The following is a 57,671-nucleotide window of genomic DNA, read 5'->3' as shown; positions in this document are numbered from 1 at the left end:
TCTTCTACTGCATCCAGAGCAACGTCAACTTCGTCACCAACCTGGATTTCCAGCTCGCCCTGGGCGTTTTTGAACTGCTCTGCCGGAATGGCGGACTCAGATTTCAGACCAGCGTCAACCAGTACTACGTCTTTGTCGATAGCAACAACAACACCACGAACGATGGAACCCGGACGGGTTTCGATTTCTTTTAAGGATTCTTCAAACAGTTGAGCAAAAGATTCAGTCATGTTTAATCTTCAGGTTTCATATTTAACGTCCACCTGGCTCCATGCCGGATGGGGTTGTTTAACATACCCGCTGTCAATCCATTGCAACGGGGGTACTGCAAATTCGGTCGCACTTAAGCGAGAGCCAGTTTTTGGCGCGCGTATTGTAACGCTTTTTCAATCACTTGCTCAATGCTTAATCGGGTTGAATCCAAAACTAAAGCATCAGCAGCGGGAACCAGCGGCGCTACAGCACGATTACGATCGCGATAATCGCGTTCTTCGATCTCGGCCAAAAGGCGTTCAAAGTTAACACTAAAGCCCTTCTCCTGCAACTGTAGCATACGTCTATGCGCACGTTCTTGCGAGGAGGCGTCCAGAAAAATTTTCACCGGCGCATCTGGGAACACCACGGTGCCCATATCACGTCCATCAGCAATCAGACCTGGGGATTCGCGAAATGCGCGTTGACGACGTAATAACGCTTCACGCACGCGGGGAAACGCCGCAACCTGAGAGGCGGCATTCGCTACTTCCTGAGTACGTATTTCACCGCTGACATCTTCACCTTCAAGAATGACTTCCAGGTTGCCGTCTGTTGAGATAAAACGCACATCAAGGTGTGAGGCAAGCGGTACCAGAGCATCTTCAGATGTGACATCAACATGGTGATGTAACGCTGCGAGCGCCAGTACGCGGTAGATCGCGCCTGAATCTAACAGATGCCACTGCAATGCTTCCGCCATTGCCTTGCACAAGGTGCCTTTACCTGCACCACTTGGGCCATCAATGGTAATAACCGGGGCAATTGCCGTCATCTTTTTCTCCTTAAACGGGCGTACATTAACGTGAACGCCGCGCATTATACGCGCCAACGCCAACGATCGTTATCTTTGTGTGAAAAATGCAGAATCATTGAAGCTGAGTGTAGAATAAATAGGCAATCGGAGATGTCAGAATGTGCCGCACCCGAAAGTGCGGCAATAAAATCAGGCAGATGTACTAATACGAGCCAACTGTTCGAAATAATCCGGGAAGGTTTTGGCGGTACATTTTGGGTCAAGAATGGTCACCGGCGTGTCAGACAGCGCCACCAGCGAGAAACACATCGCCATGCGGTGATCGTTGTAGGTCGCGATGTCCGCAAATTGCAATGTTGCAGGCGGGGTGATGCGGATAAAGTCATGCCCCTCTTCCACTTCCGCGCCCACTTTGCGTAACTCCGTCGCCATCGCGAACAGACGATCGGTCTCTTTGACGCGCCAGTTGTAGATATTACGTAATGTCGTGGTGCCTTTAGCGAACAGCGCCGCCGTTGCAATGGTCATCGCCGCATCAGGAATATGGTTCATATCCATATCCACTGCGTTCAACTCGCCGTGAGTACAGGCAATAAAATCGTCGCCCCATGTAATGGTTGCGCCCATTTTCTCCAGTACATCGGCAAAACGAATATCACCCTGCATGCTGTTGCGGCCAATCCCGGTAACTTTTACCGTACCGCCTTTAATAGCACCTGCCGCGAGGAAATAGGAAGCGGAAGAAGCATCACCTTCAACCAGGTATGCACCCGGTGACTGATACTGCTGCTGCCCCTTCACGACAAAGCGCTGGTAGTTTTGATTTTCAATTTCAACACCAAACGTTTTCATCAGGTTCAGTGTGATATCAATGTAAGGTTTGGATACCAGGTCACCTTTAATTGCGATCGTCGTATCCTGCGGCGCCAGCGGCGCAGTCATCAGCAACGCAGTGAGGAACTGGCTGGAAACGCTACCGTCTACCTCAACCTGGCCTCCGGTAAAGCCACCGCGCAGACGTAAAGGTGGATAGTTTTCCTGCTCCAGATAGTCAATTTTGGCTCCGCCCTGGCGCAGCGCATCAACCAGATGGCCAATCGGGCGCTCTTTCATGCGCGGTTCGCCCGTCAGCACGATGTCATTGCTGCCCAGACATAGCGCTGCGGCCAGCGGGCGCATTGCGGTTCCGGCGTTGCCAAGGAACAGCTCAACTGCACCTTCTGCGTGCAACGCACCGCCATTGCCAATTATCTCGCAGCGGGTACGATCGGCAGAAAGGGTATAGCTAATCCCTAACGCATTCAGAGCATTGAGCATATGGCGAACATCATCGCTGTCCAGCAGATTGGTCAGGACAGTGGTGCCATTGGCTAATGCAGCCAGCAGCAAAGCGCGGTTAGAAACACTTTTGGATCCAGGCAGATTGATGGTGCCATCCACCCGCGCAATGGGTTGTAACGTCAGGGATTCCATGAAACTCGACTCTCAAAAACAGACATAAAAACCCCACAGACGGGCTGTGGGGATGAAAAGTACAGCAGATTAGCCGCGGCGGCGTTCGAAATCGACCATGAAATCGGTCAGTGCTTTAACACCTTCAAGCGGCATGGCATTGTAGATGGACGCTCGCATACCGCCGACTACACGATGCCCTTTCAGCGCGTGCAGGCCCGCAGCAAAAGACTCTTCCAGGAACAGTTTATCCAATGCGCTGTCAGCCAACTGGAACGGTACGTTCATGCGTGAACGGTTGGATTTCGCCACATCGTTACGGTAGAAATCGCTGTTATCGATTACGCCGTAGAGCAATTCCGCTTTTTGCTGGTTAATTTTATCCATCGCATTAACACCGCCCTGCTTTTTCAGCCATTTAAAGACCAGGCCAGACAGATACCAGGCAAAGGTTGGCGGCGTATTGAACATGGAATCGTTGTCATTCAGCACGGTATAGTCGAGGATTGACGGGCATGAGACATGAGCTTTACCCAGCAAATCTTCACGGACGATGACAATCGTCAGACCGGCCGGGCCGATATTTTTCTGTGCCCCGGCATAAATTACGCCATAACGACTAACGTCAAGCGGTGCGGAAAGAATGGTAGAGGACAGATCCGCCGTGACCACAACGTTGCTGGCAAAATTCGGCGTTTCATCGATCGCAATGCCATCGATGGTTTCGTTCGGGCAATAGTGCAGGTATGCCGCGTTATCAGAAAGTTGCCATTCACTCATCGGCTTAACAGCACGCAGGCCGTCCACGGTGACTTTGGCATCAATAACGTTTGGCGTGCAGTATTTTTTCGCTTCTTTAATTGCGCTGGCGGCCCAATAACCGGCATCGACGTAATCCGCGGTGGTTTTATCGCCCAGAATATTTAACGGGATACCCGCGAACTGCCCGCGACCACCGCCATGGCAGAACAACACTTTATAGTTGGAGGGGATGCTGAGAAGATCGCGAAAATCCTGCTCCGCTTCCTCTGCGACCTGGATGAATTCTTTGCCACGGTGGCTAATTTCCATCACTGACGTGCCAAGACCGTTCCAGTCACAAAGATCCTGTTGAGCCAGTTTAAGTACTTCTGCCGGTAACATTGCCGGACCTGAACTAAAATTGAAGACCTGAGCCATTTCCCCTCACCACGTTGTGTTGTTGTCCAATCAACATCCTGTCATTGACGATAATCCGGTGACAGACATTGGTATAAGTTATTCCTGTGGATATCGGTTTTATCATTCAGTGACACGCGCCGCAATGGGTAAAACTGGCAAGGGTAAAAATGTGTCATCGGTCACACAACAGAATCTATCGGATTGACGGGTAAAAACCGAGATTTTTGCTGTCAGGTAACCCGTTTTGCCCGACTGGCCTTCGACCATTCTGGATTTGCACAGCGCGGACATAATTGATGATCTCCGGCCTTCATTTGCACCACTTCGCTACAACGTATGCAGGCATAGTCCCCTGCTTCAGGTATTACTTTAAATCGTTGCGTACAACGTTTAGGCAAAATACTGAGCCCCGGCTTTACGTCTTCATCGGCAAAGAAGTAGACGCTGATTTGCCCATTCGTCTCCAGAATAGCCAGTTTCACTTGTCCCAATTGCTCCACGCCGTTCAAACGCAGTTCCATAAAGAATTCAAATTCCGTCATATTGGCGCTATTGAGCTTTGACCATGCCAGCTCGCCGTCTTCAATGATCACGACGGGTTTGCCCTCCAGAAGGTCCTCCATTTTTTCACTATGCGCCATTAGCCACATTACCAGCCGATACAGCACAGCAAGAGTAATAAAGACCACCAGCACCGGCAGCATCGGAACATCGTCATAAAACGCCACGTCTCCCGCGGCGGAACCCAGCGTAAGGATGATAAGGACTTCAAAAAGCGACATCTGGCGTACGCCACGACGTCCGGTGATTTTTAAAAACAGAAAAACCAATATAAAGGTGTAAAGGCTGCGTAGCGCAACTTCTCCCAGAAAATCCATGGGCACCTTATCAAGCGCCATACGGTGTAAATCGAAAGCTTTCATTAATATGCTCTAAACGTGATTGGCTGTAAGAAAGCATAGCCAATGCTTTTATTTACGCATGGGCTCCGGCGACGATAGCGCCGTTCATTGAAAACCCGTATCATTGCGCGCTTTCCGTACGACAAAAGTGATTTTCATGACGCAAACATTTATCCCCGGCAAAGATGCCGCTCTGGAAGACTCCATCGCTCGCTTCCAGCAAAAATTGCTCGACCTCGGTTTTCAAATTGAAGAAGCTTCGTGGTTGAATCCCGTCCCTAACGTCTGGTCTGTACATATTCGCGACAAAGAATGCGCGCTGTGCTTCACCAACGGTAAAGGCGCGACAAAAAAAGCGGCGCTGGCTTCTGCGCTGGGCGAATACTTTGAGCGTCTGTCGACTAACTACTTCTTTGCAGATTTCTGGCTGGGCGAAACTATCGCCAATGGCCCCTTCGTACATTACCCGAACGAAAAATGGTTCCCGCTGACTGAAGAAGACGATGTTCCAGAAGGTTTACTGGATGCGCGTCTGCGTGCATTTTACGATCCAGATAACGAACTGACCGGCAGCATGCTTATCGATCTACAGTCTGGTAATGAAGAGCGTGGCGTCTGTGGCCTGCCGTTTACCCGCCAGTCTGATAACCAGACCGTCTACATTCCGATGAATATTATCGGCAACCTGTATGTTTCTAACGGCATGTCTGCGGGTAACACACCTAACGAAGCTCGCGTTCAGGGCCTGTCTGAAGTCTTTGAGCGCCATGTGAAGAACCGTATTATCGCCGAAAGCATCAGCCTGCCGGAAATCCCGGCCGAGGTGATGGCGCGCTATCCGGCAGTGGTGGAGTCCATCGCCACACTGGAAGCGGAAGGTTTCCCAATTTTTGCCTACGATGGCTCGCTGGGCGGCAAGTATCCGGTGATTTGCGTTGTCCTGTTCAACCCGGCCAACGGTACCTGCTTTGCCTCCTTCGGCGCACACCCGGATTTCGGCGTTGCGCTGGAGCGTACCGTGACTGAACTGCTGCAGGGCCGTGGTCTGAAGGATCTTGATGTCTTCACCCCACCGACCTTCGACGATGAGGAAGTGGCAGAACATACCAACCTTGAAACTCACTTCATCGATTCCAGCGGTCTGATCTCCTGGGATCTGTTCAAGCAGGATGCCGACTATCCGTTCGTTGACTGGAATTTCTCCGGCACCACGGAAGAAGAGTTCGCCACCCTGATGGCCATCTTCAATGCTGAAGATAAAGAAGTGTATATCGCTGACTATGAGCACCTGGGCGTTTACGCGTGCCGCATTATTGTTCCGGGAATGTCTGACATCTATCCGGCAGAAGATCTGTGGTTAGCCAACAACGCTATGGGCACCCATCTGCGTGACACCATTCTCTCTCTGCCAGGCAGTGAGTGGGATAAAGAAGACTACCTCAATCTGATTGAACAGTTGGATGAAGAAGGTTTTGACGACTTCACCCGCGTGCGCGAGCTGCTCGGTCTGGCGACCGGTGCGGATAACGGTTGGTACACCCTGCGTATTGGCGAGCTTAAAGTGATGCTGGCGCTGGCCGGTGGCGATCTGGAGCAGGCCCTGGTGTGGACCGAATGGACGATGGAATTTAACGCCTCCGTCTTTAGCGCGGAACGTGCAAACTACTATCGCTGCCTGCAAACATTGTTGCTGCTGTCTCAGGAAGAAGACCGTCAGCCGCTGCAGTATCTGAACGCATTCGTCCGCATGTACGGCGCTGAGGCGGTTGAAGCGGCAAGTGCGGCACTGAGTGGTGAAGCACCGTTTTATGGACTTCAGCCAGTAGACAGCGATCTGCACGCATTCCCGGCACATCAGTCTCTGCTGAAAGCCTATGAGAAATTGCAACGCGCGAAAGCGGCACACTGGTCAAAATAGTGACAAACAACTTGCCTCGAGTAGGCTAAATGTATTGTCTGAGCTATATTACGGGGCGCTTAAAGCGCCCCGTTTTTTATTTTGGTCAAACCAAAAAATAAATGTAAAAGCAAGGTTAAATATTAGTAATTGATATTAAAAAAATTAGCTTATTAATGTGGTTTTTTATCTCAATTACTCCATTTTAATTAACCGTCCCATAGGAGGCTGAAAGAAAAAATTCAACTCACTTTATAATTTTTAAAATTTATTTTTATATGGATAATCAACATGTTACACCGTAATCGCATAAAAACCATGCGTCTTACGGGCCTATAAGCCAGGCGAGATATGATCTATATCAAATTCTCATCTATAATGCTTTGTTAGTATCTCGTCGCCGACTTAATAAAGAGAGAGTTAGTGTGAAAGCTGACAACCCTTTTGATCTTATTCTACCTGCTGCAATGGCCAAAGTTGCCGAAGAAGCAGGCGTCTATAAAGCAACGAAACATCCGCTTAAGACGTTCTATCTGGCAATTACTGCCGGTGTATTCATTTCAATTGCCTTTGTTTTCTATATCACCGCCACAACCGGCACTGGTACTATGCCTTTCGGCATGGCGAAATTAGTAGGTGGTATCTGCTTTTCCTTGGGGCTGATCCTTTGTGTTGTCTGCGGTGCAGACCTCTTCACTTCAACCGTACTGATCGTCGTTGCTAAAGCCAGTGGTCGTATTACCTGGGGTCAGTTAGCGAAAAACTGGCTTAACGTTTATGTCGGCAACCTGATTGGCGCCCTGATCTTTGTGTTACTCATGTGGCTTTCTGGCGAGTATATGACCGCCAACGGCGCATGGGGGCTCAACGTTCTGCAAACAGCCGACCACAAAGTGCACCATACTTTTGTTGAGGCAGTGAGCCTTGGTATCCTGGCTAACCTGATGGTGTGTCTGGCCGTATGGATGAGCTACTCGGGCCGCAGCCTGATGGACAAAGCGTTTATCATGGTATTACCGGTCGCAATGTTTGTTGCCAGCGGTTTTGAGCACAGTATCGCAAACATGTTTATGATCCCTATGGGTATTGTAATACGCGATTTCGCCACCCCGGAATTCTGGACCGCAGTTGGGTCTTCTCCGGAGAATTTTTCTCACCTGACCGTGATGAATTTCATCACCGATAACCTGATTCCGGTTACGATCGGTAACATTATCGGCGGCGGTTTGTTGGTCGGGTTGACATACTGGGTCATTTATCTGCGTGGTAACGATCATCATTAATCTGTTGATGCCCATTACACGCAGTAAATAAAAAATCCACTTAAGAAGGTAGGTGTTACATGTCCGAGCTTAATGAAAAGTTAGCCACAGCCTGGGAAGGTTTTACCAAAGGTGATTGGCAGAATGAAGTAAACGTACGTGACTTCATTCAGAAAAACTACACTCCGTATGAGGGTGACGAGTCCTTCCTGGCTGGCGCAACTGATGCGACCACTGCACTGTGGGACAGCGTTATGGAAGGCGTTAAACAGGAAAACCGCACTCACGCGCCTGTTGACTTTGACACCTCCGTTGCTTCTACCATCACTTCTCACGACGCTGGTTACATCAACAAAGCGCTCGAGAAGATTGTTGGTCTGCAGACTGAAGCTCCGCTGAAACGTGCGATCATTCCGTTTGGCGGCATCAAAATGGTTGAAGGTTCCTGCAAAGCGTACAATCGCGAACTGGACCCGATGCTGAAAAAAATCTTCACCGAATACCGCAAAACCCACAACCAGGGCGTATTCGATGTTTACACCAAAGACATTCTGAACTGCCGTAAATCCGGTGTTCTGACTGGTCTGCCAGATGCGTATGGCCGTGGCCGTATCATCGGTGACTACCGTCGCGTTGCGCTGTACGGTATCGACTACCTGATGAAAGACAAATACGCTCAGTTCGTCTCTCTGCAGTCCGATCTGGAAAACGGCGTAAACCTGGAAGCAACTATCCGTCTGCGTGAAGAAATCGCTGAACAGCACCGCGCTCTGGGTCAGATCAAAGAAATGGCTGCTAAATATGGCTGCGATATCTCTGGTCCGGCAACCAACGCTCAGGAAGCTATCCAGTGGACTTACTTCGGCTACCTGGCCGCAGTTAAATCTCAGAACGGTGCAGCAATGTCCTTCGGTCGCGTATCCACCTTCCTGGATGCTTACATCGAACGTGACCTGAAAGCAGGCAAAATCACCGAGCAAGACGCACAGGAAATGATCGACCACCTGGTCATGAAACTGCGTATGGTTCGTTTCCTGCGTACTCCTGAATATGATGAACTGTTCTCCGGTGACCCGATTTGGGCAACTGAATCAATCGGTGGTATGGGCGTTGATGGCCGTACTCTGGTTACCAAAAACAGCTTCCGCTTCCTGAACACCCTGTACACCATGGGTCCTTCTCCGGAGCCGAACATCACTGTTCTGTGGTCTGAAAAACTGCCTCTGAACTTCAAGAAATTCGCCGCTAAAGTGTCCATCGACACCTCTTCTCTGCAGTACGAGAACGATGACCTGATGCGTCCGGACTTCAACAACGACGACTACGCTATCGCTTGCTGCGTAAGCCCGATGGTTGTTGGTAAACAAATGCAGTTCTTCGGTGCGCGTGCAAACCTGGCGAAAACCATGCTGTACGCAATCAACGGTGGCGTTGATGAAAAACTGAAAATGCAGGTTGGTCCTAAATCTGAACCGATCAAAGGCGACGTTCTGAACTTCGACGAAGTTATGGACCGCATGGATCACTTCATGGATTGGCTGGCTAAACAGTACGTCACCGCGCTGAACGTTATCCACTACATGCACGACAAGTACAGCTACGAAGCCTCTCTGATGGCGCTGCATGACCGTGACGTTATCCGCACCATGGCGTGTGGTATCGCTGGTCTGTCCGTTGCTGCTGACTCCCTGTCTGCAATTAAATATGCGAAAGTTAAACCGATTCGTGACGAAGACGGTCTGGCTATCGACTTCGAAATCGAAGGCGAATACCCGCAGTTTGGTAACAACGACTCTCGCGTTGATGACATGGCGGTTGACCTGGTAGAACGTTTCATGAAGAAAATTCAGAAACTGACTACTTATCGTAACGCTATCCCGACTCAGTCTGTTCTGACCATCACCTCTAACGTGGTTTATGGTAAGAAAACTGGTAACACCCCAGATGGTCGTCGTGCTGGCGCGCCGTTCGGACCGGGTGCTAACCCAATGCACGGTCGTGACCAGAAAGGTGCTGTTGCCTCTCTGACCTCCGTTGCTAAACTGCCGTTTGCTTACGCTAAAGATGGTATTTCTTACACCTTCTCTATCGTTCCGAACGCACTGGGTAAAGACGACGAAGTTCGTAAGACCAACCTGGCTGGTCTGATGGATGGTTACTTCCACCACGAAGCGTCCATCGAAGGTGGTCAGCACCTGAACGTGAACGTCATGAACCGCGAAATGCTGCTGGATGCGATGGAACATCCGGAAAAATATCCGCAGCTGACCATCCGCGTTTCTGGCTACGCAGTACGTTTTAACTCCCTGACTAAAGAACAGCAGCAGGACGTTATTACTCGTACCTTCACTCAGACCATGTAATTGGTTTTGACTGAAATCGTACTTTAAAAAGCGTACAATAAAGGCTCCACGTAAGTGGGGCCTTTTTAATAGCCTGCTTTGTCAGCTATCTATACTTATATACTCGATGGATTTCGAGTTGCATTGAGGCGGCAACGGAGTGAATCCCCTGGAGCATACAGAAGTACGTGACTGGGGTGAGCGAAGGAAGCTAACAAAGATGCAGCTTGAAAGACGAAAAGTATGGATAGCAGCCAAAACAGACTCGACACAGTTAATAACTGTGCACTAACACTGGCCCCGGATGGGCCACACCTGGAGAAACACCGCAATGTCAGTTATTGGTCGCATTCACTCCTTTGAATCCTGTGGCACTGTTGATGGCCCGGGCATCCGCTTTATTACCTTCTTTCAGGGCTGCCTGATGCGCTGCCTGTATTGCCATAACCGTGACACGTGGGATACACACGGCGGTAAAGAAGTCACCGTCGACGAATTAATGAAAGAGGTGGTGACCTATCGCCACTTTATGAACGCATCCGGCGGCGGCGTGACGGCGTCTGGCGGCGAAGCTATCCTGCAAGCTGAATTCGTACGTGACTGGTTCCGCGCCTGTAAAAAAGAAGGTATTCATACCTGTCTGGATACCAACGGTTTTGTTCGCCGCTACGATCCGGTGATCGATGAGCTGCTGGAAGTCACCGACCTGGTCATGCTCGATCTCAAACAGATGAACGATGAAATCCATCAGAATCTGGTCGGCGTATCTAACCATCGTACGCTGGAGTTCGCGCGTTACCTGTCAAACAAAGACATCAAAGTGTGGATCCGCTATGTTGTCGTACCTGGCTGGTCTGATGACGATGACTCCGCACACCGCCTCGGCGAATTTACCCGCGATATGGGTAACGTTGAAAAAATTGAGCTGCTGCCTTACCACGAGCTGGGCAAACACAAATGGGTGGCAATGGGCGAAGAGTACAAACTGGATGGCGTCAAACCACCGAAGAAAGAGACCATGGAGCGCGTGAAGGGCATTCTCGAGCAATATGGACATAAAGTGATGTATTGAGTTTTAGCCACCACGAAACGGCTGCCCTGAACGGCAGCCGTTTTGCTATCTAAGCGACAACCACTCGAATTAAAGGAAAGGACGCCATGCGGTTATTCATTTCTGGCATGTTGCTGTTATCTGCCCAATACGTAAATGCCGCCAGCAACTGTGATATCAACGCCATTGTGCAACATGCGTGGCCAGATGCAAAACCGACAGCGGAAGGCAAGCTACTCACACAACATAATCAGGTTATCGATATCACAGGTAACTCACCGCAAAGCGCAATTTGCCGTGTCTGGCCAGCCCACCCGGAACTGACCCTAGCGGCGATTCCGCTGATGGCACAACAATATAGCGATTACGATCGCATTGGCGATCTGGAGCTTCTGGTACTGGATTCCACAAACCTCGACGTAAAACAGCGGCTACGCCTGCCCGAACGTATGAATGACGATGCCATTCAAATTACCGGTCTGGCGCTGGATACTGCGCGCTGGAAAGTTACCCCAGATCAGACCGCATTTGGCTTACGAGTCGCCCGCACCGGCAGTTCCCGTGTAAATCCTTTTAGTGAAGATGCGCTATCGCTGTTTGTTATTGAAAATAACCAACTACGGGCGGTATTAAACGGAATCGTACTTGAGAATAGCACCGGTGAATGGGACGGGAACTGTGTGGGAACATTCCACGATATTAAACGCACCCTTGCCCTTGCGCCTGATTCACATAATGGATACTTCGATATTCGGGTAAACGAGAAAAACGTGGAATCAACGGCCTATACAGACGCCAACGAGCAGTGCGCATCAAAGGATAAACCGGTGAAAGCCAGTTGGGTACTGCGTTATGATGGCAAACAGTATGCCATCCCAAAAGAACTGTCCCCATTGTTTTGAGAGGCAAAGCAGGAGATAGCATCACTATCTCCTGCTCTTCTGCCACACTTGTCTTTAGCGTCCTCTTCTCGCCAGTAGCGGGAAAATCAATCCCAGCCCAACCAGCACAAATGGCGTCACGATATTCAGCGTGAGCTGGAATGTCCACTCAGGGGTAAAGGCTTCCATTTTCGGGAAAATCCCGGTCAGACAGGCAAATGCGGTAAAGGCAAAGCACCAGATCCCCACGGTCATCGCAAGCGAGCGGTTGCGAATAAAGACATATTCCGATTTATATTTTTGCGCCAGGCGAATAACGGCAATGAACGCCACAAACACCCATAAATAACGCAATGGCATCACGACAGAGTTAAGATTCAATAGCCATTTATACAGGTTGTTCATGTCGCCAATTCCCAGCGTTGGCAACATAATCAAAATCGCCACCAGCACCAGCGTCAGAATATAACCATTTACCGGCGTACCGGAAGCGTTGGTTTTACACAGGCTCTCGGGAATATATTTACGATCAGCATCACCCAGCAGAACTTTAAGCGGTGCATCAATAGAAAATACCAATGCCGCAATCTGCCCCAGCGTATTGGCAATCGCGTAAATAACCATCAGCGAATTACCCATACCATAATACTCTCCCAATTTCTGGAAGGCGTAATATTGACCATTCGTCATCAGGTCATCTGGAATATGCCGGGAGTCAAACATCATTCCCATAGCCAGCGACCCGAGAATCGCGCATACCGCTACCATAACAGCCAGAACGAGCATCCCTTTTGGAAATTCTTTGCCCGGATTACGTGTCTGATTAACGTATGGCGAAATTTTCTCCGCACCGCCCACGGCAAATACCAGCATGGAGATCGTGGTAATGTAGGTAAAATCAATGTGCGGGATAAACGATTCCCAGGTGATATTGGTTGTCGCTATTTGCACATCCGTAATTGCAGGCGCGGTTACCGCCATCACGACATACAAAATGGACATCACAAACATCGCGATGCCTGCAACTGACCCAACAATTTTCAGTGACTTCATGCCACGGGACGCAACCCACATGAAAAAGACAAACAGCGCCAGCGTCAGCCCCTGCAACGCCACGACGGTGTACTCTTTAATCAACGAACCATCGCCCTTCAGCGCCCATCCCAGCGCAATCAGAATAGCCTGCGGTTTTTGCGCCAGATAAGGTATATGAACAACCCAATAGGTCCAGGCAGCAAGATAGGCCAACCCTGGCCCCATGGTATGTTTAATCCAGGTACTGACACCGCCTTTACCCTCTTTAAAGGTTGAGCCAAGCTGCCCGACGATCAACGCATAAGGAATAAAATAGAGCGCGAAAATAAATATCCAGGAGGAGACAACAACCAATCCCTGATTAGCATAGTTGTTGACGACGTTACCAAAACCCCAGACGGTAATAAATGACATTAATGCAATGTTGTACCATCGCAATTGTTTTTCCTGCACACCAGCCATACGCAATCCTTTGTGGAAGCTTTTTGATTATCAATATATGAGGCGTGGGATTATGCGCGGTAAAATGAGCGAGCGGAAACGGCAGGATGTAAAACTATAACCTTCTGCACACTTTATTTTCAGGACAGACGTGTGCGATTAAATAATGCAGGTTCCCATAAAGCATACATAAACAGTATGTATGGGAACCTGTTCATATTCTGTTAAATCAGGTCAAATGTGCGCAATAGAATTGGGCGTATGGCCCGTCTTACGCAGCAGCATTAGTAAATAAATAAACGATACGCTGGCGATCATGATAAACAGCAAGCTATCTGAATAATTCTGCATCAGCATCGCAGTAAACGAAGGTCCCAGCAGACTGCCCACGGTATAGCTCAATAGCAATGCCTGATTCATGGCGACCAACTGATGATGTTCCACCTTTTCACAGGCCCAGGCCATCGCGACCGGATAGAGGGTAAAGCCTGCCGCACCCAACATAAACAACGCGGGCGCCATCGCCGCCTGGTTCAGCATGGCGATACTCCCGACGATCACCACGAAGACCTGGACGCGTAAAACCAGCAGACGTCCCAGCTTATCCGCCAGACGGCCAATCGGCCATTGCCCCAGAATACCGGCACTTACCAGAACCGCCATCCAGAAACCAATGCTGGCGTTGCTCACCCCCTGATGGTTGAGATACAGCGGCATCAGGCCATACAAAGACCCCAGCACGATCCCGGAAATAATGCAGCCATTAACGCCCAGGCGCGCCTGACGTAACCTCAGCATGGAGACAATAGGCGTAGACTGCTGTTCATCGCCCTGCTGATTAGCAATGCGCGTAAAGAGCAGTGGCAAAACACCCGCCAGGATAGTACCCGTCACCCACGGTAGGACGTTCATCAATTCTGTTGATACTTTACTAACCAGCAGTTGGCCTAAAAACGTTCCCACGTAATAGATCATCATATAGGCGGCAAGTAACCGTCCGCGATTACGTGACGTCCCGCTGCACATCAGCGCGCTTTCCACGACCACCCAGATCATGGCGCAGCCAACACCGGCGATAAAACGCCATGTCATCCAGCTCCAGAATCCCACCATAATCCCCAGCCCAACACAGCCCGCGGCAAAAATAAGCGAGGCGATGTAATAGCTGCGGTTAAAACCAAGGTGTTTTATTAAATACCCTGTCAGCAACGTCCCTACCAGATTACCGGTAAAGTAAGACGAGCTCACCACGCCTACCTGCCAGGTAGGCAGATTTTCATGGGCGAGCCAAAGCGGGACGAGCGTGTTTAACACGGCGATCGCCAGGGTCAACAGAAGTAGCCCGCACAGCAATAGCATGACGGGACGGGTATAGGTGGACATGAATAAAAACCGTGAGGAAGTTCAAATTTCATGCGCATCATGCCACTGCTAAAAACATTGTCAATCGGCGGAATCAGAGGGCTGAGGCGCTTTCTGGTCGATCGATTTGCATTACTGATTCTTAATGTGAATAGATAAAAAATACAAAAACACATCTGCTTGTTTTTATTGATCTAAAACAAAAATCTCGCGTTACGTTCAGTCGAAAAATTTCATGGACTCCCCTTACTTTTATTTCTTACTAAACTCTATGCGGGATGCTGAGCTGCATTGTCTTCAAAATAGAACAGTGAGTTCTTATTTATCTATCTAATCCAAATATCGTTCTTTTCGTAGACTTAAACTCATCAAATTTCCCCCACTGATACTGAACAGGAGAAATACCATGACTAAACCTTACGTAAGACTTGATAAAGACAATGCGGCAGTACTGCTGGTCGACCATCAGGCTGGCCTGCTCTCTCTGGTTCGGGATATCGATCCCGATAAATTTAAAAACAACGTGCTTGCGCTCGGTGACTTAGCAAAATACTTCAACCTCCCAACCATTCTGACAACCAGTTTTGAGACAGGACCAAACGGACCGCTGGTACCGGAACTGAAAGCTCAATTTCCGGATGCGCCCTACATTGCTCGCCCAGGAAACATTAACGCATGGGATAACGAAGATTTCGTGAAAGCAGTAAAAGCGACCGGCAAAAAGCAGCTGATTATCGCTGGTGTCGTGACGGAAGTTTGCGTCGCTTTCCCAGCGCTCTCGGCTATTGAAGAAGGTTTTGACGTCTTTGTTGTCACCGATGCTTCAGGCACGTTTAATGAAATTACCCGCCATTCAGCATGGGATCGGATGTCTCAAGCAGGCGCTCAATTGATGACATGGTTCGGAGTAGCATGCGAACTGCACCGCGACTGGCGCAACGATATCGAAGGTCTGGCGACGTTGTTCTCTAATCACATTCCGGATTATCGCAATCTGATGACCAGCTATGACACGTTAACTAAGCAGAAGTAAAGACTGGGGCAAAACCCTGGCCTGACATGTAGCCGGATAGCGCGCAGCTTGAAGGCCTACGGATATTGTAGGCTTGATAAAGCACGAGGCGCCATCCGGCATATTATGGATTAACTCGCCACCGCCATACCGACGGTCATATGCAGCCCGTAGAACACGCCACGACCAATCAGCTCGCCGACTAACAGCAGAATAAACGCGACGGAAAGCAACGGAACGGCAGGCTGGTAACCCTTCACTTGCGGTACTATCCAGCAGCACAACGCTAACGCCAGCGCCACGATCCGCCACGCCATCAGCGAACCGTAATCCGGAACCAGCGCAGAGGCCTGTTGAATCGAACTGTGGATTGTCGCCAGTTCAGTCCCCTGCATTACCGACATGATGGCACTCACGACCAGAGCAAGCACTGATATAGCCGGCAGCAGGCGCATCGCCCAACCATCCACGCCAGCAATTCTCAGTAACAGATATCCCAGCAGCGGACCGCCCATAAACATCGTCAGGAAGAAGCCCAGCGGTGTCCAGACGCTGTACCAGGTCGGTACAGTATCGATGGTGTTATACACGCGCACCATCATCCAGACAAAAACCACACCCAGCACCATGGTGACAACTAACCACAGATTGCGTAATGCGGGCGACATTTTCTTCAACATAGCCAGCAGCCAGCCGATACCGCCAACGGCAAAGAAGAGTGAGCCGCTGGCAATTTCGTTACTCAACGCAGATGATCCAACGCGATTGAGTGAGTTAAAGGCGCGCATCGGTGAGCCCAAATGGAGCATGGAAGCAATAAATCCAATGCCCATTAATACCCACAGCCCAAACATGCAGGTAATTACGCGTTGCTGCGATTCTGGGCGTAAGCCCCCTTTCATCAACGCCAGCGCCAGAACAATAAAACCGCCAACCACACACTGTCCGAAGACCGTGAAGATCATCAGCGGCCATTCATGCCATCCACTTCCCATCTTACACCTCCTTCGGATTAGCCAGATAACCTGTGGTATCCCCGGTCGGGCGGCTATTGGCGTTAGGTTTGATGACAATGCTCGGTTTGGTAAAGTGCGCGCCCGGCAATGGCGCAACCGCAGCCAAAGTACCGTGTTTTTTGCGCAGTTCATCAATTGGGCCAAAATCCAGCGCACGCAGTGGACAGGACTCGACGCAAATAGGTTTCTTACCTTCAGCGACGCGCTCATGGCAGCCATCGCATTTGGTCATGTGCCCTTTGTCAGCATTGTACTGTGGTGCGCCGTAAGGACAGGCCATGTGGCAATAGCGGCAGCCGATGCACACATCTTCATCGACAACGACAAAGCCATCTTCACGTTTGTGCATCGCACCGCTCGGACACACTTTGGTACAGGCCGGGTCTTCACAGTGGTTACACGCAATGGAGAGGTAATAGGCAAAGACGTTCTGATGCCAGACGCCGTTGTCTTCCTGCCAGTCACCGCCGGCGTACTCATAAATGCGGCGGAAGCTGACTTCAGGGGTTAAATTTTTGAAATCTTTGCACGCCAGTTCGCAGGTTTTGCAACCGGTGCAACGGCTGGAATCAATAAAAAATCCATACTGGGTTGTCATCGGTTACTCCTTACACCTTTTCAACCTGAACAAGGTTCGTGTGTGATGGGTTCCCCTTCGCGAGAGGAGACGGACGCTGGGTCGTCAGGACGTTAATACAACCGCCCTGGTCCACGCGTTTTGCGTCCGGGTCATACCACGCCCCTTCGCCCAATGCCACCACGCCAGGCATCATACGCGGCGTTACTTTCGCCTCGATGTGCACCTCACCACGATCGTTAAAGATGCGCACCTTGTCGCCGTTGTTAATGCCGCGTCGCTGGGCATCCATCGGGTTGATCCACATTTCCTGGCGGCAGGATGCTTTCAGAACATCCACGTTGCCATAGGTCGAGTGGACGCGAGACTTATAGTGGAAGCCGGTCAACTGCAGAGGGAATTTCTCCACCAGCGGATCGTTTAAGCTCTCAAAGCCTGGGGTATAAATCGGCAGTGGATCAATCACATCACCTTCCGGCAGTTCCCAGGTTGACGCGATCTCGGCAAGCTGCTGCGAGTAAATTTCGATCTTACCTGACGGCGTGGTCAGCGGATTGGCGTTAGGATCCTCACGGAACGCCTTGTAGGCCACGTGATGTCCCTGCGGGTCGCGCTGTTTAAAGATCCCCTGCTTGCGGAATTCTTCAAACGTTGGCAGTTCAGGAATGGCTTTGCGCGACTGCTCGTACAGATGACGCATCCACTCTTCCTGAGTACGACCTTCTGTAAACTGCTGCTCAACACCAAGGCGTTTCGCTAGCTCGCTGGTCATCTGGTAGATAGTCTTGCATTCGAAGCGTGGTTTGATCGCCTGATCGGTGAAAATCACATACGACATATTTCCGCAGGAGGCATCCAGTGCGAAGTCCATCTGCTCCGAAGCGGTGCAGTCCGGCAGCAAAATATCCGCGTATTTCGCCGAGGAGGTCATATGACAGTCGATGACAACGATCATCTCGCACTTCTTATCATCCTGTAGGATTTCATGTGTGCGGTTGATATCAGAGTGCTGGTTAATCAGACAGTTACCGGCATAGTTCCAGATCATCTTAATCGGAACATCGAGCTTATCTTTGCCACGAACACCGTCACGCAGCGCCGTCATCTCCGGACCTCGCTCAATGGCGTCCGTCCACATAAACATAGAGATGCTGGTTTCGACTGGGTTTTCCAGCGTAGGCATACGTTCAAACGGCAAACTGTATGAGCCCTCACGCGCCCCGCTGTTGCCGCCGTTAATCCCAACGTTACCGGTAAGGATTGCCAGCATAGAAATGGCACGGGTCGCTATTTCACCGTTAGCATGGCGCTGCGGTCCCCACCCCTGACTGATATATGCCGGTTTAGCGCTACCGATTTCACGTGCCAGTTTGACGATTCGATCAGCAGGAATACCGGTAATTTGCGCTGCCCATTCCGGGGTCTTGGCGATACCGTCTTTGCCCTGCCCAAGAATATACGCCTTATAGTGACCGTTTTTCGGTGCGTCGGCCGGTAAGGTTTTCTCGTCGTAACCCACGCAGTATTTATCAAGGAACGGTTGATCAACCATGTTTTCGGTGATCAGCACATACGCCAGACCATTCACCAATGCCGCATCGGTACCTGGGCGGATCGGGATCCATTCATCTTCACGACCCGCGCCGGTATCCGTGTAGCGAGGATCGATAATAATCATGCGGGCATTGGATTTCTGTCGCGCCTGTTCAAGGTAATAGGTTACCCCACCCCCGCTCATACGGGTTTCACCTGGGTTATTCCCGAACAGAACCACCAGCTTGCTGTTTTCAATGTCGGACGGGCTGTTACCGTCTGCCCAGCCGCCGTAGGTGTAGTTCAACCCGGCAGCGATTTGTGCTGAAGAGTAGTCACCGTAGTGGTTCAGGTAGCCGCCACAGCAGTTCATCAGACGTGCTACCAGCGTTTTGCCTGGCGGCCAGGAGCGTGTCAGGGTGCCGCCCAGCGTACCTGTGCCGTAGTTCAGATAGATAGACTCGTTGCCGTAGTCTTTGATAAGACGCTGCATATTGCTGGCAATGATGTCGTAGGCTTCATCCCAGCTGATACGCTCAAATTTCCCTTCGCCACGTTTACCGACACGTTTCATCGGGTATTTCAGACGGTCGGGATTATAAACGCGACGACGCATGGAGCGACCACGCAGACAGGCGCGTACCTGGTGCAAGCCGTCATAGTTGTCATCACCGGTGTTGTCGGTTTCAACATACTTTATTTCACCGTCTACCACGTGCATACGCAGAGGACAGCGGCTACCACAGTTCACCGTACACGCGCTCCAGATGACTTTCTCATTGGCCTGTGTCGGATTAAGGGCTTCTGCAGCATTTGCAATACGGGTAAATGGCAGGGTAAACGCGCTACTGGCCACCGCCAGTCCGCCTATCGCCGTCGTTTTCACCAAACCTCGGCGACTAACCTCAGCTGCCAGCATGGCATCGGGGATCTTAGTTTTCATAGTGGCTCACTCTGCTGCTCACAATAAACAAAAGAGAAATACTCGTTATATAGATTTTTATATAGCGTTAATATCGATATACAGACTTGTAGATACCGAATTTGCGAAAAGACAGAGATATATACTGACTTTCATTCGAAGGCAGTATTACTCCTATGGAGGTAGGCGTTATTGTCCGACGTCAAACGGGCATAAAAAAAGCGCCCTGAGGCGCTTTTTTAGCAAAGAAAGGTAGCTTAACCGATAAACTCCAGGCCATTCATGTACGGACGTAACACTTCCGGAACCTGAATACGGCCATCAGCCTGCTGATAGTTTTCCATCACCGCAACCAGCGTACGTCCAACCGCCAGACCGGAACCGTTCAGCGTATGTACTAAACGGGTCTTTTTGTCGGATTTGCTGCGGCAACGCGCCTGCATACGACGAGCCTGGAAATCCCACACGTTGGAGCAAGAGGAGATTTCGCGATAGGTGTTCTGCGCCGGGATCCACACTTCCAGATCGTACGTTTTGCATGCGCCGAAGCCCATGTCGCCTGTGCACAGGATGATCTTACGGTACGGCAGGCCCAGCAGCTGAAGAACCTTCTCAGCATGGCCGGTCATCTCTTCCAGCGCGTCCATAGAGTCTTCCGGGCGAACGATCTGCACCATTTCAACTTTATCGAACTGGTGCATACGGATCAGACCACGGGTATCACGACCGTAAGAACCTGCTTCAGAACGGAAGCACGGCGTATGCGCGGTCATTTTGATCGGCAGCGCATCTTCGTCAATGATTTCGTCGCGAACCAGGTTGGTCAGCGGAACTTCTGCCGTTGGGATCAGCGCATAGTTGCTGCTGTCAGCTTCTTCATCCAGCGGACGGGTGTGGAACAGATCGCCAGCAAATTTCGGCAGTTGCCCTGTTCCGTACAGCGTGTCATGGTTAACCAGATACGGAACGTAGTTTTCGCTGTAACCATGCTGTTCGGTATGCAGATCCAGCATGAACTGAGACAGCGCACGGTGCATGCGCGCGATCTGCCCTTTCATCACGACGAAACGAGAGCCGGTAAGCTTAACCGCAGCGGCAAAATCAAGACCTGTGTGCATTTCACCCAGGGTAACGTGATCGCGCACTTCGAAATCAAACTCACGCGGCGTACCCCAACGGCTGACTTCAACGTTGTCATTTTCATCTTTACCCACCGGAACGTCGTCCGCTGGCAGGTTAGGAATGGTCAGCGCAATGTCGCGGATCTCGGCCTGTAAGGTATCAAGTTCAGCTTTCGCGGCATCCAGCTCTTCGCCCAGTTTGTTCACTTCCAGACGTAAAGACTCGATATCTTCCCCGCGCGCTTTTGCCTGGCCGATGGATTTCGATCGAGAGTTACGCTCTGCCTGCAGGTTTTCAGTTTGTACCTGCAGAACTTTACGACGCTCTTCAAGAGCGCGCAGCTTATCTACATCCAGCTTAAAGCCCCGGCTTGCCAGTTTTTCTGCGACTGCGTCTGGCTCATTACGCAGCAGATTGGGATCGAGCATGCTTATCCTGTGCTTATCGAATTAAAATAGGAGAAAGTGACCACAGCCTGCGGTCACAGGGATACAGAGACAACATTACCGCAACGATAACACTAACGGTAGCGTTTTATAGGGCTATTTTGATCCTGTCCGGCGAGCCAGGCGAGCTTTTCGCCAATCTTGCCTTCAAGACCTCTGTTTGTGGGGTGATAATAGCGCGTTTGTGCCATTTCCTGCGGGAAGTACTCTTCTCCGGCGGCGTAGGCATTTGGTTCATCATGGGCGTAACGATACTCCTGACCATAGCCCATTTCTTTCATCAGCTTAGTTGGCGCATTGCGCAGGTGAACCGGCACGTCGTAATCCGGACGTTCGCGGGCATCAGCCAGCGCGGCTTTAAAGGCGGTGTAAACCGCATTACTTTTCGGCGCGCAGGCCAGATAAACAATCGCCTGTGCAATCGCTCGTTCACCTTCCGCGGGTCCCACGCGGGTAAAGCAGTCCCATGCGGAAATTGCCACCTGCATGGCGCGAGGATCGGCATTGCCGACATCTTCAGAGGCAATGGCCAGACAGCGACGGGCAACATACAGCGGGTCACCGCCTGCACTAATGATGCGCGCATACCAATAAAGTGCCGCATCCGGGGCGCTGCCGCGAACCGATTTGTGTAATGCGGAGATGAGATCGTAAAAACGATCGCCTTTATTATCGAAGCGTGCGCTGCGTTCACCGGCAATTTCAGTGAGCAATTCTGGTTTCAATACGCGCTTGCCAGAATCATCAACTTCGGCCATATCGGCCATCATTTCCAGCGTATTCAGCGCTCGCCGCGCGTCGCCATTCACCAGTTCGGCAATCGCCCGACGCGTCTCTGGTGGCAGTACGATATCCTGACCACCGTAACCACGGGCTTTATCTGACATCGCCTGGTCCAGCACCTGTTCAATATCGTCGGTGGTTAACGATTTCAGTAAATAAACACGCGCCCGCGACAACAGTGCCGAGTTCAGTTCAAACGAGGGATTTTCAGTGGTGGCGCCAATAAACGTGATGGTACCGTCTTCAATATGCGGTAAAAACGCATCCTGTTGGCTTTTATTAAAACGGTGAACTTCGTCCACGAACAGGATCGTACGTCGACCCGCGTTACGATTCTGACGCGCCCGCTCAATCGCTTCACGAATTTCTTTTACACCAGACGTGACCGCCGAAATTCGTTCAACATCGGCGTTAGCGTAACGGGCAATAACTTCGGCTAGCGTGGTTTTCCCCGTCCCCGGCGGACCCCATAAAATCATAGAGTGCAGGTGCCCGGCCTCGATGGCACGCGGCAAGGGTTTACCCGCAGCCAGCAGATGCTGCTGGCCGATGTACTGCGCTAAATTTTCTGGCCGCATACGTGCGGCCAGTGGCTGAAAGGTATTATCAGAAAAGTCGAGCGACAGATTGCTCACTCACACGCCTCTACTTACGTTGATCGTCAACCGTTACACCTTGCGGCGGGGTAAAGGTGAATTTCGAAGGTTCAATCGCACCATTCTGCTGAGATTTCAGCTGATAGCTGCTGCGCTGATCGTCTTGCTCAACGGCACTGAACTGATGGATCGTCCCGTCCCGGCCAACATTGATAGTAAACTGCTTCAGGTTACCGCTGCTGGTTTTTGGCGTCAGCACGAAATCATCGCCGTTTTGCTTAATGTTGTACTGTTGCCAGTCGCTGGCCTGGTTACGCGCAATCAGCATAAACGGCGTGTTGCCCGTGGCGTCTTTCAACCAGGTCGCAGTCGCCTGCTCAACAAACGGGTTAAAGAACCACAGCGTTTTACCATCGGAAACCAGGATGCTCTCGTCAGGCTGCGTCATATGCCAGTTAAACAGATTAGGGCGTTTAACCCATAAGTCGCCCTGACCTTCCTGCACCGCCGCGCCGCTACCGTCCGTGACCTTCTGAGTAAAGCTGGCATGGAAGCTACTGACTTTATCCAGACGGCTTTTCAGGTCGCTGGCAGCATCAGCCCAGACGCTGCTCACCACAAAGCTAGACAGTAATGCACAGGTGATTGCGATTCTTTTCATCGTTATTCCTCAAAATACGTCACTCCCAACGGGGAGATCCCTCTGCTATCCATTTCAGGCCAAAAATCAGCATGAGGAAAGTAGAAAATACTGAATTACTTAACTTTGCAATCATTCGAAGGGCGGCGGAGCCAGCACTTCACGATTACCATTATGCCCTTGTTCGCTGACTATTCCCTGCGCTTCCATCTGTTCGATGATGCGCGCCGCTCGGTTGTAACCGATACGGAACTGACGCTGGACGCCGGAGATTGAGGCTTTGCGTTTCTGAGTAACAAAGTTCACCGCCTGATCGAACAGCGGATCCAGTTCTTCGCCACCATCAAAGCCGCCACCGCCGCCTTCGCTTTCGCTGTCAGAGGTAATGCCATCAACGTATTGTGGACGGCCGCGCGCTTTCCAGTCCTGCACCACCGCGTGAACTTCTTCATCGCGTACAAAGGCGCCGTGTACACGCACAGGGATCGTCGAGTTTGGTGCAGAATAAAGCATGTCACCCATACCCAACAGCGATTCCGCGCCGCCCTGGTCAAGGATGGTACGCGAGTCAATTTTACTGGACACTGTAAATGCGATACGAGTCGGGATGTTCGCTTTAATCAGACCAGTGATAACGTCAACTGACGGTCGCTGGGTTGCCAGCACCAGGTGGATACCCGCCGCACGCGCTTTTTGCGCCAGACGAGCGATCAGTTCTTCCACCTTTTTGCCAACGGTCATCATCAGGTCTGCGAATTCATCCACCAACACCACGATATACGGCAGTTTTTCCAGCACCGGATGCTGAACATCCATGCTGTCGCCCGGCTTCCAGTATGGGTCTGGAATCGGACGTCCCATACGGGCGGCTTCAGCAATCTTATCGTTATAACCGGCAAGGTTACGCACGCCAAGCGCCGACATCAGTTTGTAGCGACGTTCCATTTCATTGACGCTCCAACGCAAGGCATTAGCGGCATCTTTCATGTCGGTCACAACTTCAGTCAGCAGATGCGGAATACCTTCATAAACAGAAAGCTCCAGCATTTTCGGGTCAATCATGATAAAGCGAACGTCTTCCGGCTGCGCTTTGTACAGCATGCTGAGGATCATGGCGTTCACCCCAACAGACTTACCAGAACCGGTTGTCCCCGCCACCAGCAGGTGCGGCATTTTAGCCAGATCGGCCACCACCGGTTCGCCCGCAATATCTTTGCCCAGCACCACAGTCAGCGGAGATGAGTTATCACGGAATTTAGCGTTATCCAGCACTTCACGCAGATAAACGGTTTGACGTTTTTTGTTCGGTAACTCTAGTCCGACATACGGTTTGCCTGGAATAACCTCGACCACACGTACCGCCGCGGTCGACAATGAACGCGCCAGATCTCGTGACAGGTTAGAAATACGCGCTGCTTTAACCCCTGGAGCCAGATTAAGCTCAAAGCGGGTAATCACCGGGCCAGGAGAATAGTTCACCACATCGGCTTTAATGCGGAAATCCGCCAGACGCGCTTCCACCAGACGTGCCATTTGTTCCAGTGCGAACGTATCTATCGGCTCAACTTCGCTCGGCGGCGGCGTGAGCAGATCTAACGATGGCAGCGGCGTGCTTGGACGGTGCGCCGGACGACTATCCCCATTACGCATCAGCAGCGGATGGATCAGACTATCCTGCGGCGGCGGTGTAACAGGCTGCGCTGGCTGCTGATAATGCTGCTGCGGTGCAACTGGCTGCGCTGGCTGTTGATAATGCTGCTGCGATGCAACAGGCTGCGCTGGTTGCTGATAATGCTGCTGTGGTGCAACTGGCTGTGCCGGTTGCTGATAGTGCTGTTGCGGTGCAACTGGCTGCGCCGGTTGCTGATAATGCTGCTGCGGCGCAACTGGTTCCTGGTACTGCGGCGCGGGCTCCGGCATTACGCCAGGCGTAAACAGCGGCTCATGCGGCCCCTCATCCACCAGCGTTTTCATTGGCGAAAATTCAAAGTCATCGAGGGAGAACGGATTCGCTCCGACAGGCTGTTCACCGGAATAACGCTGCTGCTGAGAAGAAGCAAACTGGCGAGCCAGTTCCGCTTCTGCGGCTGAATCTTCGTCATCAGTCTGGTGGGTATCGTCCTGATACTCTTCGCCATAACGATGCTGCTGCGACTGAGCGAACTGACGTGCCAGCTCGTCCTGCTGCATTGCATCCATTTCATCGTCACTGTACGCATCTGTATCAAGCTGCTCTTCGCGCGCTTTCTCTTCAGCCATACGCTGTGACGGCAGTTTTATTCCATATGAAGCCAGCTCACGACGAGTAGGCACGCGCACACGATTCGGACGCGGCAACTGCGGGCCAATGCCCTCTTTCACCTGCGGACGCGGCGTACCGCTGCCTGCAAGGCTAAAGACAGGTGCTGCGGCAGCGGCACCTGCCCCTAACGCGGCGCTTTTTACGCCAGCGGCCAGCGGTGCAACGGCAGCAACAGACTCAACGGGCGGTATGGATGCAGTCGTCGGCATAGACGGCGTAGACGGCTTAACACGCTCAGGCTCCTGAGCAGGTTCTGGGATCGGTTGATACCATGCGGCCAGTTGCTCACGCTCACGCGCACGTTTCTCTTCGACTTCTTCAAAGTAATAGAGCGGCGGACGAGTCGGTTTAACTTCTTCAACCACCGGCTCAGGTTCCACCACTGTTGGTTGTTCAACCACAGGCTGCTGGAACGTAGTGCTCTGTTGAAAAGTTGGATCCTGCTGATAAACAGGTTGCTGCACAGGCTCCGGCTGATAACCAGGCTGCTGGAATGCGGCGTTCTGTTGAGAGGTCGGATCCTGTTGATAGACAGGTTGCAGCACGGGCTCCGGCTGATAAACAGGTTCCGGCTGCGGCGCGACAGGCTGCGTATAAACAGGTTCAACGGGCTGCTGTGCGTAATATTGCGGCTGCGGACTCTGCTCCACAACCGGTTGTTGCCATGGCTCATACGGCTGCTGCACCGGAGGTTGCGCGTACTGGGCTGGCTGCGGATAACCTTCAGGCGCTGGTGCAATCGCGGCATCACCGGTTTGCGGGCCAGGCACGGGTTGCCAGGCCACGGTTGGGACCGGTTGCTCCATAACAGTGTTGGTCACGGGTGACGTTTGCAGTAACGGATCGACCGGTGCGCTCCAGGCCTGAGCGGCTGTTGTAGCTGCAGCTGCTGCAGCCACAGGCTCGGTCACCGAGTGGCCGTTAAGCAGTGGATCAAGTTCGTCATATTCAGGCAGCGTCGCGCGATTACCGGAAAACAGCACATCATTAGGATCGGCAACCACGCCACGGGCGCTGTATTCAATTTCGTCTTCATCATCCATGCGTTTGCCGGAGAACAGCGCCGCATCGGTATGACGACCAAGCGGGTTGGTAAATTTCTCCGCCAGACGTTTACGGCGCGCTAACGCACCGCGCAGGATACGAGCTCGGCGCGATTCATGGGGTTTGCCATCAGCGGCGTCGACAGACTCTTCTTCGTCTTCATACTCTTCGTCATCGACCCAGGTATCGTCGCGGCGGGTACGGTTGCTGGCAAACGTCAGGATATTGAGTAACCAGCCGCCCAGTTTTTCCGCAATGCTCACCCATGACCAACCGGTGAACAGCGTTAATCCCGCTGCCCAAACGCACAACAATGTCAGCGTGCCGCCGCTGCTGTGCAGCAATGGTTGTAGCGTGGTGCTGAGCAGACTGCCGATCACGCCGCCAGAGGCGAAATACCAGATGTCATCGGCGTTAATTGCGGCCAGCCCGCAGGAAGTGAGAATCAGCGCCAGAACGCCAATAATGCGTAGCGAGACGGCAAAATAATCGACGTATTCGTCGCTGGCCTGATGTCGCCAGGCAAACCAGCAGCCACCGACAATGATGACGGGGATGGTGTAGGCCATGACGCCAAAAATAAAGAACAGCGTATCCGCCAGCCATGCACCAGGTATTCCGCCCAGATTATGGATAGGCTCATGCCACGCGGTTTGCGACCAACTGGGATCCGAAGGGTTAAAGCTGAGTAAGGCAGCCATCAACCAGACGGCAAAAAGGGCAATAAGGATCAGTAGCGCTTCCAGAAGTCGGCGCCCGCTGCTTAACTTCGTCAATGTGACGTCTTTGTCTTCAGTGTATTCCTGGCTCAAAAACGGCTCTCCAGGTTTCGGGCTTTTCCTGCCCGATGCTAAAACGGACAACAGCACCGGGTTGCCCCGGCACTGTTGCTGTATGGATTAACAGGAGTGTAATCAAACTGCGTCGATTTTGCACCTGTTCCGTGTTAGCGCGTCTTAATTACCAGACGATTGCTCTGTTTGACTTCTTCCATTACTACATAAGTACGTGTGTCATTCACGCCAGGCAGACGCAGCAGGGTTTCCCCCAACAGCTTACGGTATGCCGACATATCCGGTACGCGTGTTTTCAGCAAATAGTCGAAATCACCGGAAACCAAATGACACTCTTGAATTTCTTCAAGTTTTTGTACTGCAGAGTTAAATTGTTCAAACACATCCGGGGCGCCACGATTCAGAGTAATCTCAACAAAAACCAGAAGTGATGCATCCAGATAATGCGGGTTTAACAGCGCTGTATAGCCCTGAATAAAACCCTGTCTTTCCAACCGACGCACACGCTCAAGGCAGGGCGTTGGTGAAAGTCCCACACGTTTAGAAAGCTCGACGTTAGAAATACGCCCATCCTTTTGCAGCTCATTAAGAATGTTACGATCGATACGGTCGAGATCTTTGCCAGGGCGCTTCTTACTATCTACCATTATTATTGTCTCTCTGTATTCCTTCCCTACTCCTGCCTGACTCTACCAACATCACTGTTCAGAGTCGCTACCCATCAAAATAAACCGCAACCCAGAGGGATTTTCGGTTCGCAATGTCTGGGTTTATGGTGAGAAGACCGTTGCCTGTCGGCGGCTATCGACATCACGAATGGCATCTGTCCACACCATGCGTAGATTTCGCTAACACGGTAAACATGGTATCTACATGCATGATTATGCAGCACATACATGACACAGTTTTTTTCTTCCTTGAATGTTTTCGCAAAACAGCAGGGGATTGTCAAAGCAAAACATCGATTTTTAGTACAACATGCCAGTTATTCATTCGCAGTGATGGAAAATCGTCATTTTATCACCTTATAACTGACCGATTTTAAGTAGAAATCGTTATAGTATTACGACTAATTCTGCCGTTCATCGGTTCCCGCTATTACACATATTGTTAACAAAATCGCCATACTCTTTTTTTACGCCTGTAAATTCCCTACAATCCTGCTCATTGCCTGCTAACAACTATGGGGATCTCATGGGCGCAACCAAACACAGTAAACTTCTTATTCTGGGCTCTGGCCCTGCGGGGTATACCGCTGCGGTCTACGCTGCACGCGCGAACCTGCAACCGGTACTGATTACCGGTATGGAAAAAGGTGGTCAGTTGACCACAACAACAGAAGTGGAGAACTGGCCTGGCGATCCGCACGATCTCACAGGCCCATTGCTGATGGAACGCATGCACGAACATGCGACCAAATTTGAAACTGAAATTATTTTTGATCATATCAGCAAAGTTGATCTGCAAAACCGCCCTTTCCGTCTGACCGGCGACAGCGGTGAATACACCTGTGACGCACTGATCATCGCCACCGGTGCGTCAGCACGCTACCTGGGTCTGCCTTCAGAAGAAGCCTTCAAAGGCCGTGGCGTTTCCGCCTGCGCGACCTGCGACGGTTTCTTCTACCGTAACCAAAAAGTTGCGGTGATCGGCGGCGGCAACACCGCTGTTGAAGAAGCGCTGTACCTGGCGAATATCGCATCTGAAGTGCATTTGATTCACCGTCGCGACAGCTTCCGCGCCGAAAAAATCCTGATCAAGCGTTTGATGGATAAAGTCGAAAACGGCAACATCGTGCTGCATACCCACCGCACACTGGAAGAAGTGACCGGCGATCAAATGGGCGTAACCGGACTGCGCCTGCGCGATACGCAAAACACTGACAACGTCGAGTCACTTGACGTTGCAGGGTTGTTTGTCGCTATCGGTCACAGCCCGAATACCGCCATTTTTGACGGTCAGCTTGAACTGGAAAATGGCTACATCAAAGTTCAGTCCGGTATTCATGGTAACGCCACCCAAACCAGCATTCCGGGTGTATTCGCCGCCGGTGACGTGATGGACCATATTTATCGCCAGGCGATCACTTCAGCAGGCACCGGTTGTATGGCTGCGCTTGACGCAGAGCGTTATCTCGACGGTCTGGCAGACGCTTGCAAATAAGTTTTACAAATCAGTAACAAAAGTAAAAAAGGCGACTATAAGTCGCCTTTATTTTTGCCTCGTTGTAACATTGTCCTGCCCAAAAATTCCAATAACTCACCTGCTAAGCGTGCAATGAATAAAACCCGTCAAAAAGAGCTGACCCGCTGGTTAAAACAGCAAAGTGTAATTTCCCAACGATGGCTGAACATTTCACGCCTGTTGGGGTTCGTGAGCGGCCTGTTAATTGTCGCTCAGGCCTGGCTCATGGCCCGAATTCTCGACCATATGATCATGGACAATATCCCCAGAGAGGCGCTTCTGCTCCCTTTCATTGTGCTGGTATTGATTTTCATCCTGCGGGCATGGGTCGTCTGGTTACGCGAACGTGTCGGGTTTCATGCTGGCCAACATATCCGCTTTGAGATTCGCCGACAGGTGCTTGACCGTCTGCAACAAGCAGGTCCCGCCTGGATACAAGGCAAACCAGCCGGGAGCTGGGCTACGCTAATCCTGGAACAGATTGATGACATGCATGATTACTATGCACGTTATCTGCCGCAAATGGCGCTGGCCGTATGCGTCCCCTTATTGATCGTGGCGGCGGTATTCCCGTCAAACTGGGTAGCCGCCCTTATTCTGCTTGGAACTGCCCCGCTGATCCCGTTGTTTATGGCGATGGTTGGTATGGGTGCAGCCGATGCTAACCGCCGCAACTTTCAGGCTCTTGCTCGCCTCAGTGGCCATTTCCTCGATCGCCTGCGGGGCATGGAAACGCTAAGAATCTTTGGCCGCGGTGAAGCTGAAACAGAAAGCATCCGCGCAGCGTCACAGGATTTCCGCCAGCGCACCATGGAAGTCCTGCGCCTGGCGTTTCTGTCATCCGGTGTCCTTGAGTTCTTTACCTCCCTGTCCATCGCACTGGTCGCGGTTTACTTCGGTTTTTCCTACCTCGGTGAACTCGATTTTGGCCACTACGGGACGGGCGTCACATTGGCTGCTGGCTTCCTGGCGCTCATTCTGGCGCCGGAATTTTTCCAACCCCTGCGCGATCTGGGCACGTTTTATCACGCCAAAGCACAAGCCGTTGGTGCAGCAGACAGTCTGAAAACCTTCATGGAAACCCCGCTTGCACATCCTGAGCGTGGCGATATTGAGCTGACTACAAAAGACGCAGTTTCAATTGAAGCAGAAGATCTGGTCATCACCTCGCCGGAAGGTAAAGTGCTTGCAGGTCCGCTCAACTTTACCCTGCCAGCGGGCCAACGCGCTGTGCTGGTTGGCCGCAGCGGCTCCGGCAAAAGTTCGTTGCTCAATGTCCTGTCCGGTTTTCTCTCTTATCAGGGATCGCTGCGGATTAACGGCTTTGAGCTGCGCGACCTGTCGCCTGATTGCTGGCGCAAACAGCTGTCCTGGGTTGGACAAAATCCGCAGCTCCCTGCCGCCACGTTACGCGATAACGTGCTGCTCGCTCGCCCCGATGCCAGCGAAGAACAGCTGCAAGCCGCACTCGACAGCGCCTGGGTCAGTGAGTTTTTACCACTTCTGCCACAGGGTGTGGATACACCAGTAGGCGATCAGGCTGCTCGACTTTCTGTCGGACAAGCGCAGCGCGTTGCCGTGGCTCGCGCCTTACTCAATCCATGTCAGTTGTTGCTGCTTGACGAGCCCGCCGCCAGCCTTGATGCACATAGCGAACAACGCGTGATGCAGGCATTGAAAGCAGCATCACGCCGCCAGACCACGCTGATGGTGACACACCAACTTGAAGATCTTGCCGACTGGGACGTTATCTGGGTGATGCAGGACGGACAGATCGTTGAACAAGGCACTTATGCCGAACTTAGCGCAGCCAACGGGGCGTTTGCGACATTACTGGCTCATCGTCAGGAGGACATCTAAATGCGCGCTTTGCTACCTTATCTGACGCTGTATAAACGTCACAAATGGATGTTAACCCTGGGGATCGTTCTGGCGATCGTCACACTGCTGGCAAGTATTGGTTTGCTGACGCTTTCCGGCTGGTTCCTGTCGGCTTCTGCTGTGGTGGGTGTCACCGGGATTTACAGTTTTAACTATATGCTCCCTGCTGCCGGGGTGCGCGGTGCGGCAATCACCCGAACCGCGGGCCGCTATTTCGAGCGGCTGGTCAGCCACGACGCGACGTTCCGCGTGCTGCAACATTTGCGTATTTATACCTTCAGCAAACTGCTGCCGCTCTCCCCTGCTGGCCTGTCCCGTTATGGACAAGGTGAATTGCTTAACCGCGTGGTGGCAGATGTCGACACGCTCGATCATCTCTATTTGCGCGTGCTCTCCCCGCTTGTGGGTGCTTTTGTCGTCATCATGGTGGTCACGCTGGGGCTAAGCGTTCTCGATTTCACGCTGGCTATCACTCTCGGCGGTATTATGCTGCTGACCTTATTTATCTTGCCCCCACTCTTTTATCAGGCAGGTAAAAGCACCGGGCAAAGCTTGACGCATTTACGTGGGCAGTATCGTCAGCAGTTAACATCCTGGCTGCAGGGCCAGGCTGAACTGACCATCTTTGGCGCCAGTGAACGTTACCGCGCCCAAATGGAAGCCACCGAGTTGCAGTGGCACGAAGCCCAACGACGTCAGTCTGAATTAACGGCGCTATCACAGGCGGTCATGCTGTTAGTCGGCGCACTGGCAGTGGTTGTAATGTTATGGATGGCCTCAGGCGGCGTGGGTGGCAATACCCAGCCTGGCGCACTGATCGCGCTGTTTGTCTTCTGTGCGCTGGCCGCGTTTGAAGCTTTGGCACCCGTCACCGGGGCGTTTCAGCATCTCGGACAGGTTATTGCCTCTGCGCTGCGCATCACCGAACTGACCGAACAACAGCCAGAAGTCACCTTCCCGGATGCCGGTTCTCCAGTTTCTGAGCAGGTTACTCTCACGCTACACGATGTTTCATTCAGCTATCCGGGGCAAACACAAAAAGCACTCGACACCCTTTCGCTGCAGGCTCAGCCCGGTGAACACATTGCGATTCTCGGTCGCACCGGCTGCGGTAAGTCAACGTTACTACAATTGCTGACCCGCGCATGGGATCCGCAGCACGGCGAAATTCTGATTAATGAGCAGCCGATTTCAGCCCTCAGTGAAACCACGCTGCGCCAGAGCATCAGCGTCGTGCCACAGCGCGTGCACCTGTTCAGCGCGACGCTTCGCGATAACCTGCTGCTGGCAGCACCGCACGCCAGTGATGACACATTATCCGCAATGCTGTGCCGCGTCGGTCTGGACAAACTGCTAGAGGGTGATGGACTCAATGCCTGGTTAGGCGAAGGCGGTCGTCAGCTTTCTGGCGGCGAACTCCGTCGTCTGGCTATCGCCCGCGCCTTATTGCACGATGCCCCACTTATGCTGCTGGATGAACCGACCGAAGGGCTTGATGCCACAACAGAAAGCCAAATGCTTGAATTAATTGGCGATGTCATGCGCGATAAAACCGTACTGATGGTGACACATCGTCTGCGCGGCTTGTCACGTTTTGATCAAATAATAGTGATGGACAACGGACACATTATTGAGCAAGGTAATCACGCAGATTTGTTAGCCCGGCAGGGGCGTTATTACCAGTTTAAGCAACGTCTGTAAGCTATTATTGAACGATCAAACTCGCGTAGTGGAGTTTCGCTGTCATGCGCCTGGTGCAATTGTCCCGCCATTCTATAGCCTTCCCTTCACCGGAAGGCGCTTTACGCGAGCCTAACGGTTTGTTGGCGCTTGGCGGTGATCTCAGTCCAGCCCGACTGTTAATGGCCTACCAGCGCGGAATTTTCCCGTGGTTTTCACCTGGCGACCCCATCCTTTGGTGGTCGCCCGATCCACGCGCCATTCTTTGGCCCGAGAAATTTCATCTCAGCCGCAGCATGAAACGTTTTCATAAAAACTCGCCTTATCGCGTGACGCTCAATTACGCGTTCGGTCAGGTGATTGAAGGCTGCGCGAACGACCGGGAAGAAGGTACCTGGATAACGCATGATGTAGTGGACGCCTACCATCGCCTGCACGAGCTGGGCCATGCGCACTCCATTGAAGTATGGCGACAAAATGAATTAGTGGGCGGTATGTATGGCGTGGCGCAAGGTACGCTATTTTGTGGCGAATCAATGTTCAGCCGTCAGGAAAATGCGTCCAAAACCGCACTGCTTGTTTTTTGCGCTGAATTTATCCGTCAGGGCGGAAAATTAATCGATTGCCAGGTATTAAATAGCCACACAGCTTCGCTGGGCGCCGTCGAAACCCCACGTCGGGAGTACCTTGAACACCTGAGCAGACTGCGCCAGCAGCGGCTACCGAGCCATTTCTGGGTTCCCAGGACGTTATTTTCGCCTCAGGGGTGAATGTTTTCGGCACATTTTTTGTCGGGGTGTTATAATTGTCGCGCAGAGTTGGTTTAGCCCATTACCCCGCCGCCGTTAAGGAACAGTTCGCGTCAGGCAACGCCTATCGTTTATCTCCTCGTTCCCTTACACGTTGCGCTTTAAGTGCGGCTTTGCCGTGTGTGGTTAGAGTAATGCGCCAAACCCGATTTGCTGTGTTTTAAACGCACAAATCTTTACTTATTAAAAGAACTTCGGCATTATCTTGCCGGTTCAAATTACGGTAGTGATACCCCAGAGGATTAGATGGCCAAAGAAGACAATATTGAAATGCAGGGTACCGTTCTCGATACGTTACCTAATACCATGTTCCGCGTAGAGTTAGAAAACGGTCACGTGGTTACTGCACACATCTCCGGTAAAATGCGTAAAAACTATATCCGCATCCTGACGGGCGACAAAGTGACTGTTGAGCTGACCCCGTACGACCTGAGCAAAGGCCGCATTGTCTTCCGTAGTCGCTGATTGTTTTTAACGCCCGAATGGCGTCCAGATAATAAAAGGTCGGTTTAACCGGCCTTTTTTGTGGGCCAAGGTCAGGTATTTAATCCTCAATCATCCGCGCATATTCTTCCGTTAAGAAATCCACTAATGTGCGTACTGACGGCAATAATCCCCTGCGTGATGGAAAGACTGCGTGAATTATTTCTCGCTTCGGTTCCCAGCCGTCGAGCAATGCCACCAGTTCACCCGCGGCTACTTGATCTTTTACCATCAGCTGTGGAAGTTGAACTACCCCAACACCGGCAACTGCGGCTTCACGTAACGCCAGCATATCGGTGGTGATCATACGCGGCGTAAAATGCACCTCCGCACGTGCGCCCTGCGGCCCGAATAACTCCCAACGATGCACATGTTTACCCGTCGCCAGACTCAGGCCCGGCCAACGCGTCAGCTCCGCCGGAGAATGTAGCGTTCCCATTTGCTCTATTAACTGCGGGCTGGCATACAAACGATGTCCCCTGTCCGCCAGCACACGCATCACCAGGTCGCTATCCTCAAATGGTCGGGGCCTGACGCGAATCGCCACGTCCAGGCCCTCTCCAACAACGTCCACGCGGCGGTTAGTGGCCTCCAGTTGCACTGATACGTCAGGATAACGCGCCATAAAACGGGCAAGCATTGGCCCGATATGCACATGCAGCAGCGTGACCGGACACGTCAACTTCACCACGCCACGCGGTTCAACCTGTAACGCGGCAATCGCATCCTGCGCTGCCTGCGCTTCCACCAGCATCGCCTTACAGTGCTCGTAAAAGGTTTGCCCAACTTCCGTCACGTTAAACTGGCGGGTGGTTCGCTGAATCAGTCGAACTCCCAGCGTCTCTTCCAGTTGCGCTATCCGTCGGCTTAGTTTTGATTTCGGTTCATCAAGCGCCCGACCCGCCGCCGCGAATCCCCCTTCCTCTACAACATGCACAAACCATGCAAAATCATTGAGATCCGGCTTTGTCATCTAATTGTCCTATTTATGAGACAGTGAGGACTATTTTAGCTACTACTCAGCTCGCTGTCATGAATATAAGCTTATTCACATCAAGATAACGCCACAGAGGAGACACATATGAAACAAGTAACAGGCGTCTACACCGCACCTCGCCCACACTGGGTTGGCGATGGATTTCCGGTTCGCTCGATGTTTTCTTACCAGTCTCATGCTGAGCAACTAAGTCCGTTCCTGCTGCTGGATTACGCCGGTCCACATACGTTTACGCCGGGTAACGATAAACGCGGCGTAGGCGAACACCCTCACCGTGGTTTTGAGACGGTGACCATCGTTTACAGCGGCGAAGTTGAACACCGTGATTCAACCGGTCGCGGCGGCATTATCGGCCCCGGCGACGTGCAGTGGATGACCGCAGGAGCAGGAATATTGCACGAAGAGTTCCATTCACCTGAATTTACCCGTCAGGGTGGCGAACTGGAAATGGTACAGCTGTGGGTCAATCTGCCAGCAAAAGACAAAATGGCCGTTCCGGGTTACCAGGGCATCAGCAGCGATGTGATCCCCACTGTCGCCCTGCCTGATGAAGCAGGGAGCGTTCGTGTGATTGCGGGCAGCTATCAGGATACAAAAGGCCCGGCACATACCTTCTCGCCGCTGAACGTCTGGGATATGCGTTTGCAACGTAATCATCAGCTCACGTTGTCACAGCCGGAAGGATGGAGCACTGCCCTAGTGGTATTGAAAGGGAATATCACCGTAAACGGCACTACGTCTGCCAGCGAAGCGCAACTGGTGGTGCTGAGCCAGCAGGGGAAAACGCTGCATATTGAAGCCTCCAGCGACGCCAGCGTGCTGCTGCTTTCTGGAGAACCGTTGAACGAGCCGATTGTAGGTTACGGTCCATTTGTAATGAACACGAAACAAGAAATCGCTGAAGCCGTACGCGATTTTAACTCCGGCCGCTTTGGCCAAATCTGAATCGAAGGAGAAGAATATGTCCAGTCCTGCAAACTTTAATGGTTCACGTCCGGTCATCGATGTGAATGATTCCGTCATGCTGCTTATCGATCATCAGAGCGGGCTGTTCCAGACCGTCGGCGACATGCCAATGCCAGAACTGCGTGCGCGTGCCGCCGCGCTGGCTAAAATGGCGACTCTGGCGAAGATGCCGGTGATTACCACGGCATCCGTACCGCAGGGACCTAACGGCCCGCTGATCCCTGAGATCCACGCCAATGCGCCGCATGCCCAATACGTGGCGCGTAAAGGCGAAATCAACGCCTGGGATAACGAAGACTTCGTGAAAGCGGTCAAAGCAACGGGTCGTAAAACGCTGATTATCGCCGGTACAATTACCAGCGTGTGCATGGCTTTCCCGGCTATCAGCGCGGTTGCGGAAGGCTATAAGGTCTTCGCAGTGATCGACGCTTCCGGTACTTACAGCAAAATGGCGCAGGAAATCACCCTGGCTCGTGTTGTTCAGGCTGGCGTCGTGCCGATGGATACCGCCGCAGTCGCTTCTGAAATTCAGGGCACTTGGAACCGTGAAGACGCCGCCGAATGGGCGGAAGTGTATACCAAAGTCTTCCCGGCTTATCAGTTGCTGATCGAAAGCTACAGCAAAGCTCAGGAAGTCGTGACCAGCGGCGAAAAACTGGACTCTCAGCGCTAATCCTTTCCTCCGCGCCTGCCTGGGCGGAGGAATATGTATATTGCGTAACCAAACGAGAGTTAACACGTAAATTCTGCTTGACCGTTTTAGCGCAACTCCCTATAGTAGCGCCCCGTTGCCCCCCAAGCGGTCAGGCAGCAATACAATATGGTGAGGTGTCCGAGTGGCTGAAGGAGCACGCCTGGAAAGTGTGTATACGGCAACGTATCGGGGGTTCGAATCCCCCCCTCACCGCCATATCTTAAGAAGAGCTCGTACGAAAGTACGGGCTTTTTTTTCGCATGTTGCAGATCTGCGGGGGGATGAGAAGCCCCGACCGGGGTTCGACTACTGGCGCAGCCAGTTGGACAGACCGGGAGCGCAGCGAACGGGCTGCCCCGTAGGGGCGAGCAAAGCGAGTCAATCCCCGCCTCACCGCCATATTTTAAGAAGAGCTCGTACGAAAGTACGGGCTTTTTTTTTCGCATGTTGCATTTGCCGGATGCGGCGCAAGCGCCTTATCCGGCCTACATTGCTACAGCCCTGAATATCTCCGTAGGCCTGATAAGCGAAGCGCCATCAGGCATGGCAGTTATTGTCGGCTGAGCAGCGTTAGCACTTCATAATGCGCAGTGTGTGGGAACATATCGAAAAGCTGGACGCGTTCAATGCGATACCCAGGCAACTCACGAATATCCTTCGCCATGGTTTGCGCATTACAGCTGGAATAAACGATATAACGCGGTGCCATGCGAGAGAGAAAATCGCACAGCGGCTTTCCAATCCCCCGACGCGGCGGATTCACCAGCACCAGGTCAGGTACTTCGCCCTGAGCGGTAGCAAACTGGGTTGAATCCAGCGCCTGAAAATGCAGATTCTGCAACCCAAGCTCCTGCGCTGACTGCTTCGCGCAGGTAATCGCTTCTGGCGCGATTTCAATCCCCGTCAGTTTCATTTGCGGTGTAGCACAGTGCAGACCAAAACCCCCGACGCCGCAAAACAGATCCCACATGTGATTAACCGGAAGCTGACGCACCCAGTCACGCGCCGTGGCATATAATTGCCCCGCTACCACCGGATTGGTCTGGAAGAAACTCTGCGGGCGGATCCACAACGGCACATCGTTAAAGCGTTCCGCCAGCGCCTGTTGTTCCGTCAGGAAGATTTCTGTCTCCCCTTCCATGATCGCCATATGCACCGGCTGAATATTGGCAGTGATCACTTTTAACTGTGGGAGTTGTGCCTGCAACCAGGGTAGCGCCGCGCGTAGCTGTGCCAGTTTTGCGTCAGAACGCAGGACAAAACGCAGCATCATACCGCCATCGAATCTGCTTTCCGTTAACAGCAGATATTTCAGCTCCCCGCGTTTGCGCGCCACGTTATAGGGCGTCAGCCCCGCCCGAGCGATAAACGGCTTAAGCGCGGCAAATACGGGCGCAAAAGACTCAGGATAGAGCGGACAGTCGCACAAATCCTCAGGCGTACCGTCACGATGCAGCATTCCCAGAAGCGGTTTTTCCACGCTGCCGCTGACTACCATTTTGGCTTTATTACGAAACGCGCTTTCCGGACCACTGACCGGCGCGCACCATTCTCCGACCGGATACTCGGCCAGCAGATTCTGCAGATCGGCTGTTTTTTCGAAGAGTTGATCGGCGACAGGCTGTGTTATCCACTGACAGGAGCGGCAGCGTTCGGCGTCATATAGTGCGCACTGCATACAAAGACCTACAAATTAACCGGGGGCCAAGATTATACACGTTATTGCAAACGGAAGAACCGCCTGCTGGACGCAGGAACAAACAGCAGCAGCAATACCAGCATATCCGGCAGTTTTTGCATTACCAGAGTATGCAGGATTTCGCGTCTGGACTCCCCCGCAATACTGAACAGTTCGGGATATCCGTAGCCCAGCGAAGCCGCCCACAGATAGACGCTGGCGATAATCTGGGTCAACAGATAGATCCAGCGCGCCCAGTTCCGTCCTTTTACCAGCGAAAATGCGCAGTAAATTTCGATAAATAGCAGCACCAGACTGCCCAGAAACACCAGCGTCAAATTCCAGGTCTGCACACTGCGATGAATAAACTCACTGGTTCCACGAAACCCAAGCGTATTAAAAATCATCAACAGATCGAGACAGCGGATCATGATAATAGCCAGCGCCGCCACCTGCACCAAAGCAGGGACGTTTAAGCGAGCATGTGATGTGGATGATTTCTTAAAAAATCCCAACGCGTCGTCTTCCATGAAAACGGCGCAACCACCACAGCTGCGCCGTATAGACAGGTTGGCAGATTTTAGTTTTTTCAGCCGCGTCTTGCACGTTGGATATCGCGGATCCGTTGTTTTTCTGTTCGCGCCATCAGATACCACGCGATAAATCCGATAATTCCTACCACACCAAGGATCAGCGTCGCCAGGGCGTTGATCTCCGGGTTTACCCCCATACGTACGCTGGAGAACACCAACATCGGTAACGTTGTGGCGCCAGGACCAGAGACAAAGCTGGCAATAACCAGATCATCGAGTGACAGCGTGAAGGCTAATAACCATCCGGAAATCACCGCCGGCATAATCATCGGCAGGGTGATGACGAAAAAGACCTTCAGCGGCGTGGCGCCGAGATCCATCGCCGCTTCCTCAATGGAGTGATCCAGTTCGCGCAAACGTGAAGAAATCACCACCGCTACGTACGCCGTACAGAAAGTGACGTGCGCCAGCCATATGGTCAGCATGCCGCGATCCGCTGGCCAGCCGATGGCGTGAGCCAACGCAACAAACAGCAGCAGCAGCGACAAACCGGTAATAACATCCGGCATGACCAGCGGCGCGGTAATCATAAAGGCGAAACCATTCGAACCACGAAAACGACCAAAGCGCACCATTACCACGGCGGCGATGGTGCCAAGGATTGCCGCCATCGTCGCAGCACCCGCAGCAATCGTTAAACTCATGCCGACGGCGCTTATCATCGCGCTATCGTGGAAAAGCTCGCCATACCAACGTGTTGACCACCCCGCCCAGACCGTCACCAGCTTCGAGCTGTTAAACGAATAGATAACCAACATCAGCATCGGCGCATACAGGAAGGTAAAGCCCACTACCAGGATAAAAATACGCCACGGCGAGCGAACGACCGGTAAGTTATTCATCCGTGTTCCCCCACGCTTTTTTGCTGATATTTATGGAACCACATGATTGGCACAATCAGTAACAGCAGCATAATAATGGCGACAGCAGAAGCCACCGGCCAGTCGCGGTTATTGAAAAACTCTTGCCAAAGCACACGGCCAATCATGATGCTATCCGGGCCGCCCAACAGTTCCGGGATCACAAACTCGCCAACAGCCGGAATAAATACCAGCATTGACCCGGCGATAATGCCGCCCTTGGTCAACGGTACAATCACGCTAAAGAAGGTCTTCAGCGGCCGGGCACCTAAATCCAGCGCAGCTTCCACCAGCGAGTAATCAATACGGGTCAGCGCGGTATAAATCGGCAGCACCATAAAGGGCAAATAGGCGTAAACAATACCGATGTAGACCGCCAGATTGGTGTGCAAAATCGTCAACGGTTGGTCGATGACACCCAGCCACATCAGGAAGTTGTTCAGCACGCCGTTGTTTTTCAGGATCCCCATCCAGGCATATACGCGAATTAAAAACGAGGTCCAGGACGGCAGGATCACCAGCAACAGCAGAATATTACGCGTTGAGGGTTTACTGTGCGCGACGGCCCATGCCAGCGGGTATCCCAGCAGCAGGCAACAGATTGTCGAAATTCCCGCCACCTGTAACGATTGCAGGTAGGCATCGAAATAGAGCGGATCGTCCGTTAACTGCAGGAAGTTGGCTAAGTTGAGCGTGATGGATAGCTGATCGTCAGCCCATGAAACGAGGTCCGTATAGGGAGGAATAGCGCGCGCCATTTCAGCCAAACTGATTTTGAAGACGATCAGAAAAGGCAGCAGAAACAGGAGCAGCAGCCACACATACGGCAGCGCGATCACCAGCTTGCGCCCGTGCTTCATTTGCAGCCGCGACATAAACAGCGTGAATCGCCCTGCTTTATCCACGCGTGCCGGAGGTTCAAGTGTACTCATCTTCGCTCCTTAAACCGTCAACACCACACAGCTGTCCGCATCCCAACATAAACGGACTTCGTCACCCCAGGTTGGTAATCCCTTGCGATAACGATGCTCATTTTGTAGCTGGGCGCTCAACATCTGGCCGCTTTTCAAACGTACGTGGTACACCGACAAATCCCCCAGATAGGCAATGTGTACCACTTCGCCTACCGCGAAGTTATAACCCTCTGGCGGAGGGGCTTCGCAGAGCATGATTTTCTCCGGGCGCAGCGCAACGTATACCGGGACGTTATCGACAATAGACGCATCGGCGTCCACTTTCAGCGGATGCACCAGTCCAGGAGACTCAATCACCAGACCATCTTCCTGGCGTTCTTTTAGCAGTCCCTCAAAAACGTTTACCGAACCGATAAACTCTGCGCTGTAGCGCGTAGTCGGATGCTCATAGATCTCTTCAGGCTCGCCAATCTGGACAAATTTGCCACGGTTCATGATCGCAATACGGCCCGCCATCGTCATGGCTTCTTCCTGATCGTGTGTCACCATCACGCAGGTCACGCCGACGCGTTCAAGGATATCCACTACTTCCAGTTGCATGCGGTCTCGGAGTTTTTTATCCAGCGCCCCCATTGGCTCATCCAGCAGCAGCAGTTTCGGACGTTTTGCCAGGCTGCGCGCCAATGCCACGCGCTGACGCTGGCCGCCAGAAAGCTGATGTGGCTTGCGTTTGGCGAACTCCTGCATATGCACGAGTCCCAGCATCTCATTCACCCGACTGGCGATTTCAGCCTTCGGCAGTTTGTCCTGCTTGAGGCCAAAGGCAATGTTCTGCTCGACAGTCATGTGCGGAAACAAAGCGTAGGACTGAAACATCATATTAATCGGACGCAGATAAGGCGGGACATGCGCTAAATCGACGCCATCAAGCATGATTTGCCCGGTGGTCGGCAGTTCAAATCCCGCCAGCATCCGTAGCAGAGTCGATTTGCCACAGCCGGACGCGCCGAGCAGCGCAAATATTTCACCTTTGTAGATAGTAAGATTGACGTCATCAACGGCGTGCTGACCGTCAAATGACTTGGTCAGATTGCGAATTTCAAGCAGCGGGGTCAGCGCCTTGCGGATTTTCGCTTGTGGGCGTGGGGTTGCATCATTCACTCAGGTGCTCTCCGGCATAAAACAAAGAAACGGTGCAAATAACGCACCATAACGGTGCGTATTGCCGGGTTATATGTGTCCGGGTTCAACGCTGCCCGGCAGGCAAAAATCCTGCCGGGTCATGTCCCAAACATCGGTTTATTTCCCGCTTTTTACCTTCGTCCATGCGCGGGTACGTACACGATCGATCTTCGGATCCTGTACTTTCAGTGTGAACAGCTTGGCGCGAACATCCGCAGGCGGGTAGATACCCGGGTTGTCACGAACTTCAGGGCTGACCAGAGCCGTCGCTTCTTTGTTGGCATTGGCATAAAACACATGGTCGGAGATATGCGCAATCACATCAGGGCGCAGCAGGTAATTGAGGAACTGATAGGCTTCATCTTTGTTTTTCGCATCGGCAGGCATCGCGAATACGTCAAAGAACGCCATTGCACCTTCTTTAGGAATTGAGAAGGAGATATTGACGCCATTTTTCGCTTCTTTCGCACGGTTTGCCGCTTGCCATACGTCCCCTGCCCAGCCAATCGCGACGCAGGTATCACCGTTTGCCAGGTCGTTAATATATTGCGAGGAGTGGAAGTAGCGAATATTTGGGCGCAGCTTCAACAGCAGATCGGTTGCCGGTCCGGTGTAATCATCCGCTTTGGTACTGTTTGGGTCTTTACCCAAATAGTTCAGCACCGTGGCAAACACCTCTTCGGGCGCATCGAGGAAAGAGACGCCGCAGCTTTTGAGTTTTTCCAGATTTTCCGGTTTGAGGATTAAATCCCAGCTGTTAACCGGCGCATCTGGCCCCAGCACCGCTTTGACTTTATCCACGTTATAACCAATACCGGTCGTAGCCCACATATACGGCATCGCGAACTTGTTGTCCGGATCGTGTTTACCCACCAACTTCAGCAGTTCAGGATCAAGATTTTTCCAGCCCGGCAATTTGCTCTTATCAAGCGGCTGGAATACGCCCGCAGTCAGTTGACGCTCAAGGAAGCTGGCAGAAGGAACGACAAGGTCAAAGCCGGTACTGCCAGCCATGAGCTTACCTTCCAGTACTTCATTGGAATCAAATACGTCATAGATAACTTTAATTCCGGTCTCTTTTTCAAAATTAGCCACCGTGTCCGGGGCAATATAATCAGACCAGTTATATATATGCAGCGTTTTTTGTTCAGCAGCGAGCGTGCCGGCAGAGATGGTCATCAGAGCACCCGCAACCAGGCCTGATAACCATTTTTTATTTAAGGCGGTCATAATCTCTTTCCTTCTGAAAGTTCGTTAACAAACGAACAAAAATGTCACACTCTAATGATATGCAAGAAACGTGCATATTCTTTCATGCGGCACCGATGAAAAGAGAGACCTCTCCTCATGCCGCTGTTGCTCGCTGGCATCCGCCTATGCATTCAACACACATTGTGGCCACAGGTCAGGTCACAAGGGGCTGTTTAAATGATGACGTTGGTAAGCTTCGCAAGAATAACTTTAGCCAGGAATTGTGGATATAGCCCAGATTAAAAAACGTCTTTTATCAATTTTTTATGCAGGAATTGTCTATGACATAAAGCGGAAGGCGCTGAATCGAGGTGAATAATTCTTTAATGAAAGGTTAAATGCAGAATAAAAACAGGCAATACGCAACCGCTCTGGCAGCGGCTGCGCAATATATGTCCAGATTCAGGAAGAATTAATGGAGGAAATGAATTTCAGCGGTACTGTTTTGCGCATCATCTTCAGCATTAAATAACAGCTGATGCGCTCCGGCTTCGAGGATCACCATCGATATTTGCTCTTCGCTCTGGCGAACAAAACATTCAAACTGCTCAAAGGTTATGCCCGGCGTAACGGATAAAGACTGGCAAACCACCAGCTTTGGCAGATTATCATCCTGCATATCCAGAAACGCTTTCACCGTCAGTGAACTGGCATTGATCGCAGACAGATCGGCTGCCAGTGGCAGCAATGCAGAAGGTCTGACTTCCGCCATCGCAGAAAACAGAATGACGTTATCGACCAAATCAACTTTTGCATCAAAGATGCCGTCAAAATTCTGCATGTGTGGCAAGTGCAGCGCCTGACAGGTATCGCATTCAAAAAAACTCATGCCCAGGTCGTCGAGCCATTGACGCAACGTATCCAGAGTGGGAACGACCAGTGATGTCATAATAATGTGCGACCTCTATTGATGAAAAAAATACCGGCACAGCTTACGCAAAAAGAGCGTGTCATACCACGATCGCAATCGATATTGCGCTTAGCCGCCGATTTTAAGACAAAATTCAGGAGTAGCATGGCGCTCGATCCACTGGATCATTTTCGCGGCAATGTCTATTCCGGTGGTTTTCTCCACGCCTTCCAGCCCCGGAGACGCGTTGACCTCCATGACCAGTGGCCCTCGATCAGCGCGCAGAATATCAACGCCTGCAACGTCCAGGCCCATCGTCCGGGCGGCTTTGAGCGCAATTTCTCTTTCGCGCGGCGTGATACTCGCAATAGTCGCCACACCACCGCGATGGAGATTAGAACGAAAATCGCCCTCTTTAGCCCGTCGTTCAATGGCGGCCACTACTTCATCGCCCACCACGAAACAGCGGATATCGCGCCCCTTCGCTTCTTTGATATATTCCTGAACCAGGATATGGGCATTCACCCCACGAAACGCATCTACCACGCTTTCAGCAGCCTGCCGCGTTTCCGCCAGCACCACGCCAATACCCTGGGTGCCTTCAACCAGTTTCACCACCAACGGCGCACCGCCAACCATGTCAATCATGTCGCTGGTATCGTCCGGAGAGTGAGCAATTCCGGTGATGGGTAAATCAATTCCCTGACGCGCCAGCAGCTGTAGAGAACGCAGCTTATCGCGCGCTCGCGTAATCGCTACCGATTCATTCAACGGATAGCTACCCAGCATCTCAAACTGGCGCAGCGCCGCCGTCCCATAAAAGGTAATCGCGGAACCAATCCGCGGGATCACCGCGTCGAAATGGGGAAGCTGACGGCCCTTGTAATGAATAGAGGATGCCGCCGGGCTGATGTTCATATAGCAAGAAAGGGGATCGATAACTTCAACCAGGTGACCGCGCTGCATCGCCGCTTCACGCAGGCGTTTACAAGAATAGAGCGTTCCGTCCCGGGACAAAATGGCAATTTTCACCCTGCACCTCTCTGAATGACCTGGTAAAAGCTGGCGTATCATACACTGGGTTAAAATCTTTAGCGCGTGGCCCATCCCTGTTTATGCAAATATTCCAGGATAAAGGGGCGACTTTCTTTAATGATGGTACGGCGAATATGATCGCTCCAGGTGTCGCGGCGGGTATTGCTGCCTCGGGTCAGATAGTACTGCGCGAGCTGCTCATCATATTGCGCCAACACATCACTGTTGAGTGGCTGGTATTGGTTTTCATGCACCACAAGCGACGCGGGCAGGCGCGGCTTGATATCCGGGTTATCCGCAGGCCAGCCGAGGCACAATCCAAAGAGCGGCAGAACATGTTGCGGAAGCTTCAGCAGTTCGGTGACCGGCTCAATATTGTTACGCAAACCGCCAATAAACACGCCGCCAAGTCCCAGCGACTCTGCCGCCGTCAACGCATTTTGCGCCATCATTGCAGTATCAACCACGCCAAGCAGCAGCTGTTCCGCCAGCCCAAGTTGCGCGTCAGGGCAAATCTGCAAATGACGATTAAAATCAGCGCAAAACACCCAGAACTCAGCGGCCTGCGCCACATGCTTTTGGCCGCCAGATAAGGTGGCCAGCGATTCGCGCAGGGATTTATCCGTTATGCGAACGATCGTCGTGCACTGTAGAAAACTGGAGCTTGACGTTCCCTGAGCGGCGGCAATAATCGCCTCACGCTGTGCATCCGAAATGGCATCATCAGTAAAATGGCGAATAGAACGGTGGCTGCGGAGTAAATCAATGGTTGGAGTCATCTCTTTTGTCTCTGTCTGAATCAGTTGAATCACCGGGTGCGCGAGACATCAGTTGCGGTGCCAGCAGTTGAGCAACACGCCACATCAACGCCACCGCAGCAGGGAGCATCAGCAGTACGCCCAGAAATATCATCACCACGCAGGCTAACGGGCTGTTAAGCGGTGCGGGCAAGGTGAGGTAATCGTTAAGCGATAGCAGCGCCAGCGATAACAAAACCATCCCAATTATTTCCAGCATCAATACGCTTTTGGGTAATACACCAATTGTGCGCATACGCGGCCTCCCGGCGAAATGGCTTCCATTATAAAACGTTCCGGCTTGCCGTGTTTAACAGATATAGCTTGAGGATATCAAAGCAACAGGCTGAACCTGCTTTCCATCCGTCACAAATCGCGGCATCATAACCAGTATTGCCATCCGGCCTGATAAGTTCGAGGAGAAAGAGATGTTTGCCGTTATTTTTGGTCGCCCAGGGTGCCCGTATTGCGTGCGCGCAAAAGAATTAGCAGAAAAATTAAGCAGTGAGCATGAAGATTTTAACTTCCGCTACATTGATATCCATGCTGAAGGAATTACCAAAGCAGATCTGGAAAAGACGGTAGGTAAGCCTGTTGAAACCGTTCCGCAGATTTTTGTCGATCAAAAACACATCGGCGGCTGCACGGATTTTGAAGCTTGGGCAAAAGAGAACATGAATCTGTTCGCCTGATAGCGGTTTCTACGCCCTCACCTTGAGGGCGTCATCAGTTCTTTTTCCGCCGTTGATGCTGATTGAATAAGCTACTGATAAATAAAAAACATAATGCGCCAAGTGCGCACCAAAACACCGCACTAAACAACCACGCCAGCTCTTGCCACAATGAACGCGTCGGCATAAAAACGAACCGCATCAGTAACAGGCAGCACGGCGCCGCCAACATTGCACCAAGCAGGGGTTTGAGCACTTCCCGACGATGGGAAAAAAAGCTTGCTGCAGCACCAGGTAAGATAAAAAACAACAATCCGACCTCAGGATGCCCTGCCGCTCTGAATGCCCCTTTCACGTTCAGCGTTAATGAAAGACACACCACAATAAAGAGCACAAAGCAGCAGACCGCACTCGCCCAACTTTGCTTATGTTTCAATCGTTCCTCCTGACACATTCTCTATCGAACACTCTTTTCGCCCGCAGGCGTCCAGTCAGATAAAGTAACTCGGCATTCCATGCCAAAAACACACCCACACGATTCTTATAGCCGTTGATACGTAATGAGATTAAACTAACCGCATATATTGTTATACTGCATTATTCGGGGCTGTGTACGATGCTATCGCCCCTTAATTTCTGGCAAAAACATTAGCGTAAATTGCCATTTCTTTCAATAGCTTACTAGTAAACAAGAAGTTAGTCTCCGTGAATATAAACGTCGCAGATTTGTTAAATGGGAATTACATCCTGTTATTATTTGTGGTCCTGGCTCTGGGCCTGTGTCTGGGCAAATTACGTCTGGGTTCAGTCCAACTCGGTAATTCCATTGGCGTTTTAGTGGTCTCCCTATTATTAGGTCAGCAGCACTTTAGTATTAACACCGATGCATTAAATCTCGGCTTTATGCTGTTTATTTTTTGCGTCGGCGTCGAAGCCGGTCCCAACTTTTTTTCGATTTTTTTTCGCGATGGGAAAAATTATCTAATGCTTGCCCTGGTGATGGTCGGTAGCGCAATGCTGATCGCGCTGGGGCTGGGTAAGCTATTTGGCTGGGATATCGGCCTGACGGCGGGTATGCTGGCTGGCTCGATGACCTCAACGCCGGTGCTGGTCGGCGCGGGTGATACCTTGCGCCATTCAGGAATGACAGGGACACAACTTTCAAGCGCTCTCGATAACCTGAGCCTGGGTTACGCCCTCACCTATTTGATTGGTCTGGTCAGTCTGATTGTTGGTGCGCGCTATTTGCCGAAACTCCAGCATCAGGACCTGCAAACCAGCGCCCAACAAATCGCGCGTGAACGAGGTCTGGACACCGACGCCAATCGTAAAGTGTACCTCCCGGTGATCCGCGCCTATCGCGTTGGCCCTGAACTGGTGGCATGGGCCGATGGTAAAAATCTGCGCGAACTCGGTATTTATCGCCAGACCGGTTGTTACATTGAACGCATCCGTCGCAACGGCATTCTGGCCAACCCGGATGGTGATGCAGTGTTGCAAATGGGCGATGAGATAGCCCTGGTGGGTTATCCGGACGCCCATGCTCGCCTCGATCCCAGCTTCCGTAACGGTAAAGAGGTGTTCGATCGCGATCTGCTCGATATGCGCATCGTCACTGAAGAAATTGTGGTGAAAAACCACAATGCCGTTGGTCGTCGCCTGGCCCAGTTGAAACTAACCGACCATGGTTGTTTCCTGAACCGCGTGATCCGCAGCCAGATTGAAATGCCTATTGATGACAACGTCGTACTCAATAAAGGCGACGTGTTGCAGGTCAGCGGTGATGCTCGTCGCGTGAAAACCATTGCCGATCGTATCGGCTTCATTTCAATTCACAGTCAGGTGACCGATCTGCTGGCCTTCTGCGCCTTCTTTATCATCGGTCTGATGATCGGGATGATCACCTTCCAGTTCAGTAATTTCAGCTTCGGCATCGGGAATGCGGCTGGACTGCTGTTCGCCGGGATCATGCTGGGCTTCCTGCGAGCCAACCACCCCACATTTGGCTATATCCCACAGGGTGCGCTGAATATGGTGAAAGAGTTTGGCCTGATGGTATTCATGGCAGGCGTCGGTTTAAGCGCAGGCAGCGGCATTGGTAATGGCCTGGGTGCCGTCGGCGGTCAAATGTTGATTGCCGGTCTGGTAGTCAGCCTGGTTCCGGTTGTCATCTGTTTCTTGTTTGGTGCTTACGTATTGCGCATGAACCGTGCCCTGCTGTTTGGTGCCATGATGGGCGCACGTACCTGTGCTCCGGCAATGGAAATCATCAGCGACACCGCACGCAGCAACATCCCTGCGTTAGGTTATGCAGGGACCTACGCGATTGCCAACGTTCTGCTGACATTAGCGGGGACACTCATCGTCATTGTCTGGCCAGGCCTTGGTTAGCGCTGAAATTTTCCCTTAATTGAAAAATTTTTGCAGGTAAGCAGAACTTTTCTTCAAGGCGTCAGTCATAACTATTGCCACTGCTTTTCTTTGATGTCCCCAATTTGTGGAGCCCATCAACCCCGCCGTTTTGGTTCAAGGTTGATGGGTTTTTTGTTGCCTGAAATTTAAGCTGTTTAAAATCATGATGTTAGAAACACTGTTTTTTAACGATGGCGACAAAATGGCGGCAGCGTCAAAGAGAGAGCGCCACCTGTCCTGATTTCATTGGATGCGGCTGAACCGGATTTGACTCTTTTGGCGTTGCAATCGAACGAACAAAAGTTTCATGGGTAACAAAAGTATGGCTGCAGTTAATGTTCTGGCACTGGTTGTAACGTTCTTTGGTCAATGAAGATACCTGAAAACTGCTGCGAGTATGGGCGGCACTTCCACACAGTGGGCAAATCATCATTTTTCGAGTTCTCCCCATTTTTGCTAAATTCACAATAATGATACCGCATTATTCCATTTTGCAAACTTAAAAGTTCTCCATTGCGAAGAATCATTCCATTTCGAAATCATCAATCCTCACTTCAAGCTCCAGACTGGTTGTAAAACCGTTATCGGGGCTGACGGTATGCGTCAGAGTCGTAATGGTCCATTCCGCATCATCTATCGGCTGTTTAAAGCCACTGACTTTCACTGGCATTTCCGTGTAGAGATCTGCCCGACCTTCTGCCAGTTGTAGCGAGAATGACGCAACGCCGCGTTGCAGGCGTTCCCACTGCATTTTCGCCGCCCGTTCGGCGTTGCTCCGGTTGGCATAGGTGCGATTAAGTACCAGCACGTTTTCATCTGTACCCACCAGGTAATCGCCCTGCTTCGCTTCCGGCTCTTTCTTCTGCTTCTTAGTCCTGCGCTTACGCTTCACCGTGGTGCTTTCATTCTTCGCGGGTTCGCGGGTATGCAACCAGCTGGCAATTACGCCCGTGTAGGCTCCGCGATCTGCCAGGGTAAAGCGGTGACTGTCGCCGTCCTTACGTGTGATAGTGATAACCGGTAGTGGTTTACCGCTGGCGCTTTTACCCTGTCCCTGCCGGATGAATAACAGATTGCCATTTTTCACCGACGCAATAGCACCGTACTGGCGCGCCAGCCGCATCAGAAAACTGCCGTCACTCTCATTGGTCTGGTCTATATGTTCCACGGGTTTATCTGACAGGTCTTTACCCAATGCCATCTTCAGTTTGTGCCGCACAGCTATTTCCTTCACCACTTCCCCGACGGTGGTCTTGTGCCACGACTTTTCACGGCGGGTATTCAGCGTTTCACGAAAATCAGCACTTCGCGCCCGGATAGTCAGGCGGTCCGGTGCGCCAGTGTGTTCAATCTCGTCCACCGTGAATGCCCCTTTCGGGAAAAGCGGCTGCCCCTTCCAGCCCAGCGCCAGCGTAATAACCGCACCACGGCGCGGCAGCACGATTTTTCCGTCGGCGTCGTCCAGCTCCAGATCAAGCTGGTCCGCTTCAAAGCCCCGATTGTCCGTCAGCGTCAAACTCATCAGGCGGTTATCCAGCACAGTGGTGATATCCCTGCCCTCAATACTGATGCTGAATGCGGGAGTTTTGTTGCCTTTGTTAAGCAGTTCAGAGCTGAAATTCATGACAGCAGCCCTCCCACCGTTTTACTGATATCGCTTAAGGCAGACGTTGCTGTGTCCTGCAGATTATTCAGTTGCGCACTGAGATCACCGAATATATCGGACAGGGATTCATCCACCCGTTTGAGCGACAGGGTGAACTCAATCTGGCGCGGCATACCGTCGCGGAAAAACTCCGTTTTAGTCTGATTCAGTCCCTCAATCACATACATGCCATAAATCGTGCCACTGCCTTCAATCAGGGGCCATGCTTTCCCCTGTTCTGCCATCTGCTCCAGTGCCAGCAACGACAGCCTGCCACCTGTTATCTCCGGCATAAGAACACCGGAAAGCGTCAGCATGTCGTTGTCCGGTCCCAGAAACTGCGTGGACGGACGTCGGTTTACCCGGCTGTTTGCCGCATGTCGCCAGCTGCGTTGATACTGCAGCTCCTGATACGGCACGGTGCGCAGCATAAACACGTACAATCCCAGCACCATCATCATGCGTCGTATCCCCCCTGATCGCTGTAGTTACTCCTGGCTTTTGCCTTCAGCCTGCGTTCACGTTCATCAAGCTGGCGGGCCACCTCCCGCGCAATATCCTGCGCACTTTGTCCTGGCTGTGTCTGGATGATGATCTGCGTCGGTGCTTCAATCCGGTAAATGGGCGGCACAGTAGCTGCACGACTCACCATCGCTTCACCGCCTTTTGCGGGAAGCGCCAAAGGATGCAACGGTGGAAGCTCTGCTGGCGCGGCAGCAACACCCATCATTCCGGCGACAACGGCAGCCAGTGCAGCTGTATTTCTCCGGCTGGTCACGTTTGCCGGGCCGTTAACAATTTCCGGCCCGTTTTCACCGACGATGCCAAACTGCCCGCGCGGGATATAGCCGCCGCTGTCATACATCCCCGCAAAGCCATATCCCCATGACGGAAAATCACCCGATGGCATCATCACTTTACCGTCTGCATTCACCGTCGCAGGTTGCTGACGCGTCACGCTTTCCGGCAGTTTCGCCTTTGCAGCCTCTTTACTGACAATGCCGAGTTTCTCCAGCAACCAGGAAACGCCGGATTTCAGGGAGTCCAGCGGATGCATGACCATATTCAGCCCTTCTGCCAGTGCCTCCCCGAATCGTCGCCCCATTGCCGCTGCGCTCTGCAGTTCGGCAGAGGTCGACTTAACGGGCGTCAGCAGATCAGTAAACCAGCCCCACAGCGCCTGCACTTTGTCGCCAATCCACTGGAACACGGGCTTAAGCGGTTCGAACGCTGCACTGATGGGACCTGCCGCAGCTTTGAATCCTTCCACCACGCCACCGAGAAATGCGGTGATGGGTTGCCAGTATTTCCAAACAACCAGCGCCACGCCCGCCAGTGCAGTAACCACAAGACCTATCGGACTGAGCAGAGCACCTAACAGACCAGATATGGCATACAGGGCAACGCGCAGCATCGCCAGTGGACCAGATGCCAGTACTCGCAGCACCGTGCCTGCGGCGGCCAGTCCACCGCGCAGTACCGCCAGAGGATTCATAAACATCACAGCAACAGCACGTAAACCGGATAATCCAGACCGCAAAAGTGCAACCGGCGCACCTGCTACAGTTTTCAGGACATTTCCCGTCAGTGATGCCGTGCGGCGCAAAGACGACAACGGCGCAGTAAGTAAACCTGCGGCGTTGCCCGATGAAGCAAGCCCGCGTCGCAGCAGTGCCAGTGGCGCGCCAGCCAGCCAGGACAACGCGCTGCTGGTTCGAGTTACTGCTGCCGTAACGGAAGATAACGTTTTGATACCCAACACAGAGAATCCCAGACGGATCACTGCCAGCGGCCCCAGCACTGCAGCCAGCGCCACCGCTAAGGTGCCGAGGCCGACGGTAACCGCAGCCACAACAGCCGATGCTTTCATCAGTGTGCCTGTCAGTTCCGGGTTAGCTTCCACCCAGCGACGCAACGCCCCCGTGACGCTTTTCACCGTGTACAGAATATCCATCAGCGGCTGGCGCAGCGTTTCGCCCAGGCTGCTGAAGGTGTTCTGCGCTCCGGTTTTGACCAGCAACCACTGCGCAGAAAGTGAATCCTTGTTAATGTCGGATTCTTTCTGCATGGAGCCGAGCGCATCATTGCCCGCTGTCAGTTTTAACTGACGCTGCAGTTCCGGCAGGTTGTTTGCCAGTTTCGCCGCGTCATCGCCAAACTCTTTACCAAACAACATAGTCATGGCAGACAGGCGCTTGTCCTGCGGCAGCGCGTTTACCTTCTCCAGCACGCGCTGGATGGTTCCCATCGCATCCTTCGTCATCTGCTTTTCAATCACTTCAGGATTGAGTTTCAGCAGATTCATCCCTTCAAAGAAACTCTTGCTTTGCATGGTGGCAATGGACAATTCACGCACCATCGCGTTTGCTGCACTGGCTGCAACCTCTGGCGCAGCGCCCAGTGTCAGGAAGGTGGAACCCAGCGCCGCCGCTTTACGATAATCCAGACGGTCAGCCACACCGCCCAGACGTTGCATCACATCAATGATGTCTGCCCCTTTCGACATGGCGTTATCATCCAGATAGTTCAGCGCATCACCGAGCTGTTCAATATTGCGGGTGGGGATTTTGTAGAGCTGGGCGATTTTCCCCAGACTTTCTGACAGTTCATCCGCTGGCAGCTCAAAGGCTGTTGCCGCCTTTGCTGCCGTACTGGCGAAGGCCAGCAGGTCACGTTTCTGATCTTCCCAGCTGTCGTCAGGGTTTGCGACGTTCATGCGCGCACCACCTTCAACCAGTGCAGCGAAGTCCACCGCACCGTTTTCCATCGGCAACTGTTCACTGGCAGCCTTGATGGCATCCTGCATTTCATAAAAACGTGCAGTGCGGTTGCCATTATCGTCACGCAGACCATTGACCTGCTTTGCCACACCTTTCATGGCATCTTCCATGCTGGTATAGCTTTTTACTGCCGCCATCACTGGCGCACCCATTGCCAGCCCTGCAGCCGTGGTGGTGGCTCCGGCACCTGCAATACGATCACGCACCTCCAGCGAACGGGCATAACTGGCACGCGCTGCATTCATCCTGCGCTGAGCTTCCCCCAGTCGCTTCAGCCGCGCCTCCTGTTTCGAAAGTTCCTGGTTATAACGTGATGTTTCACGGGCTAAACGGGCAGTTGCTCCCGCATCGTCTTTCGCAGAAATTCCCGCCCGGTACAGTTCAGCACGCACAAGCGCCGTCTGCTGCTGCAGCTTTTTCTGGCGTTCTTCCAGGCGCTGAACAGCCAGCCGTTGACGGCCCAGAGCAACAACCTGACGTTGCGAAGGCGGCCCCATCGCTCCCAGTTCCTGACTGAGCAAATTTGCACGCTGGCGGGCATAGTTCAGCCTGTCGCCTAATTTCTGATTTTCTGCCTGCAGCTTTCGGAAGCTGTCCAGACTGCTCCCGTCCTGATCAAGCTGCTTTATTGCATCGCGGGATTTTTTGACAGCAGCAGCCAGTTCTCTTGAACTGGCCTGCGCAGATCGAAATGGGCGGGTGAGCTTGTCAACCGCATTAAGAATGACCTGCAGACGCAGGTTGTTATCTCTCATCGTTGGCCCCGCTTCTCTGAATCGCTTTATACCGCCATTCCAGCACTTCGGTCAGCGGCATAACGTCAGTAACGGATGGCGGCCAGTGAAAAATGGTGGCGATATCTGCCACCAGATCGTCAACCGTTAGGCTGTCGGTAAACCGGCAAGCACCGACTTCTTCAACAAAAAAGTGACAACCTCAACCGACATGGCAGTGAGATCTGCCGGGTCCATCTCTGCAATTTCCTGTGCAGTCAGTGCCGGACTGGAGATGCGGGGGATCACGGTCATCATCGCGTTTACATCCATATCCATAATGGCCTGCAGGCGTGTACCGCGCAGCGCACCGGACTGCGGTTTACGCAGCACAATTTCGGTGATTTCTGTTTTACCGCGCTTGATGGGGGTATCCAGTTGAATGGTCTTTTCAGTCTGCTTATCGCTCATTTTGCTGTCCTGTCAATTGGGTTCTGGCGCGGTATCCCGCGCCGTTCAGATATATCAGAGGCCGAGGGCGTTGCGGTGCGCTTCCATCAGGTCCACACCGTCCACAATTTCCACCATGTTGATAAGGTCCACTTCATAGAGCACCTCACCATTGATGGTCAGCTTCGCGTAGCTGTTGGTACTGGTCACTTTGGTGGTGTTGCTTTCGCCCGTCTTCCACTCGCCGGAATCCACTTCTTTGTGACGTCCACGCACGACAAGCTCCACGGCCTGCACTTCCCCGGTATCGTCACGCTGAATAGAGCCGGTAAAGCGCAGCTGGATGCCATCCACCGTGGCTTTACCCATCTGTTTAAACAGCAGCAATTCAGTACCACCAATGGAAAATTCTGTGTCCAGCGCACTGTCATCAAGCCCCAGATCCACATCCACCGCACCCGGCATTCCGCCGCCGCGATACTTCTCATATTTGCGGGTAAATTTCGGCAGCGTCAGCGACTCAACGATCCCCTGCCAGTTGTTCCCGTCGTTAAACAGGTTCAGGTGTTTTAATTTGCGTGGTAAAGCCATGTTGTCCCCTTACGCGCTGACCTGGCTGGCGAAATTCACCAGGTACTGATCGGTGATGCGCTGACGCAGCATCAGGTTTTCAAGTGGCGGCACTGGCGTGTAGTCGTAGTCGATGGTGAGTTTTCCGGCTTTCAGCGTGTCTTTGTCGTTCACCGACTCATCCAGCCAGCAATCCCCACCAATGAGATAGCCCTGACTGACCAGGCTGCGCATTTTGGCGCGGATACCTTCGATAATGTCGCGGGCCAGCGACGGGTTAAGCGGTTTATCCACCGCCCACATGTGTGCTTCTGCCATCGTGTCCATCAGCACCTGCGCCGTGCGGGTGTAGTTTTCGAAGGCAAAGAGCGGGTCATCACTCAGGCAGCGGGAACCCCAGAAGCGGAAACCGTCTTTACGCACAAGCGTGGTGACGTCGTTCTGGTTCAGCAGACCTGCATCGGTTGCCGGGTCCTGCAGATCCCAGAACACATCTGCAGAAATTCCGGTGACACCGTTCACGCCCACGTTGGACAGGCTTTTGTGCCATCCGGTCTGCTCGTCAATTTTGGCGCGCAGACCAAGCGCACGGGCGGTTGCATATGCCGTTGCTTCGGCATTCAGCACCGTGTCCCAGCCAGTAAAGTCAGGCCAGATCAGCATCCCTTCGCGCTGGCTGAAGTTTTCACGGTAAGTGATCGCCTCCTGCACTGTCTTGCAGCCATACGCTGACAGGTAAGCAAATCCACGCAGGCTTTGCGCCACGCTTAGCAACTCAGTAGCTACCGCCTTGGTGTCGTGGCCTGGCACACCGAGAATGCGCGGTTTAACGCCGAGCTGTGACTGGGCAGATAACAGGGCTTTCATACCTGTTTTTTTACCTTCAGCAGTCACTGCGCCGATGATATTGGTCGTGGTTTCGTCTTCCGTTTCACCCTGCGGCACACGCACAACAATGGTCACGGGTTTTGCCTGGTCAGCGATGGCATCCAGCGAACGGGCCAGAGTACCTGACTCACCCGCTTTACCGCTGGCAGTCAGCACATCAGTGATCAGCACGGGTTTATTAAGAGGAAACATTTTTGCATCGGCATCATCGCCCGTGCAGACCATACCCACGATGGCGGTGCTCACCGTGGTAATAGATCGGGTGCCTTCGTTGACTTCAACAACGCGCACCCCGTGGTGGTAATCCTGAGCCATAGTGGCGAACCTCCTGATTGGATTAGGCTTCGCCCTATGTTGAAGTGATTGTGCCTGACAAACAGCTAAGCGCAGTTGTGTCGTTATTCACACAAAATGACGGTATTTGTCTACTTGCAGGGATAATCAAAATAATGCTGATTCAGGGGGATTCATTGCTCTTATTTGCCGGAAATTTTCTATAAATGGTAGAAACGCCTACATCAAAAATCAGTGCAATACGCTGTCTTGATTCTCCGGCCTCGAGTAAACGCCCAATCTGTGCCCACTGTTCGGTGGTCAACTTAGGACGGCGTCCACCTACTCTGCCTTTGGCACGAGCTGCAGCCAGCCCTGCCATGGTACGTTCAACTATCAGTTCGCGTTCCATTTCAGCCAGGGCCCCCATGACATGAAAAAAGAAACGACCCATTGGGGTGCTGGTATCAATACTGTCAGTCAGGCTTCGGAAATTCACGCCACGCTGACGCAACTCTTCTATCAGCGTAACAAGATGCCGCATACTGCGCCCCAACCTGTCCAGCTTCCAGACAACCAGAGTGTCTCCTGCCGATAGTGTCCTGAGCAGTTTTTTAAGCCCCGGTCTGTCGGACTTAGTGCCACTGATTTTATCCTCAAAAATCCGCTCACATCCCGCGCAGTTCAGTGCATTACGTTGCAAATCGGTGTTCTGGTCATTTGTTGACACGCGTACATAGCCAATAAGCATGATCAATCCCCTGAATAAAAACCGTGGATGATGCCAGTTAGCCATTATCTCTGCATTTTCATAAACGTTGGTTTGGGAGAAG

51 protein-coding genes and 1 tRNA gene (1 of these 52 running past the window's edge) are annotated in these 57,671 nt (G+C 52.2%); 16 read left to right on the top strand and 36 right to left on the bottom strand.

Annotated elements, in window-relative coordinates:
- The 5 genes from rpsA to OGX97_RS11125 form a co-directional block, all read right to left on the bottom strand.
- On the bottom strand, positions 1-230 hold the beginning of the coding sequence (gene rpsA / locus OGX97_RS11145; RefSeq protein WP_003035776.1) for a 30S ribosomal protein S1. The gene continues 1,444 nt to the left of window position 1, outside the view; 230 of the gene's 1,674 nt are visible here — the first part of the coding sequence; the start codon lies at positions 228-230; the stop codon falls past the left edge of the window.
- A 113-nt stretch (positions 231-343) separates the two neighbouring features.
- Positions 344-1,027 (bottom strand): (d)CMP kinase, encoded by a 684-nt coding sequence (gene cmk / locus OGX97_RS11140; RefSeq protein WP_003831921.1) that lies wholly within the window; start codon positions 1,025-1,027, stop codon positions 344-346.
- Between the two features lie 171 nt (positions 1,028-1,198).
- Positions 1,199-2,482, bottom strand: a complete 1,284-nt coding sequence (gene aroA, locus OGX97_RS11135; protein WP_060682472.1) for a 3-phosphoshikimate 1-carboxyvinyltransferase — start codon at positions 2,480-2,482, stop codon at positions 1,199-1,201.
- 69 nt (positions 2,483-2,551) lie between these two features.
- A complete protein-coding gene (gene serC, locus OGX97_RS11130) occupies positions 2,552-3,640 on the bottom strand; it encodes a 3-phosphoserine/phosphohydroxythreonine transaminase (protein ID WP_032942886.1) in 1,089 nt (362 codons plus the stop codon).
- A 212-nt stretch (positions 3,641-3,852) separates the two neighbouring features.
- Complete coding sequence (locus tag OGX97_RS11125) at positions 3,853-4,545, bottom strand: DUF421 domain-containing protein (protein ID WP_008784261.1); 693 nt, start codon at positions 4,543-4,545, stop codon at positions 3,853-3,855.
- Between the two features lie 136 nt (positions 4,546-4,681).
- On the opposite strand from OGX97_RS11125, the gene ycaO reads away from it, so the two are divergent.
- The 5 genes from ycaO to OGX97_RS11100 all read left to right on the top strand — a co-directional run bounded on the left by ycaO (position 4,682) and on the right by OGX97_RS11100 (position 11,978).
- Entirely contained in the window at positions 4,682-6,442 is a 1,761-nt protein-coding gene (ycaO, locus tag OGX97_RS11120; protein WP_020996515.1) for a 30S ribosomal protein S12 methylthiotransferase accessory factor YcaO, read from the top strand.
- A gap of 404 nt (positions 6,443-6,846) precedes the next feature.
- Positions 6,847-7,704 carry a formate transporter FocA gene (focA, locus tag OGX97_RS11115; RefSeq protein ID WP_003831909.1) on the top strand — a complete coding sequence of 286 codons (858 nt, stop codon included), beginning with the start codon at positions 6,847-6,849 and terminating at the stop codon, positions 7,702-7,704.
- A gap of 59 nt (positions 7,705-7,763) precedes the next feature.
- On the top strand, positions 7,764-10,046 hold the full coding sequence (gene pflB, locus OGX97_RS11110) for a formate C-acetyltransferase (RefSeq protein WP_003035753.1): 2,283 nt from the start codon (positions 7,764-7,766) through the stop codon (positions 10,044-10,046).
- 310 nt (positions 10,047-10,356) lie between these two features.
- Positions 10,357-11,097: a pyruvate formate lyase 1-activating protein gene (gene pflA / locus OGX97_RS11105; protein WP_003035751.1), complete on the top strand. Its 741-nt coding sequence runs from the start codon at positions 10,357-10,359 to the stop codon at positions 11,095-11,097.
- Between the two features lie 86 nt (positions 11,098-11,183).
- The gene (locus OGX97_RS11100; protein WP_235124418.1) at positions 11,184-11,978 is read left to right on the top strand and encodes a hypothetical protein; all 795 of its coding nucleotides are present in this window, start codon (positions 11,184-11,186) and stop codon (positions 11,976-11,978) included.
- Between the two features lie 54 nt (positions 11,979-12,032).
- Here OGX97_RS11100 and OGX97_RS11095 read toward each other — a convergent pair whose 3' ends face one another.
- Positions 12,033-13,454 carry an amino acid permease gene (locus OGX97_RS11095; protein ID WP_003035749.1) on the bottom strand — a complete coding sequence of 474 codons (1,422 nt, stop codon included), beginning with the start codon at positions 13,452-13,454 and terminating at the stop codon, positions 12,033-12,035.
- 213 nt (positions 13,455-13,667) lie between these two features.
- Positions 13,668-14,816: an MFS transporter gene (locus OGX97_RS11090; RefSeq protein WP_003831907.1), complete on the bottom strand. Its 1,149-nt coding sequence runs from the start codon at positions 14,814-14,816 to the stop codon at positions 13,668-13,670.
- A gap of 385 nt (positions 14,817-15,201) precedes the next feature.
- Here OGX97_RS11090 and ycaC point away from each other — a divergent pair, with 385 nt between their 5' ends.
- A complete protein-coding gene (gene ycaC / locus OGX97_RS11085) occupies positions 15,202-15,828 on the top strand; it encodes an isochorismate family cysteine hydrolase YcaC (protein WP_003035746.1) in 627 nt (208 codons plus the stop codon).
- A gap of 110 nt (positions 15,829-15,938) precedes the next feature.
- On the opposite strand, the gene OGX97_RS11080 is transcribed toward ycaC, so the two are convergent.
- The 8 genes from OGX97_RS11080 to lrp form a co-directional block, all read right to left on the bottom strand.
- Positions 15,939-16,802 carry a dimethyl sulfoxide reductase anchor subunit family protein gene (locus OGX97_RS11080; RefSeq protein ID WP_003831906.1) on the bottom strand — a complete coding sequence of 288 codons (864 nt, stop codon included), beginning with the start codon at positions 16,800-16,802 and terminating at the stop codon, positions 15,939-15,941.
- A gap of 1 nt (position 16,803) precedes the next feature.
- Positions 16,804-17,421 (bottom strand): dimethylsulfoxide reductase iron-sulfur subunit DmsB, encoded by a 618-nt coding sequence (dmsB, locus tag OGX97_RS11075; protein WP_003831905.1) that lies wholly within the window; start codon positions 17,419-17,421, stop codon positions 16,804-16,806.
- Positions 17,422-17,431: 10 nt separating this feature from the next.
- Positions 17,432-19,876, bottom strand: coding sequence for a dimethylsulfoxide reductase subunit A (dmsA, locus tag OGX97_RS11070; protein ID WP_008784257.1), 2,445 nt, complete (start codon positions 19,874-19,876; stop codon positions 17,432-17,434).
- Positions 19,877-20,112: 236 nt separating this feature from the next.
- Positions 20,113-21,405 (bottom strand): serine--tRNA ligase, encoded by a 1,293-nt coding sequence (gene serS / locus OGX97_RS11065; RefSeq protein ID WP_003831902.1) that lies wholly within the window; start codon positions 21,403-21,405, stop codon positions 20,113-20,115.
- 92 nt (positions 21,406-21,497) lie between these two features.
- Positions 21,498-22,841 carry a replication-associated recombination protein RarA gene (gene rarA, locus OGX97_RS11060; protein WP_003836910.1) on the bottom strand — a complete coding sequence of 448 codons (1,344 nt, stop codon included), beginning with the start codon at positions 22,839-22,841 and terminating at the stop codon, positions 21,498-21,500.
- Between the two features lie 10 nt (positions 22,842-22,851).
- Positions 22,852-23,463: an outer membrane lipoprotein chaperone LolA gene (gene lolA, locus OGX97_RS11055; protein WP_003831898.1), complete on the bottom strand. Its 612-nt coding sequence runs from the start codon at positions 23,461-23,463 to the stop codon at positions 22,852-22,854.
- A gap of 111 nt (positions 23,464-23,574) precedes the next feature.
- Positions 23,575-27,600: a DNA translocase FtsK gene (gene ftsK, locus OGX97_RS11050; RefSeq protein WP_235124422.1), complete on the bottom strand. Its 4,026-nt coding sequence runs from the start codon at positions 27,598-27,600 to the stop codon at positions 23,575-23,577.
- 134 nt (positions 27,601-27,734) lie between these two features.
- Positions 27,735-28,229: a leucine-responsive transcriptional regulator Lrp gene (lrp, locus tag OGX97_RS11045; protein ID WP_002439523.1), complete on the bottom strand. Its 495-nt coding sequence runs from the start codon at positions 28,227-28,229 to the stop codon at positions 27,735-27,737.
- 547 nt (positions 28,230-28,776) lie between these two features.
- Here lrp and trxB point away from each other — a divergent pair.
- The 5 genes from trxB to infA all read left to right on the top strand — a co-directional run bounded on the left by trxB (position 28,777) and on the right by infA (position 34,601).
- Positions 28,777-29,745, top strand: a complete 969-nt coding sequence (gene trxB, locus OGX97_RS11040; protein ID WP_003831889.1) for a thioredoxin-disulfide reductase — start codon at positions 28,777-28,779, stop codon at positions 29,743-29,745.
- A 114-nt stretch (positions 29,746-29,859) separates the two neighbouring features.
- A complete protein-coding gene (cydD, locus tag OGX97_RS11035; RefSeq protein WP_003831887.1) occupies positions 29,860-31,626 on the top strand; it encodes a heme ABC transporter permease/ATP-binding protein CydD in 1,767 nt (588 codons plus the stop codon).
- On the top strand, positions 31,627-33,348 hold the full coding sequence (cydC, locus tag OGX97_RS11030) for a heme ABC transporter ATP-binding protein/permease CydC (RefSeq protein WP_128611538.1): 1,722 nt from the start codon (positions 31,627-31,629) through the stop codon (positions 33,346-33,348).
- 44 nt (positions 33,349-33,392) lie between these two features.
- The gene (gene aat / locus OGX97_RS11025; RefSeq protein WP_032948928.1) at positions 33,393-34,097 is read left to right on the top strand and encodes a leucyl/phenylalanyl-tRNA--protein transferase; all 705 of its coding nucleotides are present in this window, start codon (positions 33,393-33,395) and stop codon (positions 34,095-34,097) included.
- 285 nt (positions 34,098-34,382) lie between these two features.
- Positions 34,383-34,601 (top strand): translation initiation factor IF-1, encoded by a 219-nt coding sequence (gene infA / locus OGX97_RS11015; protein WP_002211347.1) that lies wholly within the window; start codon positions 34,383-34,385, stop codon positions 34,599-34,601.
- A gap of 79 nt (positions 34,602-34,680) precedes the next feature.
- Here the strand turns inward: infA and OGX97_RS11010 are convergent, their stop codons facing one another.
- Positions 34,681-35,592, bottom strand: a complete 912-nt coding sequence (locus OGX97_RS11010) for a LysR family transcriptional regulator (RefSeq protein ID WP_003831675.1) — start codon at positions 35,590-35,592, stop codon at positions 34,681-34,683.
- A gap of 108 nt (positions 35,593-35,700) precedes the next feature.
- Here OGX97_RS11010 and OGX97_RS11005 point away from each other — a divergent pair, with 108 nt between their 5' ends.
- The 3 genes from OGX97_RS11005 to OGX97_RS10995 all read left to right on the top strand — a co-directional run bounded on the left by OGX97_RS11005 (position 35,701) and on the right by OGX97_RS10995 (position 37,492).
- Entirely contained in the window at positions 35,701-36,561 is an 861-nt protein-coding gene (locus OGX97_RS11005) for a pirin family protein (protein WP_103015121.1), read from the top strand.
- Positions 36,562-36,577: 16 nt separating this feature from the next.
- On the top strand, positions 36,578-37,255 hold the full coding sequence (locus tag OGX97_RS11000) for an isochorismatase family protein (RefSeq protein WP_003831673.1): 678 nt from the start codon (positions 36,578-36,580) through the stop codon (positions 37,253-37,255).
- Positions 37,256-37,404: 149 nt separating this feature from the next.
- Positions 37,405-37,492: transfer RNA gene (locus tag OGX97_RS10995), tRNA-Ser, on the top strand.
- 334 nt (positions 37,493-37,826) lie between these two features.
- On the opposite strand, the gene rlmC is transcribed toward OGX97_RS10995, so the two are convergent.
- The 10 genes from rlmC to OGX97_RS10945 all read right to left on the bottom strand — a co-directional run bounded on the left by rlmC (position 37,827) and on the right by OGX97_RS10945 (position 46,692).
- Complete coding sequence (rlmC, locus tag OGX97_RS10990) at positions 37,827-38,954, bottom strand: 23S rRNA (uracil(747)-C(5))-methyltransferase RlmC (RefSeq protein ID WP_032942821.1); 1,128 nt, start codon at positions 38,952-38,954, stop codon at positions 37,827-37,829.
- Between the two features lie 41 nt (positions 38,955-38,995).
- A complete protein-coding gene (locus OGX97_RS10985; RefSeq protein WP_003035378.1) occupies positions 38,996-39,484 on the bottom strand; it encodes a YbjO family protein in 489 nt (162 codons plus the stop codon).
- A gap of 59 nt (positions 39,485-39,543) precedes the next feature.
- Positions 39,544-40,389: a putrescine ABC transporter permease PotI gene (gene potI, locus OGX97_RS10980; protein ID WP_008784246.1), complete on the bottom strand. Its 846-nt coding sequence runs from the start codon at positions 40,387-40,389 to the stop codon at positions 39,544-39,546.
- Positions 40,386-41,339, bottom strand: a complete 954-nt coding sequence (potH, locus tag OGX97_RS10975; protein WP_003831667.1) for a putrescine ABC transporter permease PotH — start codon at positions 41,337-41,339, stop codon at positions 40,386-40,388. The genes potI and potH overlap by 4 nt, the downstream gene beginning before the upstream one ends.
- A 9-nt stretch (positions 41,340-41,348) precedes the next feature.
- Positions 41,349-42,482 carry a putrescine ABC transporter ATP-binding subunit PotG gene (gene potG / locus OGX97_RS10970; protein WP_008784245.1) on the bottom strand — a complete coding sequence of 378 codons (1,134 nt, stop codon included), beginning with the start codon at positions 42,480-42,482 and terminating at the stop codon, positions 41,349-41,351.
- Between the two features lie 138 nt (positions 42,483-42,620).
- Positions 42,621-43,733, bottom strand: coding sequence for a spermidine/putrescine ABC transporter substrate-binding protein PotF (gene potF / locus OGX97_RS10965; protein WP_213752064.1), 1,113 nt, complete (start codon positions 43,731-43,733; stop codon positions 42,621-42,623).
- Between the two features lie 433 nt (positions 43,734-44,166).
- Complete coding sequence (locus OGX97_RS10960; protein ID WP_235124428.1) at positions 44,167-44,643, bottom strand: YbjN domain-containing protein; 477 nt, start codon at positions 44,641-44,643, stop codon at positions 44,167-44,169.
- A gap of 90 nt (positions 44,644-44,733) precedes the next feature.
- A complete protein-coding gene (gene rimK / locus OGX97_RS10955) occupies positions 44,734-45,636 on the bottom strand; it encodes a 30S ribosomal protein S6--L-glutamate ligase (protein WP_003831660.1) in 903 nt (300 codons plus the stop codon).
- 59 nt (positions 45,637-45,695) lie between these two features.
- Positions 45,696-46,418, bottom strand: a complete 723-nt coding sequence (nfsA, locus tag OGX97_RS10950) for a nitroreductase NfsA (RefSeq protein WP_008784243.1) — start codon at positions 46,416-46,418, stop codon at positions 45,696-45,698.
- Positions 46,402-46,692, bottom strand: a complete 291-nt coding sequence (locus OGX97_RS10945; protein ID WP_008784242.1) for a DUF1418 family protein — start codon at positions 46,690-46,692, stop codon at positions 46,402-46,404. Before OGX97_RS10945 ends, nfsA begins: the two co-directional genes overlap by 17 nt.
- A gap of 172 nt (positions 46,693-46,864) precedes the next feature.
- Between OGX97_RS10945 and OGX97_RS10940 the strand changes: the two genes are divergently transcribed.
- A complete protein-coding gene (locus OGX97_RS10940) occupies positions 46,865-47,128 on the top strand; it encodes a GrxA family glutaredoxin (RefSeq protein WP_008784241.1) in 264 nt (87 codons plus the stop codon).
- 34 nt (positions 47,129-47,162) lie between these two features.
- Here OGX97_RS10940 and OGX97_RS10935 read toward each other — a convergent pair whose 3' ends face one another.
- On the bottom strand, positions 47,163-47,543 hold the full coding sequence (locus tag OGX97_RS10935) for an inner membrane protein YbjM (protein WP_003035356.1): 381 nt from the start codon (positions 47,541-47,543) through the stop codon (positions 47,163-47,165).
- Positions 47,544-47,812: 269 nt separating this feature from the next.
- Between OGX97_RS10935 and OGX97_RS10930 the strand changes: the two genes are divergently transcribed.
- A complete protein-coding gene (locus tag OGX97_RS10930; RefSeq protein ID WP_003831652.1) occupies positions 47,813-49,498 on the top strand; it encodes an aspartate:alanine antiporter in 1,686 nt (561 codons plus the stop codon).
- 235 nt (positions 49,499-49,733) lie between these two features.
- Here OGX97_RS10930 and OGX97_RS10925 read toward each other — a convergent pair whose 3' ends face one another.
- The 9 genes from OGX97_RS10925 to OGX97_RS10885 all read right to left on the bottom strand — a co-directional run bounded on the left by OGX97_RS10925 (position 49,734) and on the right by OGX97_RS10885 (position 57,589).
- Positions 49,734-49,952, bottom strand: coding sequence for an ogr/Delta-like zinc finger family protein (locus OGX97_RS10925; RefSeq protein ID WP_000972391.1), 219 nt, complete (start codon positions 49,950-49,952; stop codon positions 49,734-49,736).
- Positions 49,953-50,042: 90 nt separating this feature from the next.
- The gene (locus tag OGX97_RS10920) at positions 50,043-51,143 is read right to left on the bottom strand and encodes a phage late control D family protein (RefSeq protein ID WP_001011800.1); all 1,101 of its coding nucleotides are present in this window, start codon (positions 51,141-51,143) and stop codon (positions 50,043-50,045) included.
- Positions 51,140-51,625 (bottom strand): phage tail protein, encoded by a 486-nt coding sequence (locus OGX97_RS10915; RefSeq protein WP_286592405.1) that lies wholly within the window; start codon positions 51,623-51,625, stop codon positions 51,140-51,142. Before OGX97_RS10915 ends, OGX97_RS10920 begins: the two co-directional genes overlap by 4 nt.
- Positions 51,622-54,699, bottom strand: a complete 3,078-nt coding sequence (locus OGX97_RS10910; protein ID WP_286592404.1) for a phage tail tape measure protein — start codon at positions 54,697-54,699, stop codon at positions 51,622-51,624. The genes OGX97_RS10915 and OGX97_RS10910 overlap by 4 nt, the downstream gene beginning before the upstream one ends.
- The gene (locus tag OGX97_RS10905; protein ID WP_089075784.1) at positions 54,689-54,811 is read right to left on the bottom strand and encodes a GpE family phage tail protein; all 123 of its coding nucleotides are present in this window, start codon (positions 54,809-54,811) and stop codon (positions 54,689-54,691) included. Before OGX97_RS10905 ends, OGX97_RS10910 begins: the two co-directional genes overlap by 11 nt.
- Before the next feature lie 14 nt (positions 54,812-54,825).
- Positions 54,826-55,128: a phage tail assembly protein gene (locus OGX97_RS10900; protein WP_001281009.1), complete on the bottom strand. Its 303-nt coding sequence runs from the start codon at positions 55,126-55,128 to the stop codon at positions 54,826-54,828.
- A 54-nt stretch (positions 55,129-55,182) separates the two neighbouring features.
- Positions 55,183-55,698: a phage major tail tube protein gene (locus OGX97_RS10895; RefSeq protein ID WP_001207660.1), complete on the bottom strand. Its 516-nt coding sequence runs from the start codon at positions 55,696-55,698 to the stop codon at positions 55,183-55,185.
- 9 nt (positions 55,699-55,707) lie between these two features.
- Complete coding sequence (locus tag OGX97_RS10890; RefSeq protein ID WP_000046120.1) at positions 55,708-56,880, bottom strand: phage tail sheath protein; 1,173 nt, start codon at positions 56,878-56,880, stop codon at positions 55,708-55,710.
- Positions 56,881-57,022: 142 nt separating this feature from the next.
- A complete protein-coding gene (locus OGX97_RS10885; protein WP_000905023.1) occupies positions 57,023-57,589 on the bottom strand; it encodes a recombinase family protein in 567 nt (188 codons plus the stop codon).
- Positions 57,590-57,671: the final 82 nt, after the last annotated feature.

It is taken from the genome of Citrobacter sp. Cpo061 (assembly GCF_030332845.1).
In the GTDB taxonomy this organism is placed as follows: domain Bacteria; phylum Pseudomonadota; class Gammaproteobacteria; order Enterobacterales; family Enterobacteriaceae; genus Citrobacter; species Citrobacter portucalensis.
The sequence above is the reverse complement of the archived record's forward strand: the minus strand, read 5'-3'. Positions and strand labels throughout refer to the sequence as shown.

What these genes read in the sequence shown, in the direction of transcription:
- cmk (WP_003831921.1), bottom strand. Translation starts at nt 1,027, where the DNA reads ATGACGGCAATTGCCCCGGTTATTACCATTGATGGCCCAAGTGGTGCA.
- aroA (WP_060682472.1), bottom strand. Translation starts at nt 2,482, where the DNA reads ATGGAATCCCTGACGTTACAACCCATTGCGCGGGTGGATGGCACCATC.
- serC (WP_032942886.1), bottom strand. Translation starts at nt 3,640, where the DNA reads ATGGCTCAGGTCTTCAATTTTAGTTCAGGTCCGGCAATGTTACCGGCA.
- OGX97_RS11125 (WP_008784261.1), bottom strand. Translation starts at nt 4,545, where the DNA reads ATGAAAGCTTTCGATTTACACCGTATGGCGCTTGATAAGGTGCCCATG.
- ycaO (WP_020996515.1), top strand. Translation starts at nt 4,682, where the DNA reads ATGACGCAAACATTTATCCCCGGCAAAGATGCCGCTCTGGAAGACTCC.
- pflB (WP_003035753.1), top strand. Translation starts at nt 7,764, where the DNA reads ATGTCCGAGCTTAATGAAAAGTTAGCCACAGCCTGGGAAGGTTTTACC.
- pflA (WP_003035751.1), top strand. Translation starts at nt 10,357, where the DNA reads ATGTCAGTTATTGGTCGCATTCACTCCTTTGAATCCTGTGGCACTGTT.
- OGX97_RS11100 (WP_235124418.1), top strand. Translation starts at nt 11,184, where the DNA reads ATGCGGTTATTCATTTCTGGCATGTTGCTGTTATCTGCCCAATACGTA.
- OGX97_RS11095 (WP_003035749.1), bottom strand. Translation starts at nt 13,454, where the DNA reads ATGGCTGGTGTGCAGGAAAAACAATTGCGATGGTACAACATTGCATTA.
- OGX97_RS11090 (WP_003831907.1), bottom strand. Translation starts at nt 14,816, where the DNA reads ATGTCCACCTATACCCGTCCCGTCATGCTATTGCTGTGCGGGCTACTT.
- ycaC (WP_003035746.1), top strand. Translation starts at nt 15,202, where the DNA reads ATGACTAAACCTTACGTAAGACTTGATAAAGACAATGCGGCAGTACTG.
- OGX97_RS11080 (WP_003831906.1), bottom strand. Translation starts at nt 16,802, where the DNA reads ATGGGAAGTGGATGGCATGAATGGCCGCTGATGATCTTCACGGTCTTC.
- dmsB (WP_003831905.1), bottom strand. Translation starts at nt 17,421, where the DNA reads ATGACAACCCAGTATGGATTTTTTATTGATTCCAGCCGTTGCACCGGT.
- dmsA (WP_008784257.1), bottom strand. Translation starts at nt 19,876, where the DNA reads ATGAAAACTAAGATCCCCGATGCCATGCTGGCAGCTGAGGTTAGTCGC.
- serS (WP_003831902.1), bottom strand. Translation starts at nt 21,405, where the DNA reads ATGCTCGATCCCAATCTGCTGCGTAATGAGCCAGACGCAGTCGCAGAA.
- lolA (WP_003831898.1), bottom strand. Translation starts at nt 23,463, where the DNA reads ATGAAAAGAATCGCAATCACCTGTGCATTACTGTCTAGCTTTGTGGTG.
- lrp (WP_002439523.1), bottom strand. Translation starts at nt 28,229, where the DNA reads ATGGTAGATAGTAAGAAGCGCCCTGGCAAAGATCTCGACCGTATCGAT.
- trxB (WP_003831889.1), top strand. Translation starts at nt 28,777, where the DNA reads ATGGGCGCAACCAAACACAGTAAACTTCTTATTCTGGGCTCTGGCCCT.
- cydD (WP_003831887.1), top strand. Translation starts at nt 29,860, where the DNA reads ATGAATAAAACCCGTCAAAAAGAGCTGACCCGCTGGTTAAAACAGCAA.
- cydC (WP_128611538.1), top strand. Translation starts at nt 31,627, where the DNA reads ATGCGCGCTTTGCTACCTTATCTGACGCTGTATAAACGTCACAAATGG.
- aat (WP_032948928.1), top strand. Translation starts at nt 33,393, where the DNA reads ATGCGCCTGGTGCAATTGTCCCGCCATTCTATAGCCTTCCCTTCACCG.
- infA (WP_002211347.1), top strand. Translation starts at nt 34,383, where the DNA reads ATGGCCAAAGAAGACAATATTGAAATGCAGGGTACCGTTCTCGATACG.
- OGX97_RS11010 (WP_003831675.1), bottom strand. Translation starts at nt 35,592, where the DNA reads ATGACAAAGCCGGATCTCAATGATTTTGCATGGTTTGTGCATGTTGTA.
- OGX97_RS11005 (WP_103015121.1), top strand. Translation starts at nt 35,701, where the DNA reads ATGAAACAAGTAACAGGCGTCTACACCGCACCTCGCCCACACTGGGTT.
- OGX97_RS11000 (WP_003831673.1), top strand. Translation starts at nt 36,578, where the DNA reads ATGTCCAGTCCTGCAAACTTTAATGGTTCACGTCCGGTCATCGATGTG.
- rlmC (WP_032942821.1), bottom strand. Translation starts at nt 38,954, where the DNA reads ATGCAGTGCGCACTATATGACGCCGAACGCTGCCGCTCCTGTCAGTGG.
- OGX97_RS10985 (WP_003035378.1), bottom strand. Translation starts at nt 39,484, where the DNA reads ATGGAAGACGACGCGTTGGGATTTTTTAAGAAATCATCCACATCACAT.
- potI (WP_008784246.1), bottom strand. Translation starts at nt 40,389, where the DNA reads ATGAATAACTTACCGGTCGTTCGCTCGCCGTGGCGTATTTTTATCCTG.
- potH (WP_003831667.1), bottom strand. Translation starts at nt 41,339, where the DNA reads ATGAGTACACTTGAACCTCCGGCACGCGTGGATAAAGCAGGGCGATTC.
- potF (WP_213752064.1), bottom strand. Translation starts at nt 43,733, where the DNA reads ATGACCGCCTTAAATAAAAAATGGTTATCAGGCCTGGTTGCGGGTGCT.
- OGX97_RS10960 (WP_235124428.1), bottom strand. Translation starts at nt 44,643, where the DNA reads ATGACATCACTGGTCGTTCCCACTCTGGATACGTTGCGTCAATGGCTC.
- nfsA (WP_008784243.1), bottom strand. Translation starts at nt 46,418, where the DNA reads ATGACTCCAACCATTGATTTACTCCGCAGCCACCGTTCTATTCGCCAT.
- OGX97_RS10945 (WP_008784242.1), bottom strand. Translation starts at nt 46,692, where the DNA reads ATGCGCACAATTGGTGTATTACCCAAAAGCGTATTGATGCTGGAAATA.
- OGX97_RS10940 (WP_008784241.1), top strand. Translation starts at nt 46,865, where the DNA reads ATGTTTGCCGTTATTTTTGGTCGCCCAGGGTGCCCGTATTGCGTGCGC.
- OGX97_RS10925 (WP_000972391.1), bottom strand. Translation starts at nt 49,952, where the DNA reads ATGATGATTTGCCCACTGTGTGGAAGTGCCGCCCATACTCGCAGCAGT.
- OGX97_RS10920 (WP_001011800.1), bottom strand. Translation starts at nt 51,143, where the DNA reads ATGAATTTCAGCTCTGAACTGCTTAACAAAGGCAACAAAACTCCCGCA.
- OGX97_RS10915 (WP_286592405.1), bottom strand. Translation starts at nt 51,625, where the DNA reads ATGATGATGGTGCTGGGATTGTACGTGTTTATGCTGCGCACCGTGCCG.
- OGX97_RS10910 (WP_286592404.1), bottom strand. Translation starts at nt 54,699, where the DNA reads ATGAGAGATAACAACCTGCGTCTGCAGGTCATTCTTAATGCGGTTGAC.
- OGX97_RS10900 (WP_001281009.1), bottom strand. Translation starts at nt 55,128, where the DNA reads ATGAGCGATAAGCAGACTGAAAAGACCATTCAACTGGATACCCCCATC.
- OGX97_RS10895 (WP_001207660.1), bottom strand. Translation starts at nt 55,698, where the DNA reads ATGGCTTTACCACGCAAATTAAAACACCTGAACCTGTTTAACGACGGG.
- OGX97_RS10890 (WP_000046120.1), bottom strand. Translation starts at nt 56,880, where the DNA reads ATGGCTCAGGATTACCACCACGGGGTGCGCGTTGTTGAAGTCAACGAA.
- OGX97_RS10885 (WP_000905023.1), bottom strand. Translation starts at nt 57,589, where the DNA reads ATGCTTATTGGCTATGTACGCGTGTCAACAAATGACCAGAACACCGAT.